39 protein-coding genes are annotated in these 40,873 nt (G+C 63.9%); 24 read left to right on the top strand and 15 right to left on the bottom strand.

Features of this window, described 5'->3' with window-relative positions:
* The 5 genes from V7N12_RS04545 to V7N12_RS04525 form a co-directional block, all read right to left on the bottom strand.
* On the bottom strand, nt 1–1,201 hold a 1,201-nt coding region (locus tag V7N12_RS04545; protein WP_333712987.1), incomplete at its 3' end, for a phytoene desaturase family protein.
* Nucleotides 1,198–2,688, bottom strand: coding sequence for an aldehyde dehydrogenase (locus V7N12_RS04540; protein WP_333712985.1), 1,491 nt, complete (start codon nt 2,686–2,688; stop codon nt 1,198–1,200). The genes V7N12_RS04545 and V7N12_RS04540, both read right to left, overlap by 4 nt.
* Before the next feature lie 20 nt (nt 2,689–2,708).
* Nucleotides 2,709–4,001 (bottom strand): NAD(P)/FAD-dependent oxidoreductase, encoded by a 1,293-nt coding sequence (locus V7N12_RS04535; RefSeq protein WP_333712984.1) that lies wholly within the window; start codon nt 3,999–4,001, stop codon nt 2,709–2,711.
* A gap of 13 nt (nt 4,002–4,014) precedes the next feature.
* On the bottom strand, nt 4,015–5,283 hold the full coding sequence (locus V7N12_RS04530; RefSeq protein ID WP_333712983.1) for a flavin monoamine oxidase family protein: 1,269 nt from the start codon (nt 5,281–5,283) through the stop codon (nt 4,015–4,017).
* A gap of 53 nt (nt 5,284–5,336) precedes the next feature.
* Complete coding sequence (locus V7N12_RS04525; RefSeq protein ID WP_333712982.1) at nt 5,337–6,119, bottom strand: cupin domain-containing protein; 783 nt, start codon at nt 6,117–6,119, stop codon at nt 5,337–5,339.
* A gap of 275 nt (nt 6,120–6,394) precedes the next feature.
* Between V7N12_RS04525 and V7N12_RS04520 the strand changes: the two genes are divergently transcribed.
* From V7N12_RS04520 to V7N12_RS04485, 8 genes are all read left to right on the top strand, one after another.
* Nucleotides 6,395–7,516 (top strand): ABC transporter substrate-binding protein, encoded by a 1,122-nt coding sequence (locus V7N12_RS04520; protein WP_333712981.1) that lies wholly within the window; start codon nt 6,395–6,397, stop codon nt 7,514–7,516.
* A 63-nt stretch (nt 7,517–7,579) separates the two neighbouring features.
* On the top strand, nt 7,580–8,518 hold the full coding sequence (locus V7N12_RS04515) for an ABC transporter permease (RefSeq protein ID WP_333712980.1): 939 nt from the start codon (nt 7,580–7,582) through the stop codon (nt 8,516–8,518).
* The gene (locus tag V7N12_RS04510) at nt 8,515–9,345 is read left to right on the top strand and encodes an ABC transporter permease (RefSeq protein ID WP_333712979.1); all 831 of its coding nucleotides are present in this window, start codon (nt 8,515–8,517) and stop codon (nt 9,343–9,345) included. The genes V7N12_RS04515 and V7N12_RS04510 overlap by 4 nt, the downstream gene beginning before the upstream one ends.
* Nucleotides 9,346–9,348: 3 nt before the next feature.
* On the top strand, nt 9,349–10,449 hold the full coding sequence (locus V7N12_RS04505) for an ABC transporter ATP-binding protein (RefSeq protein ID WP_333712978.1): 1,101 nt from the start codon (nt 9,349–9,351) through the stop codon (nt 10,447–10,449).
* A 51-nt stretch (nt 10,450–10,500) separates the two neighbouring features.
* Nucleotides 10,501–11,163: a TetR/AcrR family transcriptional regulator gene (locus tag V7N12_RS04500; protein WP_333712976.1), complete on the top strand. Its 663-nt coding sequence runs from the start codon at nt 10,501–10,503 to the stop codon at nt 11,161–11,163.
* Nucleotides 11,164–11,184: 21 nt separating this feature from the next.
* Nucleotides 11,185–13,284: an oxidoreductase gene (locus tag V7N12_RS04495; protein ID WP_333712974.1), complete on the top strand. Its 2,100-nt coding sequence runs from the start codon at nt 11,185–11,187 to the stop codon at nt 13,282–13,284.
* Nucleotides 13,281–13,766, top strand: coding sequence for a hypothetical protein (locus tag V7N12_RS04490; RefSeq protein WP_333712973.1), 486 nt, complete (start codon nt 13,281–13,283; stop codon nt 13,764–13,766). Before V7N12_RS04495 ends, V7N12_RS04490 begins: the two co-directional genes overlap by 4 nt.
* Nucleotides 13,767–13,770: 4 nt before the next feature.
* Nucleotides 13,771–13,983 (top strand): hypothetical protein, encoded by a 213-nt coding sequence (locus tag V7N12_RS04485; RefSeq protein ID WP_333712971.1) that lies wholly within the window; start codon nt 13,771–13,773, stop codon nt 13,981–13,983.
* Between the two features lie 10 nt (nt 13,984–13,993).
* Here the strand turns inward: V7N12_RS04485 and V7N12_RS04480 are convergent, their stop codons facing one another.
* From V7N12_RS04480 to V7N12_RS04455, 6 genes are all read right to left on the bottom strand, one after another.
* The gene (locus V7N12_RS04480) at nt 13,994–15,316 is read right to left on the bottom strand and encodes a lipopolysaccharide biosynthesis protein (RefSeq protein WP_333712969.1); all 1,323 of its coding nucleotides are present in this window, start codon (nt 15,314–15,316) and stop codon (nt 13,994–13,996) included.
* A 72-nt stretch (nt 15,317–15,388) separates the two neighbouring features.
* Nucleotides 15,389–16,195: a hypothetical protein gene (locus V7N12_RS04475; protein ID WP_333712968.1), complete on the bottom strand. Its 807-nt coding sequence runs from the start codon at nt 16,193–16,195 to the stop codon at nt 15,389–15,391.
* 20 nt (nt 16,196–16,215) lie between these two features.
* The gene (locus V7N12_RS04470; RefSeq protein ID WP_333712966.1) at nt 16,216–16,944 is read right to left on the bottom strand and encodes a glycosyltransferase; all 729 of its coding nucleotides are present in this window, start codon (nt 16,942–16,944) and stop codon (nt 16,216–16,218) included.
* Between the two features lie 111 nt (nt 16,945–17,055).
* Nucleotides 17,056–17,754 carry an anti-sigma factor gene (locus V7N12_RS04465; protein ID WP_333712965.1) on the bottom strand — a complete coding sequence of 233 codons (699 nt, stop codon included), beginning with the start codon at nt 17,752–17,754 and terminating at the stop codon, nt 17,056–17,058.
* Nucleotides 17,751–18,299, bottom strand: a complete 549-nt coding sequence (locus tag V7N12_RS04460; RefSeq protein WP_333712963.1) for a sigma-70 family RNA polymerase sigma factor — start codon at nt 18,297–18,299, stop codon at nt 17,751–17,753. The genes V7N12_RS04465 and V7N12_RS04460 overlap by 4 nt, the downstream gene beginning before the upstream one ends.
* Nucleotides 18,300–18,495: 196 nt before the next feature.
* Entirely contained in the window at nt 18,496–19,491 is a 996-nt protein-coding gene (locus V7N12_RS04455) for an ester cyclase (protein ID WP_333712961.1), read from the bottom strand.
* Nucleotides 19,492–19,617: 126 nt separating this feature from the next.
* Between V7N12_RS04455 and V7N12_RS04450 the strand changes: the two genes are divergently transcribed.
* From V7N12_RS04450 to V7N12_RS04385, 14 genes are all read left to right on the top strand, one after another.
* On the top strand, nt 19,618–20,670 hold the full coding sequence (locus tag V7N12_RS04450; RefSeq protein ID WP_333712959.1) for an ABC transporter ATP-binding protein: 1,053 nt from the start codon (nt 19,618–19,620) through the stop codon (nt 20,668–20,670).
* Between the two features lie 92 nt (nt 20,671–20,762).
* Nucleotides 20,763–21,992 carry an extracellular solute-binding protein gene (locus V7N12_RS04445; protein ID WP_333712958.1) on the top strand — a complete coding sequence of 410 codons (1,230 nt, stop codon included), beginning with the start codon at nt 20,763–20,765 and terminating at the stop codon, nt 21,990–21,992.
* A gap of 66 nt (nt 21,993–22,058) precedes the next feature.
* Nucleotides 22,059–23,084 carry a carbohydrate ABC transporter permease gene (locus tag V7N12_RS04440; RefSeq protein ID WP_333712957.1) on the top strand — a complete coding sequence of 342 codons (1,026 nt, stop codon included), beginning with the start codon at nt 22,059–22,061 and terminating at the stop codon, nt 23,082–23,084.
* Nucleotides 23,084–23,965, top strand: coding sequence for a carbohydrate ABC transporter permease (locus V7N12_RS04435; RefSeq protein ID WP_333712956.1), 882 nt, complete (start codon nt 23,084–23,086; stop codon nt 23,963–23,965). The genes V7N12_RS04440 and V7N12_RS04435 overlap by 1 nt, the downstream gene beginning before the upstream one ends.
* 55 nt (nt 23,966–24,020) lie before the next feature.
* Nucleotides 24,021–25,352 carry a histidinol dehydrogenase gene (hisD, locus tag V7N12_RS04430; protein WP_333712955.1) on the top strand — a complete coding sequence of 444 codons (1,332 nt, stop codon included), beginning with the start codon at nt 24,021–24,023 and terminating at the stop codon, nt 25,350–25,352.
* Nucleotides 25,349–26,380, top strand: coding sequence for an ester cyclase (locus V7N12_RS04425; protein ID WP_333712954.1), 1,032 nt, complete (start codon nt 25,349–25,351; stop codon nt 26,378–26,380). Before hisD ends, V7N12_RS04425 begins: the two co-directional genes overlap by 4 nt.
* A complete protein-coding gene (locus tag V7N12_RS04420; protein WP_333712953.1) occupies nt 26,377–27,141 on the top strand; it encodes an SDR family NAD(P)-dependent oxidoreductase in 765 nt (254 codons plus the stop codon). The genes V7N12_RS04425 and V7N12_RS04420 overlap by 4 nt, the downstream gene beginning before the upstream one ends.
* Entirely contained in the window at nt 27,141–28,160 is a 1,020-nt protein-coding gene (locus V7N12_RS04415) for a LacI family DNA-binding transcriptional regulator (RefSeq protein WP_333712952.1), read from the top strand. The genes V7N12_RS04420 and V7N12_RS04415 overlap by 1 nt, the downstream gene beginning before the upstream one ends.
* Nucleotides 28,157–29,146: a nuclear transport factor 2 family protein gene (locus V7N12_RS04410; RefSeq protein WP_333712951.1), complete on the top strand. Its 990-nt coding sequence runs from the start codon at nt 28,157–28,159 to the stop codon at nt 29,144–29,146. The genes V7N12_RS04415 and V7N12_RS04410 overlap by 4 nt, the downstream gene beginning before the upstream one ends.
* 132 nt (nt 29,147–29,278) lie before the next feature.
* A complete protein-coding gene (locus tag V7N12_RS04405) occupies nt 29,279–30,262 on the top strand; it encodes a cupin domain-containing protein (protein WP_333712950.1) in 984 nt (327 codons plus the stop codon).
* A gap of 101 nt (nt 30,263–30,363) precedes the next feature.
* Nucleotides 30,364–31,488, top strand: a complete 1,125-nt coding sequence (locus V7N12_RS04400; protein ID WP_333712949.1) for a cobalamin-independent methionine synthase II family protein — start codon at nt 30,364–30,366, stop codon at nt 31,486–31,488.
* A 29-nt stretch (nt 31,489–31,517) separates the two neighbouring features.
* Nucleotides 31,518–32,171, top strand: coding sequence for an alpha/beta fold hydrolase (locus V7N12_RS04395; protein ID WP_333712989.1), 654 nt, complete (start codon nt 31,518–31,520; stop codon nt 32,169–32,171).
* A 3-nt stretch (nt 32,172–32,174) separates the two neighbouring features.
* A complete protein-coding gene (locus V7N12_RS04390) occupies nt 32,175–32,870 on the top strand; it encodes an RraA family protein (protein WP_333712948.1) in 696 nt (231 codons plus the stop codon).
* Between the two features lie 126 nt (nt 32,871–32,996).
* Nucleotides 32,997–34,673: an alpha/beta hydrolase gene (locus V7N12_RS04385; RefSeq protein ID WP_333712947.1), complete on the top strand. Its 1,677-nt coding sequence runs from the start codon at nt 32,997–32,999 to the stop codon at nt 34,671–34,673.
* A gap of 33 nt (nt 34,674–34,706) precedes the next feature.
* Here the strand turns inward: V7N12_RS04385 and V7N12_RS04380 are convergent, their stop codons facing one another.
* The 4 genes from V7N12_RS04380 to V7N12_RS04365 all read right to left on the bottom strand — a co-directional run bounded on the left by V7N12_RS04380 (nt 34,707) and on the right by V7N12_RS04365 (nt 39,127).
* Entirely contained in the window at nt 34,707–35,720 is a 1,014-nt protein-coding gene (locus V7N12_RS04380; RefSeq protein WP_333712945.1) for an META domain-containing protein, read from the bottom strand.
* A 71-nt stretch (nt 35,721–35,791) separates the two neighbouring features.
* A complete protein-coding gene (locus V7N12_RS04375) occupies nt 35,792–36,853 on the bottom strand; it encodes a linear amide C-N hydrolase (protein WP_333712943.1) in 1,062 nt (353 codons plus the stop codon).
* Nucleotides 36,854–36,917: 64 nt separating this feature from the next.
* Nucleotides 36,918–37,670 carry a hypothetical protein gene (locus V7N12_RS04370; RefSeq protein WP_333712941.1) on the bottom strand — a complete coding sequence of 251 codons (753 nt, stop codon included), beginning with the start codon at nt 37,668–37,670 and terminating at the stop codon, nt 36,918–36,920.
* Complete coding sequence (locus tag V7N12_RS04365) at nt 37,667–39,127, bottom strand: metal-dependent hydrolase family protein (protein WP_333712940.1); 1,461 nt, start codon at nt 39,125–39,127, stop codon at nt 37,667–37,669. The genes V7N12_RS04370 and V7N12_RS04365 overlap by 4 nt, the downstream gene beginning before the upstream one ends.
* Before the next feature lie 245 nt (nt 39,128–39,372).
* Here V7N12_RS04365 and V7N12_RS04360 point away from each other — a divergent pair, with 245 nt between their 5' ends.
* Entirely contained in the window at nt 39,373–40,059 is a 687-nt protein-coding gene (locus V7N12_RS04360) for a hypothetical protein (RefSeq protein WP_333712939.1), read from the top strand.
* 198 nt (nt 40,060–40,257) lie between these two features.
* On the top strand, nt 40,258–40,833 hold the full coding sequence (locus V7N12_RS04355) for a hypothetical protein (protein WP_333712938.1): 576 nt from the start codon (nt 40,258–40,260) through the stop codon (nt 40,831–40,833).
* Nucleotides 40,834–40,873 lie beyond the last annotated feature (40 nt).

Raw genomic sequence — 40,873 nt, 5'->3', positions numbered from 1 at the left:
CGGGCGGGGCCATCGTCGGGTCGATCTGCGAGGGGATCAGCATGTCGACATAAGGGGCGGCGGACCAGCGCCCCTCTTTCCAGTCGTCATAGGCGCGTTCCAGCGCAAAGAGGCTTTCTGAACAATGCATGTCGCCGCGCAGGAAACTGGCGTGTGGCGGGGCGGCGGGGAAATCCGGCATCGCATCCAGCGCGATGTTCAGCTTGGCCGAAGAGCCGCGGATCTTGAAACGCTCCACATCCGCGACGAATTCGGATGGCAGGGCGGCGCGGTCCACGTGGCGCAGGAAGGTGCGTTTGACGTCCATGTTCGAGGCGACGATGGGCGCGCGGAATTCCTTGCCGTCCGTCAGCGCTACGCCCGTGACCTTGCCGTTGCTGATCAGGAAGCTGTCGACACCCGCGCCGGTCTGGATCGTGCCGCCATGGGCGGTGAAGTCCGCCGCAATGGCGTTCGATATCGCCCCCATCCCGCCGCGCGCGAACCCCCAAGCGCCGATGCCGCCGTCGATATCGCCCATGTAGTGATGCAGCAGGACATAGGCCGTGCCGGGCGAATAGACGCCCAGTCCGGTGCCGATGATGCCGGACCCTGCCAGATGCGCCTTGATCAGATCGTTCTCGAAATAGCTGTCGAGAAAATCCCCGATGGACATGGTCCAGAACCGCAAGGTCTCGTTCAATTCGCGCTGGCCGAGGCCATGGGCCTTTTTCACCAGATAGGCGAGTTCGCCGATATCGCGCGGACGCAGGCGGGCGGGGTCGGGGGCGTCGCGCAGCAGGAAGGGCCGGATAAAGCGGCACTGGCGCATCACCGCCTGCGCATAGCGGGCATACATATCCGCATCGCGCGGGCTGTGGCGGGCCATTTCGCGGCGCAGGGCGGAATGGTCGGAATAATAGGCGAAGTAGTCCCCTTCGCGGGTGAAGCTTGCCCCGCCTTCGTAGGGAATGACCTGCAACCCGTATTTGGGCAGTTCGAGGTCGCGGGCGATCTCGCGCCTCAGCAGCGAGCAGACATAGGAACAGTTCGAATAGGTCCAGCCGTCATGCAGCGACCGGCTGACCGCGGCCCCGCCGATCCAGTCGTTCTTTTCCACGACCAGCACCTTCAGACCGGCGCGCGCCAGATAGGCCGCTGTGGTCAGACCGTTGTGACCCGCGCCCGCGATGATCGCGTCATATGATGACCTGAGGCTCAAATCTCGAGGTTGATCCAGATGGTTTTCAATTCGGTATATTGCTCGTGGGCGTGGATGCCGTTGTCGCGCCCGCCAAAGCCCGAGGCCTTGAAGCCGCCGAAGGGGGTGGAAATCTCGCCCTCGGAATAGGCGTTCACGCCGACCGTCCCCGCCTTCAGCTTGCGCGCATAGCGGTGCGCCTTGGCAAGGTCGGCGGTGTAAAGCGTCGCGGCCAGCCCGTAGGCTGTGGCATTGGCCAGCGCGATGGCCTCGTCGTCGGATGCGACCTTGGTGATGCCGACCACGGGGCCGAAGATTTCCTGCTGGAAGATATCCATGTCTTTGGTGATCTCGGCAAAGACCGTGGGCTGGAACATCAGCCCGCCGGCACCGCTGCCGCCGCAGACGACCCGCCCGCCCTGGGCCTTGCCGGTTTCGACAAGACCCGAGACCTTGGCATAATGTTCCTCGCTGACCAGCGGCCCGTTCTGGGTGGCGGGGTCCATCTGGTCGCCGACCTGCCATGCGGCGGCCTGTGCGGCCATGGCGGCGACAAGCGCGTCATAGTGCTTTTCGTGGCAGATGATCCGGCTGTTGGCCGTGCAGTTCTCGCCCATGTTCCAGAAAATCGCATTCGCCTGAATCTCGGCGATCTTGTCGATGTCCTTGGCGTCTTCCAGCACCACAGCGGCGGATTTGCCGCCCATCTCAAGGCAGACCTCTTTGAGGTTCGATTGCGCGGCGTATTCAAGAAACTTGCGCCCCACCTCGGTCGAGCCGGTGAAGGTGATCGCGTCCACATCCATGTGCCGCCCCAAGGGTTCGCCGCAGTCCGGCCCCATGCCGGTGATCACGTTCAGCACGCCCGGCGGCACACCGGCCTCCAGCGCCAGTTCGGCCAGCCGCAGCGCGGTCAGCGAGGTTTGCTCGGCCGGTTTGACGATGACCGAACAGCCGACGGCCAGCGCGGGGCCGATCTTCCATGCCATCATCATCAGCGGGAAGTTCCACGGCAGCACGGCACCCACGACGCCGATGGGTTCGCGCACGATCAGCCCCAGACCCGTGGGGGCCGAAGGAGCGATCTGGTCGTAAAGCTTGTCCTGCGCCTCGGCGTGCCAGCGGATGCAGTTGGCGGTCTCGGGCACGTCGATGCCCAGACAGTCCGAGATCGGCTTGCCCGCGTCGATCGCCTCCATCACCGCCAGTTCGACAAGGTTTTCCGCGATCAGGTCGGCGAGTTTGCACAAGATCGCCTTGCGGGCGGAGGGGTGGACTTCGGACCAGACCCCGCTTTCAAAGGCCGCGCGGGCCGACGCGACGGCGGCATCCACATCCTCGGCTTGGCAGGCGGGCAGGGTGGCCAGAACGGTTCCGTCGGCGGGATTGCACGTCTCGAAAGTCGCGCCGCTTTTTGCGGCGACCCATGCGCCATTGATCAGCGCCTTGGAAGGATAGGTCAGGTCGCGTGCAATTGCCGCATAATCGGTCTTGGTCAACATCAGCATCTCCTTTCAATATGCGGGCCTCACAGCCCAAGTCTGTCAAGCAGCCGAGCGCGAAGGATTTCCGCCTCGACAAGGGGTTGGCGGGCGAAGGCGAAGGGCAGGGGGGTCACTTCGGTGACCGGCAGCACCAGATCAGAGGCCGGTGCACCTGTCGCCCATGCCGCGATCTCGCGTCCCATGGCCGTTGCCATCGCCACACCGCGTCCGTTGTAGCCGAGTGCTGCCATCATCCCCGGTTTGATTTCGTGAAGATGCGGGTAGCGGTCCGCCGTGATCGCCACCGATCCGCCCCATGCGTGGTCCCACCCCACCCCTTCAAGCTGCGGGAAGAGATTGACGCTCAGCTTGCGCAGCCATGCGATCTGCCGCGCGGTGGATGTGTCGCGGTAGGTTCCGCGCCCGCCCATGATAAAGCGGCCATCGGGGGAGCGGCGGAAATAAAGCACAAGGCGGCGCGTGTCCGACAGCGCCTGCCCGCCCGGCAGGATCGAGTTCAGGACATTCGACGACAGCGGCTTGGTCGCCACCTGCACCGAACGGACCGGCAGGACCGATTTCGCAAGGCGCGGGTTGAAACCGTCGGTATAGGCATTGGTGCAGATCAGGACACGGTCGGCGGTGACGGTCCCGCCGTGTGTGACGACTTGGTGCTTGGCGCCATTTTGGCGAATGGCCGTGACAGGGGACAGGCCGAACATGCGCGCGCCATGGCGGTCTGCGGCCTCGGCCAGTCCCAGCGCGAAGTTCAGCGGATGCAGCGATCCACCGCGCGGATCGACAACGCCGCCACGGTAGCTGTCGGTGCCCGAAAGCTGGGCGATGGCGTCACGATCCAGCACCGCGAAGGGGACACCGCGGTCCTGCCAGTCTTGCGCCAGTGCATGCAAATCGCGCAGACCTTTCTCGCTATGGGCCGCGCGGATCCAGCCCGGGCGGACCGCGTCGCAGGCGATGCCGTGCCGCGCGCAAAGGTCGAACACCAGATCGGCGGCACCGCCTGCAAAGGCGATCATCCGCGCGCCCCGCGCGGCACCGTATGTCTTCAGGATGCCCGTGGGCCCGTCCTTGAAGCCCGGATTGATCTGCCCGCCGTTGCGCCCCGAAGCCCCCCAGCCGGGTTGTTGCGCGTCCAGAACCACGACATCGACGCCCTGTTCCGCAAGATGCAGGGCCGCCGACAACCCCGTGAAGCCCGCGCCGATCACCGCGACATCCGCTGTCAGATCGCCTTGCACCGCGGGGTAATCGGGGACGCGACAGGCCGTCGCGCTCCACAGGCTGTTGGCGATCACCGGGCGTTCATTGGGGATCATGGGGTGCGCATTCTTAAGGTAGAACCTTGTTGATAGCCTTGGCGGTCTTCTTGCCGCTTTGGTAGGCCCCGTTCACCAGCGCCGAGACCGACCCGCCCATCGCCTCGCCCGCGAAGAACACGCGGTCGCCCAGCGGTGCGGCCAGCACATCACGCGCGCCGATCCGCCCCGGACGCGGCGCACCATAAGCCCCGCGCGTCAGCGGATTTTCGGCCCAGTCGGTGCGCAGCCCCTTGATGAAATGCCGCCGCGCATCGCTGCCGACAAGGCGGACCAGCTCGCCCATGGCATAGTCCACCACGGCGGCGTCACCTTCTGCCGACAGCTCCCAGCCGAACCGGCCACCGATATTGCCGAAGAGATAGTCATGCCCCGTGGGCCAGGCGACGAAAAAGCAGGCCTCGCCCGCCTTGTCCTCGGGGACGCGGTAGGTGATCCAGTTGTTCTCGCCCAAGCCCAGACGCGCCCCGTCGAACAGCAGCGGGACCTTCATCAAAAGGCCCATCGGGATGTCATCGATCGCCTCTTGCTTGGCGACGGGCAGGGGGGGCGTAAAGCGGATCGTGCCCGCCGCCAGCACGCCCACGGAAACGGTGACAAGACAGGCCTTGGCGCGGATCGTGCCTTGCGCGGTCTCGACGGCGACCCCTTCACCGGACCAGTCGATCGCGGTGACCGGAGTGTTGAGGACGATGGGCTGGCCTTCGGCAAGCGTCGCGACCACGGCGCCCAATCCTTCGTGCACGAAGAAACTGGGCTGGTCTTCGGCGGAATCCCAGTAGTCGGCGGTGGACACATCCTCGAAATCGACACCATAGTCCATCGCGCCCATCCAGGATTGAACCGTGGCGGAATAGGGCATCTCTGGTATCACCGAAGCCGCCGAGACGTCCCTGCCGGCTGCCCCCGCGCGGTCGAGCGCGCGGCCGATCGCCCCCCACGCCCTGCCATAGGCGGCCCATTCCTCGTCGCTGGCGGGCTGGCCGTCGAGGTCCCATAGCTGCGAATCCGCGTTCGTGTGATCGACAAGCGTGAAACCGCCCGCCCTGCTGATCTGCGTAAAGGGATTGTGGATCGCGCCCGAGATCCATGAACAGCCGTGATCGACCGGCGCGCCGAAGCTGTCGCTTTCGGTATGGGCGCGGCCGCCGACGCGCGCGGCAGCCTCGACGATGACATAGGAAATCCCCTGCTTGGCCAGTTGCTTGCCTGCGGACAGCCCGGCAGCACCAGCGCCGATGATGACCACATCGAGGTTGGTCGGAATCGATTGCGCGAACACGGGGGCGGCTCCTATCGCTGTGAGACCTGCAAGGACGGTGCGGCGATTGACGCTCATGATGCGGCCCCCGGGCGGATATCCGGGTTCAATGCGGCATAGAATTTGCGCAGGTAGCGGGGGACAGTCCACTTGCAAACCTTCCCCGCGGGGATGAAAAAGCAATCCCCCGCGACAAAGCGGTGATCGGTCCCGCTGGCGTCGGTGATGATGCATTCGCCCTCGAGGACCTGTCCGAACTCATGCCATGGAAACGGGCTGAGTGCTTCGTCCGCAAAACCTTGGGTGTCCCAGAGGCCGACTTCGAAATTGCCGTGATCGTTTTCGAAGAACACCCGCTCGCGCTGCGGCACGGTGGTGCCGTCCAGCAGATCGTCGTCGGTCAGCGTCAGGGTCGGGTCAAGCGCCTGTATGCCGCCCGCAGCCGTCAGGCCCGTGGGCATTTCGGCGCGCGGATCGCTGTAGGTCATGTAGAACTTGCGCAGCGTGTCGTGCTGTTTCCAGCTGACCGGCACGCCGTTGCGGAAGATCACCGACTGCCCGGCCTTGCAGGCGACGCCGCTGGACAAATCCGTCCCGTCGTTGTCGAGCATCGTGAAATTGCCCTTCAGGACATAGATGAATTCGTCCCCGGGGTAGGGGCCGAAGGGTTCGCGCATCGGGGTGGTTTCCCAGACGCCAACCGCCAGCCCAAGGGCTTCGTCCTCGAAATAGACGTGCAGCAACTGCTGGTCGGGACGCTCGGCAAAGTCGTAAGGCGTCAGGTCCATGGGCTTCAGCCCGTCCGGTCCGTCAGCCTCGAATCGGATGATTCCGTCTTGGGCATTGCTGTCCTTCATGTCCTGTCCTCCGGTTGGTCCCGTCCGCGGGTCATGGTGTCTATTGCTTACATTTTGCGCGTTCAGGCCTTTTTTCGGCTGGGTCCTTTCAAAGTTCTTGACTCAGCGCCGATCGACGCAAAATGATTGAACGATCATTCAATGGTGAGGATGCCCAGCCGAACGGGAAAGTCAATCACCAAGATGGGCCGCGGACGTTTCGCGCCGCGGCAATGATCAAAACTCAGGCAGACGCCGTGATGGCAAGCCTGCCGCAACAGGGGAGATTACGCACCATGGACATTCTCGACCAGATAGGCGCCGTGCGCGAAGGCAAGCTCAGTCGCCGGCGGTTCACCAAGGGACTTCTCGCGGCGGGTGTCGCGATGACGACGGTGCCGATGGCCTCGCGGCGGGCCATGGCGCAAAGCGGGCAGGCGACTTTCTTCACATGGGGCGGATATGACATCCCCGAACTCTTCGGCCCCTACGAGGCCCAGAACGGCGCCTTGCCCGATTTCGCGGTCTTCGGCGGCACCGAGGAGGCGCTGACCAAGATGCGCGGGGGCTTCGTCGTCGATGTCGCGCATCCCTGTAATTCCGGCATGCCGCGCTGGGTGCAGACCGGACTGTTCCAGCCGATCGACGGATCGCGTCTGGCCAATTATCCCGACCTGATCCCCGACCTGATCGACCTGCCGGGCAATCAGGCCGAAGGCGGTCAGATCTGGATGGCGCCCTTCGACTGGGGACAGACCTCGATCACCTACCGCACCGACCTTTACGAGCTTGAAGGCGAGGAAAGCTGGGACATGCTCTGGGACAGCCGCTATGGCGGGCGTCTGGGCTCGCTGGCCTCGGGTGGTGATGCCTGGTGGTGTGGTGCCATCAAGGCCGGTGTCGCGATGGAGGATATCGCAACCGAAGCGGCCTTCGAAACGATCTCGGCTGTCATGCGCGAACAGCGTCCGCTGATCCGCGTCTATACCGACGACACGACAACGCTGGAACAGGCCCTGTCCTCGGGCGAGATGGCGGCCGCGATGACCTGGAATTCCTCTGCGGTCCTGCTGCAATCGGAAGGCATCCCCGTCAAGTTCGCCCGTCCGAAAGAAGGCGCGCTGACATGGGTCTGCGGTGTGATGATCCATAGGGACGCACCGAACCTCGACCGCGCCTATGATGTGATCGACAGCCTGCTCAGCGTGGAAACGGGCGAGTTCATGATCAACGACTATGGCTACGGCCACTCGAACGCCAGATCCTTCGATGCCTTCGACGACGAGACGCTGGTTGGACTTGGCCTGAGCAAGAACCCTGTGGACATCCTGCAGGCGGGCCACTTCCAGATCCCGCAAAGTCAGGACTGGGAAACCCGGATGAACGAAACCTTCGAGCTGATCAAAGCCGGTTTCTGATCGCCCATGCCCGCCGCCGGCCCGCGGCGGGCTTTTCTGTCTCCCTTGCCCTGAAGGAACAAGATGGCTGACACATCCCTTTCCACGACAGCACGCACCGCCAGCACCGGCCGTGCCCGACGAGGGTCCGGCATCAAGGCCTACCTCAACCGGAGCGAGGCCGCGCGCGGCTATCTTCTGATGTCGCCCACGCTGCTGATCCTGACGATCGGCATCATCATCCCCAGCATGATCCTCTTCGTGATGAGCCTCTGGCAGCGCGACGGCTTCGGGTTCGACATGACGCCGACGTTGACGAATTATTTCCGTGTGTGGAACGAACCGGTTTTCGGCACGCTGCTGCAAAGGTCGTTCTGGATTTCCGGCGTGGCGACGGTCGTCACGGTTCTGCTGTGCTATCCGATGGCCTACTACGTCGCGTTTCACGTCCATCGCAACAAGATGATGTGGATCATCCTGATGACGCTGCCGTTCTGGACCAGCTATCTGCTGCGGGTCTTCGCGTGGAAGGTCATTCTGGGCTACGAGGGCGTGATCAACTCGGGCCTGATGAGCGTGGGACTGATCGAGGCGCCGCTGGAATTCCTGCTTTATTCGCAGACGGCCGTGGTGATCACCCTGGCCCATGCCTGGGCCGCCTTCGCGATCCTGCCGCTTTATGTGAGCCTTGAAAAGATCGACAAGTCGCTGTTGGAGGCGGCCACCGATCTGGGGGACGGGCCGGTCGCGCGGTTCTTCCGGATCACCCTGCCGCTGTCTATGCCCGGTGTCATTGCGGCGACTTTCCTGATCTTCATCCCCACCACAGGCGACTACATCACGCCGGCACTTCTGGGCGGGCCGGATGGTGCGATGATCGGCAACTTTGTCCAGCTTCAGTTCGGCGCGGTCAACAACTGGCCGATGGGGGCGACGCTGGCCATCGTGCTGATGTTCTGGATCGCGCTGATCGCGCTGGTTTTCCTCTTCGTGATCCGTCAGGCCGAAAAGAGGATCGCATGAGCACTGCCACCAAGGATACCGGAACCTACATCAAGCGTCCCAACCGCGCGCTGCAATTCTATGCCTGCGTCTTTCTTGTCGTGCTCTATGTGCCGATCCTCTTTCTGCCGCTCTTCAGCTTCAACGACTCGATCTATGTCCGCTTTCCGCTACAGGGGTTCACATTCAACTGGTATGCCGAGCTGTGGAACCGCGGACCGGTCTGGGCGGCGATGTGGAATTCCATCAAGGTTGGGGCCGTCGTCTCGGTCATCTGCACGATCCTTGGGGTGGTGGCGGCCCGCGCCATCACCCGCTACCGGATCCCCGGCAAAAGCGCGCTGCTGACCTTCATCATGATGCCGCTGGTCATTCCGGGCATCATCTTCGGGGTTGCCCTGCTGGTCCTGATGAGCCGGATGGGCGTGCCGCTGTCGCTTTATACCGTCGGGCTGGGGCATCTGATCGTCTGCCTGCCCTTCGCGGTCGCAGCGCTCTTGCCGCGGTTCGAGGGCTTCGATCCCGCGATGGAAGAGGCAAGCGCCGATCTGGGCGAAAACGGCTGGTGGACCTTCTGGCGCGTGACCTTTCCGATGGTCTTTCCCGGTATCGTCGCAAGCCTTCTTCTGACCTTCACCATCAGCTTCGACGAATTCATCATGGCGTTCTTCCTGTCAGGCACGGACCCGACCCTGCCGATGTATATCTGGGGTCAGTTGCGGTTTCCCCAGAACTTTCCTTCGGTGCTGGCCATGTCGTCACTGATCCTTTTCATCTCGTTCATCCTTGTCTTCGTCGCCCAGCGGATCGGTCGCATCGGGCTGGACGATCCCATTTCAAAGGACTGATCCATGACAGCGCAAAGCGGTTTCATCTCGATCCAGAACGTCGTCAAGTTTTTCGGGCGGTTTCAGGCGATCACCGATGTCTCGATGGAGATCGGCAAGGGCGAGTTCTTCTCGCTTCTGGGCGCCTCGGGCTGTGGCAAGACCACGCTTCTGCGGATGCTGGCGGGCTTCGAGGGCACCACGACCGGCGAGATCTACATCGACGGCCAGCCGATGAGTGCGGTGCCCCCGCATGAACGCCCCGTCAACATGGTGTTCCAAAGCTACGCCATCTTTCCGCATCTCAATGTGCGCGACAATATCGGCTACGGGCTGCGCAAGCTGAAGCTGCCCAAGGACCAGCGGCAGGCGATGATCGAGGAAATGCTCGCGCTGATCAAACTGCCCGGCTACGGCGACCGCAAGGCCAACGAGCTTTCCGGCGGGCAGCGTCAGCGGATCGCGCTTGCGCGGGCGCTGATCCTCAAGCCCAAGGTGCTGTTGCTGGATGAACCGCTGGGCGCGCTGGACAAGCAGTTGCGCGAACAGATGCAACTGGAACTGCGCGCGCTGCAACGCAAGATCGGGATCACCTTCGTTTTCGTCACCCACGATCAGGAAGAGGCGCTGACGCTTTCCGACCGGATCGCGGTGATGTCGGCGGGCAAGGTGCTGCAGGTGGATACTCCGGCAGGCTTGTACGAAAGGCCCAAGTCCCGCGAGGTCGCAAGCTTTATCGGCAACATGAACTTCTTCAACGGCACCGTCCGGCGCAATGGTGCCGCGACGGGTGCGATCGAGACCGAAGGTCTGGGAACCATACCGGTGCCCGTGGACATGCTGACCAAGCCTGACGGGGCCGCCGTGCAGGTCGCCCTCAGACCCGAGAAATTCGTCATGTCCGACAACCAGCCGACGCAAGGACAGCTTGCCATTCCCGGGACGCTGAACACCTCGGCCTATCTGGGCGAGCGCAGCCACCACTACATCAAGATCGCCGGCAAGGATGACCCTGTCGCCGTCTCGACCCCGAATGCGGCCAGCAGCATCGGCCGACAGGCGGGCAACGGGCAAATCTGGCTGTCGTTCAACCCTGCGTCGATCGTCATACTTGACCCTGACTGAACAATCATTCAAGACCCTGCGTTCAGCAAACTTTTCGAGATCCGACACACCATGAACAAGACCATCAGAGATCAGGCGGCCCCCAGAAAAAAGGCCGCGCGGCGCACCGAACCGCCCGAGGTGCGGCGCTCGCAGCTGATCGACGCCACGATTGAAAGCATCGCCGCCTATGGTATCGGCGGCACCACGATGTCGACGGTGACCGAGATCGCGGGCCTGTCGGTCGGGCTGGTGAACTTTCACTTCGAGAACAAGCAGAACCTGCTGGAAGAAACGCTGGTCTTTCTTGCGCGCGAACATCACGAGCATTGGAAACAGGCCTATATGGACGCGGGCCTGTCCGCCCAGGAAAAGCTGCTGGCGATCGTCGATGCGCATTTCCATCCGCGCATCTGCACCCGCAAGAAACTGGCCGTCTGGTATGCCTTCTTCGGCGAGGCGGGCCGCCGCAAGGTCTATCGCAAGCTGATCGACGGGATCGACGACGAACGGTTCGATCTGTCCATCGGCCTGTGCGAAGAGATCATCCGCGACGGCGGCTATGATGTCCCGCCAGCCTCTGTCATCGCGCGGATGCTCGAAGGGCTCTATGACGGGCTGCAACTGAACATCCTGATGTATCCCGGGCATATCACCCGCAAGCAGGCCAACAACCAGATCCGCGCCTATCTGGCCTCTGTCTTTCCGCAACACATCGCAGCGCCAGCCTTCTAGCCACACATCCAGGAGCCCCGCATGAGCAGAGACCCCCGCTATGACGTCCTATTCGAGCCGGTGAAGATCGGCCCTGTCACGGCGCCCAACCGGTTCTATCAGGTGCCGCATTGCACGGGGATGGGGTATCTGCGACCGCGCACGCTGGCCGCCATGCGCGGGGTCAAGGCGCAGGGCGGCTGGGGTGTGGTCTGCACGGAATACAATTCGATCCACCCCACATCCGATGACCTGCCGCATCCTTCGGCCTCGCTCTGGGATGACAGCGACGTGCGCGCCCACAGTCTGATGACCGATGCGGTGCACGAACACGGCGCCCTTGCCGGGGCCGAGCTGTGGTATGGCGGGGCGCGCACCTCGAACCTGATGACGCGGCTGCCGTCGATGGATGTCAAATCCATGCCGAACCTTGCAGGGCACCCCTACCAGACCCGCGCGATGGACAAGACCGACATCAAGACCTTCCGCCACTGGCACAAGCGCGCCGCCCTGCGCGCCCGCGATGCCGGTTTCGATGTGGTCTATGTCTATGCCACCCATGGCTATCTGATCTCGAACTTCCTCAACCCGCGCATCAATGACCGGTCCGATGAATACGGCGGCAGTCTGGAAAACCGGGTGCGGCTGGTCCGGGAACTGATCGCCGACACCAAGGATGCGGTGGGCGACCGCTGCGGCGTCGCGATCCGCTTTTCCGCAGACGAGGAAATCGGCGAGGACGGGCAGCCGATCTACGGCGAACGCCGCGAGATGCTGGAAATGCTCGCCGATCTGCCGGATCTGTGGGACATCAACATCGCCGATTACTCGCTGGAAATGGGCGTGTCGCGTTTCGTCAAGGAAGGCGCGTTGGAACCCTATATGCAATGGGTCAAATCGGTGACCGACAAGCCGGTCGTCACCGTGGGCCGGTTCACCTCGCCCGATACGATGGTCAGTCAGGTCAAGCGCGGCATCACGGATTTCATCGGGGCGGCGCGGCCTTCGATTGCCGATCCGTTCCTGCCCAACAAGATCCGCGAGGGACGCCTTTCCGCGATCCGCGAATGTATCGGCTGCAACATCTGCTACTCGGGCGACAGCCTCGGCGTGCCGATCCGCTGCACCCAGAACCCCACGATGGGCGAAGAATGGCGGCGCGGCTGGCATCCCGAGATCATCACCGAAAAGGCCTCGTCCGGCAAAGTCCTGATCGTCGGGGCAGGGCCGACAGGGCTGGAGGCCGCCCGCGCGCTGGGCAATCGCGGCTACGAGGTGATGCTGGCCGAAGCCACCCGCGAGATCGGCGGACGCGTGGCGCGCGAGGCCGCCCTGCCGGGGATGAGCGAATACATCCGTGTGCGGGACTACCGCCAGCAGCAGTTGATCGAGATGACCAACGTCGAGATTTTCCGCGAAAGCCTGCTGTCGGCTGATGACGTCTTCGCGGTCGAGGCCGATCACGTCGCCATAGCCACAGGCGCGAAATGGCGGCCCGAGCGGTTCAATGAGGAAACCTATCTGCCCGTCTGGACGCCCGAGGCGCGCCCTCGCGTCTTCACGCCCGACGATATCATGGACGGCAGGCTGCCCGATGGCCCGACAGTCGTCTTCGATGGCGAGGGCTATTACATGGCGGGGGTTCTGGCCGAACGGATCCGGCAGGAAGGCCATGCCGTCACCTATGTCACTTCCGACGATTCCGTCTCGCGCTGGGCGGGCAATACCTCGGAACGCTGGCGGGTGCGGACGCATCTTCTGGCGCTTGGCGTGACAATCGAAACCGCGCAGACTTTGACGGGCTTTGACGGCAGCGAAGTGATCCTCGAATGTGCCTATTCCGGCGCGGAAAAGACCCTTGCGGCGACCAACATCGTGATGGTCACCGCGCGCACACCGAACGACGCACTCTATCACGCGCTGCTGGATGCGGGCGGCGGCGGCGCGCTGCCCTTCAGCCTGACCCGCATCGGCGATTGCGAGGCGCCGGGGATCATTGCCGCCGCGGTCTATGCAGGCCACCGCTATGCGCAGGAACTCGAAGCGGGTGTCGATATCGACCTGCCCCTGCGGCACGACCGCGTCGATGTGGGGCTTGATGCGCGCGCATCGGGCCCCGCGCAAAAGGTGGCTGCCGAATGACCGCCTATCTGGAAAAGCTGCAACTCTATTACGAGGAAGAGATCGAGGGCGAGGCCTATTTCGCAAGGCTCGCCGCGCGCTTTGCCGACCCTGACTGCCGCAGGAAACTGCACCTTCTGGCAGAGGTCGAACGCCACGCGGCGGCGGGCGTGGCCCCCCTGATCGCCCGCCACGGGCTTTCGCCGCGCGCCCGCGCCGCGCTGACCGCCAGCGGCCATGCCGAGGCCGATGCCACCGCGCTGGACTGGTCCGCCCTGATGGCAGGGATGCGGCAAAGCTATCCGGGATATCTGGCGGCCTTTGCCGCCTTGGAAGCGCTTGGTCCGCCCGAGGACCGCGACCTTCTGTCCTTTCTGACCGAACATGAGGTCGCCGCGATCCGCTTTCTTGAACAAGAGGCCTTGGACCCCACCCGCAGCACCGCACCGCTTGAAACCTACCTTGCCACAGCGCCCGAAACATGGCGCGCGGCGGCGGCATAACGCGATGCGGCCCGCCCCTCTTGCAGTGCTTCTCGCAGCCCTTCTCGGCGGCGGCATCTGGTTCCTTCTGCCCGCGACACCCGATGCCCCGGTGGGGGCCGAGGCCGAGGCGGCGGCAAGCTGCACCACCTGCGATGCCCGCAAGGCCGGCCTGCAACGCCTGAGCGACGCGCGCGCGGCGACGGCGGAAGATGCAGGGGAAGCGGCTGATCAATAGGTGTCAGCGGCTAGCCACGCGCCAACAGGGGCCGCAATCTGGCAAGATAGGGCAGCAGCAGCGCCAGCGTGTAACCTGTCACGGTGCCCCAGATTGCCCCCGCAGGCCCGATCTGCGGCAACAAAAGCAGCGTCAGGGGCAGGTTGATCGCCGCCATCAGAACCATCGAGCGCAGCAGGAATGCGGTCTCGTTGCGCGCACGCAAGACGCTGTCGCAGGTATTGACCAGCGTGGCCACAAGCACCCAGGCCACCATGCCATAAAGGATCGCGGCATCGGTCGGCACTTCGCGCCCGAGCCACAGGTCAATCAGGAATTCATAGGCCAGCGCGAGACTGACGGCCATGCCAAAAGCGAGCGATGAGCCTGCAAGCAGTGTCCAGCGGAATACCTTCCCGACGCTCTGGCGGTCTCCGGCCGCATCCGCCTTCGCGAGTGCCGGCCATTGCGCGTAATTGATCGTCTCGCCAAAGATGACCGGCAGCGAGAAGATCCGTCTGGCCAGACCATAGGCCGCACTGGCGGGTGTGCCCAAAATCATCCCGATCAGAAACAGGTCCGAGTGGGCAGAGACCGCATAGGCGCTTTGATATCCCGCCATCCTCAGGCTGTCGCGCCAAAGCTGCCGCAAAACGTCCGGTTTGAGATTGCACAGGGCGAAAAGCGTGATCCGAGCGCGGCGGAGGTAGATCATCCCCCCAAGCAGGACCAGCAGGAACGACGGGCCAGTAAAGGCGACGCCCATAACCCAGAGCGGCGCCGAGGCGGAAACCCCCGCCACCAGCCCGATGGCACCTAGCAAGGCCCCGACAAAATCAAGCAGATGCACGAGGTATCCATGCAGGCGCCCGACCATGATCTGGCGCGGGACGACCGCGATCAGTCCGAAGGCCAACAAGACCGCCAGTGCGACCATCAAGGCGCCTGCGGCCTCGGCCTGCGCGGGGTCAGTCAATCCCAGCAGCCAGCCCCAATCTGTCAGCCACGCAAGCGGCAACACCGTCACCAGCACGACTGCACACCAGAAAAACGCGATGACAATCGCGGCTGACGCCACCTCTGCGATGCTGGGCCCTCCGTGATCTTCGCCCGCGCGTCCGACCGCCGTGATGACACTCGCCGACAGGCCTATGCCCATGACGTTTACCGAACTCATCAGAGACAGAGCGATCATCCAGATGCCCAAGCCGTCCAGCCCCTGACTGGCCAGCAGGATCGGCAAGGTCACAAGCGAGATCACCGGCCGCCCGACCTGCACAAGGATCCCGCTCGCGGCCGTCAAGACAACACGATCGCCCGAGAGAAGCTTGCGCAGGTTGATCACGGAATTCACGCGCCCTCACGGATAGGAATAGTTGCCAGATTCAGCGACACTACTCCGATGGTCGGCATGTTCTCCAGCACGTCAACCGGACCTTCGCCAAAACCTGCGCCACGCAAAGGGAAAGAAGGCGTACAGGATCGCCAAACCCAGTTTGAGCCTTTGCACCGTAGACCGGCCACGGAATACGAACATAAAGTCCTCGGACGTCAACCCGTTTCGGGATTTATCCGCCAGTCCTTGCCAATAGCCAATACACCGCCCCTGCAACAAATGCCGCCCGACGCGGGTCGAGACAGGCTTTGCATCGTGGTGCACGATGCCGACATCCGCCATGTACCGATGCAGGGCCTTGGGATGAGCCTGTCCGATATTGCGCAAAAGCCACTGTTCTTCAAGGTCATCAACAACGCTGATGCAATCGGCCACATCGAACCCGCGCACAGCGAACCCGCCATAGAGGTTGAGGAACCTGTCCTCTCTGAGGATGGGCCTGACGATGCTTTCGTGACTGCTCTGCGGGTTGCGGTCGATCCGGTCACACAGCGCCACCTCTGGCCCGCCCGTCGGCAAACCGTGCAGAAAATCGGCGAAGGCGGGCAGCACTTCCATGTCCGAATCAAGAAAGATCGACCAGTCGTGCCGTCCCCGGGTGACGGCCTTCGCGCCGGCAAGCCTGTTTGCGGCCGCCGAGCGCTGGTCGCCTGGCCCGTTGAGGCGCATCACGGGGGCGGGGAAATCGGTAAGCGGTGACCACGGCATATCGCCGTTCTGGACCAGAATGACACGGACCTCACCAAAGACCTTGGCCAGCACGGCCCGGTTCTGGCGCGCCATTGTGAATTCGGCCTCGGTGAACCTGCGACTGATCTCGATCAGCGTAACCGCCATGCAAATGTCCCTCTCTCGCGCTAGCTTGACAGTCGGTCGATGGACCGGGATTTCACCACGCGCAGACAGAGCACGGCAATGGTAAAGGCCGTTGCTGCAAGCCTGTTCTTGCGATGCTTAATGGCCATCTTGCGCGCTTCCCAGATCTGTTTGTGCGTGGTGCTGACACCCCCGGGCGCACAGGTCGCGGCGGGCATATCGATGTAGGCGTTCCGCAGTCCGAGCTTCAACAGCCGGTTGAGGTAGTCGAGATCCCCCCCGATCGCGCGTGCGGTCTCATAGCCCCCCAGCTTGCGCGCATGGACTTGGGTGCGAATGATCAGGCTGACATGCGGAAATGGCATGGTCTGCCAGACCTCATGCCGCTGCCTCAGCAAGCGGGGGCGGACCAAAGTCGCGCCGTATAGGATATTGCCGAAGACAAAGTCGATCTCTGGCGCTTGCGCGAGGACCCTGACCGCTTCGGCCGCATAGGCGGGTGATGCAAGATCATCGGAATTCATGAACCACAAAAGGGGTCCCTTGGCCTTGGCAATCGCCTTGTTCGCCGCATCGTAGATTCCGCTGTCACGTCGCGACACGATGGTGACGCGCGGATCATCCAGCGCTTCGATCGCCGCGACCGTGCCATCCGTCGACCCGCCGTCCGCGACAAGCACCTCGCAGACCTCGGGACAGTCCAGCAACTGGCCGATGCAGGCTGTGATCGATCCGATCCGGTTGAAGACTGGCAGGACGACGGAAATCATGCGGGTGTTGTTCCATGGCCGCCTTCAAGGCGCGACGGGTTGTCTTGCGGTTGTCCCCGACCTTGGACTGCCGGGCGTCACGCTGCAAGCATCGTCTTTGCCGCGCCGCGATCAGAGCGCCGGCCGGACGTCGGCAATCTCGACAAGGCCAAAGATCCGACCAGTGGGGGCGCCGGTCGGTGACCCGCCGGGCGGTTCCTCGCTGACACCCAAGGTCAGCGCGCCTTCGACGGCGGCGATGGTCGGGGGCAGGGCCAGACGCACGGTTTCCCCCTCGGGCCAGAGACCGACGGACATGACCGGTTCCCCCGGGCCCGACGCCCAGACCTGCAGGATGCGGCCTTCGGGCGCGGCACCGGCGGTGCGGGTCAAAACCACCTCGTTCGTGGTCTTGTCGACGACCGCCAGAACCCTGAAGTCGCCCTCGGCCGAGACGAGTTCCGCCGTGTAAAGCGGCCCCTGCTGCGGCGGCACGACAGGATCGCGCAGCATGACGACCGCCAGAAGGACCAGCGCCGCGACCGTCGCCGCCTGCCAGAGCCATAGCCGCTGCCAGAGGCCGGTTTTCTGCGCGGGCGGGAAGAGACGCGCCATCAGCGCGGCCTTGACAGCGGGGCGCGGGGCGACGGGCGCAAGCGCGTCGGTCATGCCTGCAAACTGCGCGTCCCAACGGGCGACGGCAGCGGCGAAATCCGGATCGGTCGCAGATCGGCGCTGCGCATCCCGCAAGGCGTCGCCGGTCAACAGGCCGAGTGCGAATTCACCGGCAAGCAGATCTTCTTCGGGCAGGTCGTCTTCGGGCTGGGTCATCGGGTCATACACTCCCGCAGGGCGGCCAGACTGCGCCGCAGCCATGTCCGCATCGTATTGAGCGGCACCGCGAACTGATCGGCGAGTTCCTGATAGCTCTTGCCATCCAGATAGGCCCCCGCGACCGCCGCGCGGCGGTCCGCCTCAAGCTGGTCCAGACAGGCCACGATGCGACGGCTTTCCGAGGCCACGATCGCCGATTGCTCGGGCGAGGCGCCGGGCGCGGCGATGCGGTCCGCGTAATCGGCGATATCGCTTTCATTGCGCTGCTTGCGGCGCCGGTCGATCGCGGTATTGCGGGCGATGGTGATCAGCCATGTCATCGGGGAATGACCTGTCACCTGATACCTGCTGGCGGAATTCCAGACTTTGACGAAAGCTTCCTGCATCGTGTCCTCGGCGGCCGAGCGCTCTTGCAAGACACGCAGACAGACCGCGAAGAGTTTCCCGCTGGTCAGATCATAAAGCCGGGAAAAGGCGGCTTGATCGCCCATGCCGACCCGCAGGATCAGCCCCTCGACCTCTGTTTGACCTTCTGACGACATATTTCTCAGGCGAACCCTTGCAACCACGGCCCCCCTGACCGGGGTTTGCCGCATTACCCCATGATGTGGGCCAGCGGCACCCGACGACAAGGTTTTTCTTGGGCTGACACCCAAGTCTGTCCGGTTTTGCGGCATGGTTGCGGCGCGCGGGCCGAGATCGTTTGCACGCCCCTGAAAGCCGAAGATGCCCGACCGGTCAGAGCCTGCCCGCCCGGTCCAGTATATCGACGCCTTGCGACTTCCAGAAATGCAACAGGTCGATGAAGACCCAGTTTTCGGCCAGCTTGTCGCCCTTGCGCCGGTAGATGTCGATGATGCGGAATTCGCCGGCCGGACCGCTGGCAGGCATCCCCATGAAGCCGCCGATATGCCGCGCGGTGAAGTTGGGCCAGCCGAAGAACCCGCCATAATGCCCCTCGGCAAGGCGGCAAATGTGCCGCGTCTGCGACCGCTCGGCAAAGGCGGCGCGGAAGGGGCCCGCGTGCTGCTTGGCATAGCGCGCGATCGTATAGGTCGCGCCGATCCCGTGCGGCCCCCACCAAATCATGTCGTCAGCCCATGTCCGCGCCAGTTCATCCTCGAGCGTCAAGCCCGATTTCCACTGCCCGAGATCGGTGATCATCGCGTTGATCACGGCCAGCGTCCTGCGTCCCGTCTCGGGGTCCTGCGGATCATGAAGCAGCGCATCATGCGGACGGGGGCCGGGCTGGACCAGAAAAGCCCCGGTCTGTAGCGGGAAGGGGTCCTGACCCGCCTGCGCCATCAGATGGGGGATGTCGAAATACATCGCGGTTTCCGCGATCTTGCCGCCCGCGATCCGGTGGAATTCGCAATAGCGCAGCATCGCCAGCTTGCCGGTTGGCCGGATGCCCAGCCATGGCGCATCGAAAAGCCCCAGCAAATGCCCCATCGAGACCACCCAGACCGAGGCATGGCCATCCATTTCATTGCTGCCTGCAAAGAAGATATCCTCGCGCCGTTGCAGGTGGCGCAGCGCGTCCTTCAGGGGCTGCCAAAAGGTCCGGGCCACGGCGTCCGCGCCCGCTAGTTCGCCGAACGGATGGTAGCCGCGCCAGCGGTAATCGCCCGTGGTATGTGCCGCCAGAACCGCGCCCAGCGATTCGCCGGTCGCCGCTTCCAGCGCCGCCTGACAGGCGCGGACCGCCGCTTTTTCGGTCTGGAAATCTGCCATCTCACCCTGCCTCGACGTGTTTTTGCATACGTCTGCAAAAAGTCCTTGAAGAAAGTCACCATCAGAGTCTACGCTATTTGCAAACGTATGCAACGCAGATTGCATGTTCAAACCGGGGGGTGCGGGATGGCCGAAATCCAGTTGCGCGGCGTGACCAAACGCTGGGGATCGTTTGTCGGCGTCGACAACTTCGACCTGACCATTGCTGATCGCGAATTTCTGGTGCTGCTGGGGCCCTCGGGCTGCGGCAAGACGACCACGATGCGGATGATCGCGGGGCTGGAGGATCCGACCTCGGGCGAAATCACCATCGACGGCAAGGTGGTCAACAATCTCGAGCCCAAGGACCGCGATGTGGCCATGGTGTTCCAAAGCTACGCGCTTTATCCCAACATGAACGTCTATGAAAACATCCGCTTCCCGCTGCGGGTGCGCGACGGCGGCAAGAAGGCCGACCACAACGAAAAGGTCATGCGGGCCAGCGCCATGGTCGAGCTTGACGACTTCCTGCACCGCAAGCCTGCGGAACTCTCGGGCGGCCAGCGCCAGCGTGTGGCCCTTGCCCGTGCCATCGTGCGCGAACCCAACGCCTTCCTGATGGATGAACCGCTGTCGAACCTCGACGCCAAGCTGCGCGTTTCGACACGCGCGCAGATCAAGAACCTCAGCCATGAATTGTCAGTCACGACGATCTACGTGACCCACGACCAGATCGAGGCGATGACGCTCGCCGACCGTGTCGTCGTGATGGAAAAAGGGATCGTCCAGCAGGTCGGCAGCCCGACCGAGATCTACGACAAGCCCGCCAACCGCTTTGTGGCCAGTTTCATCGGATCGCCCGCGATGAACCTGATCGACGGCGAGATCAGGGACGGCGCCTTCATCGCGGCAGGCACCCGCATCGGCGGGCTTGCCGCGCCGGACGGGCCTGTCACGCTTGGCTTTCGGGCCGAGGATGCCGTGGTGCCCGCGCCCGAAGGGCAGATCACGGCGCCGATCTACACGATGGAGCTGTTGGGCGATGCCACCATGGTCAGTGTCCGCATCGGCGGCGCATTGGTCAGCGCCAAGGCCGACAAGACGTTCCGCGCCGAAATCGGCGAACGGATCACGATTCAGGTTCCGGCAGAGCACTGCCACCTTTTTGATGCCAAATCAGGTGAACGTATCGGGGACTGATCCCCGCCTGACCCCGGACACAGACACGCCGGGACAACAAGGGGTGCACGATTGCAAGGTGCATCCAGACATAAGGAAACAGGGAGAGAACAATGTTTCTAAGATCAATCACGGCAGCCGGCACGCTGGCACTTTTGTCGACGACATCCGCTTTCGCCTGCGAAATCAACGCAAGGGTCAGCATCGTGGGCAACGAATTTCCCGCAATCCAGACCCTCGGGGCCGAGGCGCGGGCCTGCACCGGTGCGCCGGTCAGCACAAACCTGACCGCTGACCACCAGCAGATCAATCTGGCGGGCATGTCGGGCAATCCGGCCGAATACACATCCGCCGTCATCGCGAACTCTTCGATCGTGGCACTGATGAACGAAGACGTGATCCGCCCGCTTGATGATCTTGTCGCAAAATACGGGCAGGGGCTTCAGCCGACGCAGTTGATCACGATCAACGGCCAGACGATGGCCGTGGCCTTCATGGCGAATGCGCAGCACCTCGTCTACCGCGCCGACGTGCTCGAACAGATCGGCGTCGAACCGCCCCAGACCTACGAAGAGATGCTGGAAGCCGCCCGGATGATCCGCGAGCAGGGCATCATGCAGAACCCCGTCGGTGGTGCCTATGCCGCTGGCTGGAACCTCGCGCAGGAATTCGTCAACATGCATCTGGGCTACGGCGGCACCTTCTTTGCGCCGGGGTCGGCAGAACCGACCGTGAACTCCGAAGCCGGTGTCAATGCGCTGAACATGATGAAGGCGCTGTCGGAATACATGAACCCCGATTTTCTGACCCACGATTCGAACGCCACCAACGCCGAATACCGCGCGGGCAACGTGGCGCTGATGAACATGTGGGGCAGCCGTGCCGCGACCATGACCGAGGCCGAGGGCGTGCCGCAAGAGGTGATCGACGGCTTTGCGATTGCCGGTCCGATGACCGTCGGCGGCGGCGACATTCCGGCCTCGACCCTGTGGTGGGACGGCTGGACCGTGGCCAAGAACATCAGCGACGCCGAAGCCGAGGCGACATTCATCGCCATGATGAACGGCATCCGCCCCGAACTGATGAGCAACGAAGAGGTCGCCGTGCAGGCCGTCTGGCTGATCGACGGGTATGAACCCACATCCGCCGCCGTGGGTGTCTTCGAAGCCGCAGGTGCGGGGACGATCCCCTATCCGATGCTGCCCTACATGGGCCTGATGCACACAGCACTGGGCACCGAGCTTTCGGACTTCATGCAGGGCAACGAAAGCGCCGAGCAGGCGCTGGCCGATGTCGAAGCCGCCTACCGCGCGGCGGCACGCGAAGCGGGCTTCCTCAACTAAGCCCAAGTCTCGGGAAGGGCGGCTGCGTCCTTCCCGTCCTGCGCAATCCAAGCGAAGGGGCGGCCGATGAAACATCGCACGTTCTTCTGGTTTTTTCTGCCGACCGGTCTGGCAATGCTCTTGTTCATTGCGCTGCCGATCGTCTCGATCGTGACGCAATCGGTCTTTGCCCCGCACGAGGCGGTGCTGATCACGACCGAGAACTGTGGTCCTTTCGGATGCCAGACGGAAACCGCCATCGACCAGCAAGCCACCGCCGCCATCCGCGAGGCGCAGCCGCTGGGCCGGTTCGTGGGCTTGGACATCTACAAGGACCGCGGCCATCTGGCCTTTGCCGAGGTGGCCGAGGCCTGGCGCACATCCGACACCTATGGGCAGTTCTTTTCGCGGCTGAACAACCTGCCGTTCTACCGCGCGATGGGGTTCACGCTGACCTATACTTTCGTCGTGACGCCCTTCGTGATCCTGCTGGGGCTGATCATCGCGCTGGCCGTCAACACGCTGACACAGCGCCTGAAGGGGCTGGTGATCTTCTTCTCGCTGCTGCCCTTCACGGTGACGCCGCTGATCGGCTCGCTGGTGCTTTTCTGGATGATCGACGCGCGCGGGATACTGGGAACCTTCATCGCCTGGCTGGCGCAGGACCCTGACCTGTCGATCAAGGCCTCGACCCCGATGATGTGGATCGCGATCATCGTCTGGGGCATCTGGCATTCGGCGCCCTTCGCCTTCGTCGTCTTCTATGCGGGGCTGCAAACCCTGCCCAAGGACCAGCTTGAGGCGTCGCAGATCGACGGGGCCTCGCGGATGCAGCAACTGCGCTTCGTGATCGTGCCGCATCTGATGCCGCTGGTGACCTTCGTGGCGCTGATCCAGTTGATGGACAACTTCCGCGTCTTCGAACCGATCGTCGGCTTCAACGCCGCCGCCCATGCCACCACACTCAGCTGGATCATCTTCAACGACCTCGGCGGCGAGACGCGCCAGTTGTCGGCGGCCTCGGCCACCTCGGTGTTGACGATCATCGGCGTGGCGATCCTGCTGTCGCCGGTGCTGGTGCGCACCTGGCGCGACTTCAAGGGAAAGACGTAATGGCCAGCAAAGCACAACGCATGCCAAGGGGCCTGAAGGTCGCGACCAATGCCTTCCTGATCATCTGGCTGATGGCCGCCGCCTTCCCGTTCCTGTGGACCGCCTGGGGCAGCTTCAAGGTCGAGCTGGATTTCTTCTCGATCAACAACTGGACCGACGCGCTGACCGGGCCAAGGACGCAGGCCAACTACGGCTCGCCCTTCACTCTGGCGGGCTACGAGGGCGCATGGATCCAGCAGGAATTCTGGCGCGCGGTGATCAATACCTTCATCGTGTGTTTCTTCGTGGTCTGCACCTCGCTGACCATCGGCACGCTGGGCGGCTATGCGCTGTCGCGGTCGGGCTACCGCTATACCTTCTGGCTTTTGATCATCGCGCTGATCTTCCGCGCGCTGCCGCAGGTGACGCTGGTGGCGGGCTATCTGCTGCCCGCCTTCGAATACAACGTCTGGGGCATCCTGCCGACCGCCATCATCGCGCTGGTGGCGATGAACCAGCCCTTCACGCTGTGGATGCTGCACTCGTTCTTCCAGAACATCCCCAAGGAACTGGACGAGAGCGCCAAGGTCGACGGGTGCACCCAGTTTCAGGCCTTCCGGCATGTGATCGTGCCGGTCATGTGGCCGGGCGTGATCACCACGGGGCTGTTCAGCTTCCTTTTGGCCTATAACGACTTCGTCGTCACCGCGATGCTCTTGTCGGAAAGCAACCGCACGATGGTGCCCGCCATCGCGGCCTTCCTGGGGTCCACCTATACCGAAGGGCAGGTGATGTTCGCGGTCGCCGCCGTGGTCTCGGCCACCGTTCCGCTTTTCATTCTGGTGATGATTTTCCAGCGGCAGATCGTCAGCGGCCTGACGGCGGGCGCGGTGAAAGGATAAGGCAGCGGTCGGCGCGCCCGTCGCGCCGGTCCGTGCAAAGCAAGGACAGACAGACATGGCAATCACATACCTCAAGACAAGCAAACCCGAGGCGGAAAAGGCCGCAGATGATGCCAAGGTGCGCGCGGTGGTGGAAACCACGCTGCGCGATATCGAGGCCCGCGGCGATGCCGCCGTGCGCGAGTTGTCGGTGAAGTTCGACGGCTATGACCGCCCCAGCTACCGGCTGAGCGCGGACGAGGTTCAGGCGCTGATCGCCAAGGTCTCGGACCGCGACATGCAAGACATCAAGTTCGCGCAAGCCCAGGTCCGCAACTTCGCGCAGGCCCAGCGCGACAGCATGCGCGACATCGAGCTGGAGACCATGCCGGGCGTGATCCTCGGGCACAAGAATATCCCCGTGCAATCGGTGGGCTGCTATGTGCCCGGCGGCAAGTTCCCGATGGTCGCCTCGGCGCATATGTCGGTCGCCACGGCTTCGGTCGCAGGGGTGCCGCGCATCATCGCCTGCACCCCGCCCTTCAAGGGCGAGCCGAACCCTGCCGTGATCGCCGCCATGCACCTTGGCGGCGCGCATGAGATCTATGTGATGGGCGGTATTCAGGCCGTGGGCGCCATGGCCATCGGCACACAGACGATCGCGCCGGTCCATATGCTTGTCGGCCCCGGTAACGCCTTTGTGGCCGAGGCCAAACGCCAGCTTTTCGGCCGCGTCGGGATCGACCTCTTTGCGGGCCCCACCGAAACCATGGTCATTGCCGATGAAACCGCCGCCGACGGCGAACTTTGCGCGACCGACCTTCTGGGGCAGGCCGAACACGGCTATAATTCGCCCGCCGTGCTGCTGACCAATTCCCGCAAGCTGGCGTCAGAGACGATGGCCGAGATCGACCGCCTACTGAAGATTATCCCGACCGCCGACACGGCCGGCAAAAGCTGGGAAGACTACGGCGAGGTGATCCTCTGCGATACCTATGATGAAATGTTGCAGGTGGCCGACGATATCGCCTCGGAACATGTGCAGGTGATGACCGACCGCGACGACTGGTTTCTGGAAAAGATGACCTGTTACGGCGCGCTCTTTCTTGGGCCGCGCACCAATGTGGCCAATGGCGACAAGGTCATCGGCACCAATCACACGCTGCCGACCAAGAAGGCGGGCCGCTATACCGGCGGGCTGTGGGTGGGCAAGTTCCTCAAGACCCATTCCTACCAGAAGATCGTCACGGACGAGGCCGCAGCCCTTGTCGGCGCCTACGGCAGCCGCCTTTGCATGCTGGAAGGCTTTGTCGGCCATGCCGAACAATGCAACATCCGCGTGCGCCGCTATGGTGGCCGCAATGTTCCTTACGGCGAAAGCGCGACCTCACTGGAGACCGTCGCGTGACCGCAACCGCCAAATCGATCCTTGCGCCCTTTCAAAGGGCGCTCGCTGCGGCATCCGGCGATGCGCGGGCGGTGTTTGAAGACACGTTTTCGCCCGACGCGACCATCCATATGTGCGCGCCTGTCGGCACGGTGACCGGCGCCGCCTTCTGGGATGCTTCCTTTGCCCCCCTGCTGGACGCCATGCCCGACCTTGAACGCCGCGACATGATCGTCCTCTCAGGCACCACGCCCGAAGGGCAGGACTGGATCGGCTGCATGGGCAACTACATGGGCACGATGCTGCGCCCTTGGCTCGATATTCCGCCGACCGGCCATCTGACCCATATGCGCTATCACGAGTTCTACCGCGTCGCGGACGGCAAGGTGACCGAGGCCCAGATCATCTGGGATATCCCCGAAGTGATGATGCAGGCGGACGCCTGGCCGATGGCCCCGCAGCTTGGCAAGTTCATCGCGACACCGGCCCCGATGACACAGGACGGGCTGACCGCGCAGGGCGACGGACAGGCGGTGATGGACCATGTCATCGCGATGCTGACGGAGCTCTGCAAACACCCCGCCGATCCCGACCCTGCGGTGATGCAGCTTGAAAAATACTGGCACCCGCGCCTGAACTGGTATGGTCCCGCGGGGATCGGCACCGGACGCGGGATCGCGGGCTTCCGCAACTGGCACCAGATCCCGTTTCTCAAGGCCATGCCGGACCGCAAACTCGACGCCATGGGGGACCTCGCCTCGCATTGGTTCGCGCAGGGCAATTATGTCTGCGAAACCGGCTGGCCGAACATGCGCCTGACGGTCAGCCACGGCGACTGGATGGGCATCGCCCCCTCGGGGCGCGAGATCCTGATGCGCTCGCTCGATTTCTGGCGGATGGAGGACGGGCTGATCCGCGAGAACTGGGTCCTGATTGACCTTCTCGACATCTACCGCCAGCTTGGGGTCGATGTGCTGGGCCGGATGCGCAGCTTCAACAAGGCCCGCAACCTCGGCCCGATCACCCTGCCGGAAGGCCAGTTTGCATGACCCTGCCGCAAACACCCTCGTTCCGGCTTGATGGTCGCCGCGCGCTCGTCGCGGGCGGATCGTCCGGCATCGGGCTCGCCTGCGCCGTGGCACTCGCCGATGCGGGGGCCGAAGTAACGCTGGCGGCGCGCAGCGGCGACAAGCTTGCCGCCATCGTGTCGGACATGACCGCAGCGGGCCTCAAGGCCAAGGCCCTCGCGCTTGACGTGACGGATGTGGCGGGGACCGAGGCCGCAATCGCCGCCAACGGCCCCTATGATGTGCTGGTTAATTCGGCAGGGCTGGCCATTCACACCGCAGCACTTGACACGACCGAGGCCGACTTCGACGCGGTCAGCACCCTCAACCTCAAAGGCGCCTACTTCCTGACCCGCGCTGTCGCCAAGGGCCTGATCGCCGCAGGCAAACCCGGCAGCCTGATCAACATCACCAGCCAGATGGCGCTGGTCGGCGGCATCGACCGCGCGGTCTATTGCGCGACAAAACATGGCGTCGAGGGCTTTACCAAAGCCATGGCCATCGAATGGGGCCAGCACGGCATCCGCGTGAACACCATCGGGCCGACCTTCATCCGCACGCCGCTGACCGAACCGACCTTCGCCAACCCCGACCGCGTCGCCTGGATCATGGGGAAGATCAAACTGGGCCGTCTGGGCGAGGTGACCGATATCATGGGCCCCGTGGTCTATCTGGCCTCGGATGCCTCTGGCCTTATGACCGGCGCGCATCTGTCGCTGGACGGAGGCTGGACGGCAGACTGATGGAACGCGCCAAGGTCACATCGGCAGAGGTCGCAGCGCTGGCAGGTGTCAGCCAGTCGGCGGTCAGCCGCGTTTTCACGCCCGGGGCCTCGGCCTCGGCGCGGACGGTGGAAAAGGTGCGCAAGGCGGCGGACAAACTGGGCTACCGGCCCAATGTGCTGGCCCGCGCGATGGTCTCGGGGCGCAGCCGGATCATCGGGCTGGTGGTCGCCTATCTCGACAACCAGTTCTATCCCGTGGCGCTGGAACGGCTGTCCAACGCGCTGCAGGCCGAGGGCTACCATATCCTGATCTTCACGGCGCCCAACTCGACCGATGGGGTGGGAAAGGTGATGCAGGACCTGATGGCCTATCAGGTGGACGGGATCATCCTTGCCTCGGTCTCGATCAGTTCCGACCTGACGGCGCGCGCCAAGGCCGCAGGCATCCCCGTGGTCCTGTTCAACCGCGGGCAGGACGACAGGCGGCTCAGCGCGGTGACCTCGGCCAACCGGCAGGGCGGGCGGCTTGCGGCCGAGTTTCTCTTGGCGGGCGGTCACGAACGGATCGCGCATATCGCGGGCTGGCAAGGCGCATCGACCGGCCGCGACCGCCAGTCGGGCTTTCTCGAAGGTCTGGCCGCCGCCGGTCGGGCACCGATGGCGGTCATCGACGGGATGTATAACCGCGACATCGCCTCGGCCTGCACGCAAAAGCTGCTGGCGGGCGGGCAACCCCCCGACGCGATCTTCGTCGGCAACGACCACATGGCCTTTGCCGTGCTCGACAGGCTGCGGGCAGAGGGGCTGATCCCCGGACAAGATGTGTCGGTCGTGGGCTATGACGACGTGCCGCTGGCCGCCTGGGGGGCCTATGACCTGACCACGATCCGCCAGCCGGTCAACCGGATGGTGGACACCGCCGTCAGCACCATGCTGGCCCAGATCGAAGCGCCCGAGACCCCGCCCCGCCAGATCGAGATCGCAGGACAACTGATCGTGCGCAATTCCGCACGTATCCCCCAAGGATGGACCCCATGAAGGGCTTTGACCCCAAATTCACCGATTTCCCCGACTATATCATCGGCATCACGAAGGAGATCTGGGAAGACCGCGGCATCGCCACGCTGCACAAATACTATGCGCCGGACATCATCGTGCGCTCGCCCGCTTCGGTCGTGACCGGCAATCAGGGGGTGATCGCCGCGACCATGGCGACGCTGGCCGAATTCCCCGACCGGCAGCTTCTGGGCGAGGACGTGATCTGGTCCGGCACGCCCGAAGACGGGATGCTGTCGTCGCACCGGATCATCTCGACCGCGACCCATGCCCGCGACGGGGTCTATGGCGCGGCATCGGGCAAGAAACTGCGCTATCGCATCCTTGCCGACTGCCACGCCAAGGACAACGCCATCGACGACGAATGGCTGATCCGCGACCAGACCGCCATCGTGCGCCAGATCGGCTGGGACCCGCAGGACTATGCCCGCGACCTGATCGCCCGCGAGGGTGGGGCGGCGCATTGCGTAAAACCGCTGACCCCCGCCACCGACAAACCCGGCCCCTACAAAGGCCATGGCAACGACAACCCATGGGGGGCACGCCACGCCGACCTGCTGCACCGTCTGATGAACGCCGACATGGCCGCAATCGAGACCGACTACGACCGCGCGGCGCAACTCGAATACCCCGGCGGTCAGACCGGCCACGGCTGGGCAGCGGCGGACGGGTTCTGGATGGGTCTGCGCGCGGCCTTCCCCGATGCCACCTTCACGGTTCACCACCAGATCGGCCGCGACGACCCCAACATGCCACCCCGGTCCGCGCTGCGCTGGTCGCTGCATGGCAAACACGCGGGCTGGGGTGCCTTCGGCAGGCCCACCGGCGCCGAGGTCTACCTGCTTGGCATCAGCCACGCCGAATGGGGCGCGCTGATCGGCGGCCAGATCAAACTGCGCCGCGAATGGACGCTCTTTGATGAAACCGCCGTCTGGAAACAGATCCTGCTGCAGACCGGTGATCTCTGATGGGCCAGAGCGAGGCCACCAAGCGGCACCACGCAAGGCTTCAGGCCTGCCGCGCCAAACGGCTGAACCCGCATCCGCCGGGCCGGTTCTTCTGATCACCCCAATCAGAAGACAACCCAAGGACCAAGACAGATGACACATCACGACATGGAAACCCGCATCGTCCGCTACGGCGACCTGCAACCCTGCAAGACCGCCTTCATCGACGCGCATACGCCGGGATCGGACCAGAAGGAAAACTTCACCATCATCGGCGGCGGCGTGTCCGAAAGCCCCGACCAGCACGTCCACATCGCCATCCCGCATGGCTTCAACATCGGCGCGGCAGGCCAGCCGCCGAAATGCCGCAACAGCTTGCACGACCACCACACCGCCGAGGCGTTCTTTGTCCTCAAGGGCCGCTGGCGGTTCTTCTGGGGGCGCTGGGGCACGGCGGGCGAGGTGGTGCTGGAAGAGGGCGATATCTTCAACATCCCCACCGGCATCTTTCGCGGGTTCGAGAACATCGGCACCGATTACGGAATGATCATGGCGATCCTTGGCGGCGACGACGCAGGCGGCGGTGTCATGTGGGCGCCGCAGGTGATCGAGGATGCCGCCGGACACGGGTTGATCCTTGGCGAGAACGGCAAGCTTTACGACAGCAAGAAAGGCCAGAGCTTGCCCGAAGGCGTGAAACCCATGCCGCTGATGACGGACGAAGAACTCGCCAAACGGCCCGAGCCTTCGACCCGCGATGTGCTGCCCAACCATGTGGCCCGCTATTGGGATATGATGGCCATGGCCGACAAGGCGCCTGTGCAGGTGATCGGCGAAAACGGCTTGCTGAAAGACAAGCCGGGTTTCGAGGTGGGCTTCATGACGCGCGGCTCTGCCAGCCCCGAGATGCACATGCATCCTTATCCGTCGGTCCTGATGCCGATGCGCGGCCACTGGCGGGTGACATGGGAAGCAGGCAACGGCTACGCGGCGGGCAGCGCGACGCTTGCCCCCGGCGATACGATGTCCGTGCCCGAGGATTTGCCGCACAACGCCCTGCCGTCGATGACGGGCGAGGCGAGCCTCTATCACGTCGTGGCGACGGGCGATCCCGCCGGTCCGACGTGGAAAGGTTAACGCGCACAAGGGATGACAGGTGTATGCACGGGCTGTGTACACCCTGTGCACAGGCGGTGACCGCGATGTGTACGCAAAACTCAGACCCAAGGGAGGGGTAAATGACGAAAATCCTAACAACCCATGTGGGGTCCTTGCCGCGCACACAAGAGGTCGTTGATTTCATCTTCGCCCGCGAAAGGGGCGAGGCTTACGACCCCACAGCCTTTGACGCGGCGATGACCGCTGCGGTGTCGGAAACCGTGCAAAAACAGGTAGATGCGGGGATCGACATCGTCAGCGACGGCGAGACGTCCAAGATTTCCTATGCCACCTACGTCAAGGACCGCTACACCGGCTTCGACGGCGACAGCCCCCGCAACGCGCCGGCCGACCTGAAACTTTTTCCCAGCTTTCTCAAGCGGTTGGCCGATGATGGCGGCACCCCCAAATACGCCCGCCCGATGTGCGTCGGCGCGGTGAAATCGAAAGGGCAGGGCGAGCTTGAGAAGGACATCGCCAACCTCAAGGCCGCGATGGCCGAACACGGGGCAGAGCGCGGCTTCATGAACGCCGCCTCGCCGGGGGTTATCTCGTTGTTTTTGCAGAACGATTTCTACAAGACCCGCGACGCCTACCTCGCAGCGCTGGCCGACGCGATGAAGGCGGAATACGAAACCATCGTCGCCTCGGGCCTTGATCTGCAACTCGACTGCCCCGACCTCGCGCTGTCAAGGCATATGCTTTTCAATGACTTAAGCGACGAGGACTTCCTCAAGATCGCGGCATCCCATGTCGAGGCGCTCAACCACGCGCTGTCGGACGTGCCCGCCGAGAAGGTCCGCGTGCACATCTGCTGGGGCAACTACGAAGGCCCCCACGTCTGCGACATCCCCATGTCCAAGATGTTCGACACCCTGATGTCCACCAAATCGCGCTACGTCCTCTTCGAAACCTCGAACCCCCGCCATGGCCACGAATGGTCTGTCTTCCGCGACCGCAAGGCCGACATCCCCGACGACAAGCTGCTGGTGCCCGGGGTCGTGGACACGACGACGAACTTTGTCGAGCATCCCGATCTTGTCGCGCAACGTATTGAAAAGTTTACCGATATCGTCGGGGCTGATCGCGTGATCGCAGGCTCGGACTGCGGTTTCGGAACCTTCGCGGGCTTCGGCGCGGTCGATCCCGACATTGCCTATGCCAAGCTCAGGACCCTCGCCGAAGGGGCAGGGCGCGTCGCGTGACACTGCCGCTGATCCTGCTGCCCGGGATGATGTGCGATGATCGGCTCTTCGCGCCGCAAACGGCCGCGCTGGGTGCGACCGTCCTGTCGGTGACTAAAGCAGACACCATGGAAGCCCTCGCCGCCGCCGTCCTGCGCGATGCACCTGACCGCTTCGCCCTCGGCGGTCTTTCCATGGGCGGGATCGTCGCGATGGAGGTCGCGCGCCAAGCCCCCGACCGCGTCGCGGGCCTTGCCCTGATGGACACCAACCCCTTGGCCGAAAGCCCACACATGCAGGCCCGCCGCACCCCGCAGATGGACAAGGCCGCGGCGGGCGGGCTGGCCAGCGTCATGCGCGACGAGATGAAGCCCAATTACCTCTCCGACGGACCGGACCGCGCGGCGATCCTCGATCTCTGCATGGAGATGGCGCTGGGCCTCGGGCCGGATGTCTTCATCCGCCAGTCGCTTGCCCTGCGCGACAGGCCGGACCAAACCGAAACACTGCGCCATTATCAGGGGCCGTCCCTGGTGCTTTGCGGGCGCGACGACCGGCTGTGTCCGGTGGCGCGTCACGAACTGATGCACGACCTGCTGCCCGATGCGACGCTGCGGATCATCGCGGGCGCGGGCCACCTTCCAACACTGGAACGTCCCGATCAGACAACGGACGCCCTGCGTAACTGGCTTGAGGAGATTTGAGCAATGGACGACACCCTTCTGGCCCTTCTGCGGCGGGTCGACACGCCGACTGTCTGCAACGCCATCGAGATGGTCGAGGGCAAGCGCGGCTTCGATCGTTTCACCCGCGGGACCATGCTGTGCAGCGATCCTGCGGGTGGTGCGCTGGTCGGCTATGCGCGCACGGCGAAAATCGCGGCGGTTGCGCCCCCGACAGAGCCGCCCGCGGTGATCAAGCAAAGGCGCATGGCCTATTACCGCCACATGGCGTCAGGGCCACGCCCCGCGATTGCTGTGATCGAGGATCTGGACGGTGAAAATGCCGTCGGCGCTTTCTGGGGCGAGATCAACACCACGGTCCACAAGGGGCTGGGTCTGTCCGGCGCGCTGACGAATGGCGTGATGCGCGACCTTGGTGATCTGCCCGACGGCTTTCCCGTCGTCGCGGGCTCTGTCGGTCCCAGCCATGCCTTTGTCCATGTCCGCGAGATCGGCACGCAGGTCGCGGTCCATGGGCTTGCCCTCGCGGATGGGGAACTGGTGCATGCCGACCGGCACGGCGCGCTGGTGATACCCTCTGCCTGCATTCCCGAACTGGGCGCTGCCATCGCGAAACTGCTGGAGGTCGAAGGTCTGATCCTTGGCCCCGCGCGCGAAGTGGGCTTCGATATCGACAAGCTCGAGACCGCATGGGCCGCTTTCGAACAAGCCCGGACCTGAGGCGCGGGCGGCACGGCTGACGAACGGTCGCGGCGGCAGTTTTTTTGCAAACCGCAGCGAACTGGTTATGAGACGTCAGGACAAGGCCGCCCACCATCTGACTGACGCAAATGATCGGAAACCTGCATGACGTTTAAGCCTGTCTTCCGACTGATCGGACATTTCTCTGTCCCCTCCTTTCTGTTGGGATTGCTCTTCTTCGCGGCTTCGTTGACCCCGTCGCTGATCCCGCGCGGCCCCGAGGTTCAGGGCGTTCTTGGCGGGCTGGTGACGGCGCTGGGATACCTTGCCGGGCAGATCATCGCCCTGATCTGGCGGGCGGCGGATATGCCCAGACTGTCCGGCAGGCCGGCTGTGGCGGTAACATGGGTCATCACGGTCGTTGTTCTGGCAATTTTCGCCGTGATCCTCGGGTCGAGCCTGACGTGGCAGAACGAATTGCGGGCCAAGATGGGCATCCCGCCCGAAGATGCCCTGCAATTCACCACGATCCTGCTGATCGCCATCGTGACCTTTGCCCTTGCCTTTGGACTTGGCCGGATTGTCGCCTGGCTCTTTCGCGTGGTCAGGGCGCGTTTCTATCGCATCATGCCGCCGCGACGGGCGAATGTGCTTGGTCTGGTCACCGTTGCGCTGATCCTGCTGGTCCTGACCCGCGACGGTCTTCTGGACCGCGTCGTCATCGTGCTGGACGAAAGCTATGAGGCAGCGCAGGCCCTGTTCGATCTGGCCCCACCCGCGCCGTCCGATCCGATGAAGGTCGGCAGTGCGGCCTCGGCCATCGCATGGTCAGCCATCGGCACGCCCGGGCGCGACTTCATCACCTCTGGCCCGGACGCCGCGGCCATTGCCGCCTTTACCGGGCGCCCGGCGCTGGATCCGATCCGCGTCTATGTCGGGCGCGCCAATGCCGAGACACCCCGCGAACGCGCGGAGCTTGCCCTTGCCGAATTGCTGCGCTTGGGGGCCTTCGAACGAGAGGTCATGATCATCGCAAGCCCGACGGGCACGGGGTGGATGGATCCCGGTTCACATGACCCGGTCGAATACATGCACAATGGTGACATCGCGACGGTCGCGGCCCAGTATTCCTACCTGCAATCGCCGCTGGCGCTAATTCTTGAGACCAATACCGGCCTTGAACAGGCGGTCGCGCTGCAGGACGTGGTGCATGGCTACTGGAAGACCCTGCCGCCTGAGGATCGGCCGCGGCTCTATGTGCATGGCCTCAGCCTTGGGGCCTGGTCCTCGATGTATGCCACCAATCTGTTCCGCCTGATCGATGAGCCCATCGACGGCGCCTTCTGGGTCGGGCCGCCCTTTCCGTCGGCGCTTTGGAACTATGTGCAGAACCAACGCAATCCAGGCAGCCCTTGGGTCCTGCCGCAAATCGGCGACGGATCGCTTGTGCGCTATGCATCACATACGCAGGACGCGTCCCAAGCGGCGGCTGACTGGGGGCGGATGCGGATCGTGTTTTTGCAGTATTCCAGCGATCCCATCGTCTTTTATGATCCCTATTCGCTCTGGCGTGCCCCGCCGTGGATGCGCGACCCCGCCGCCGAGGATATGTCGGATCATTTTTTCTTCATGCCGATCGTGACGCAATTCCAGCTGGCGCTGGATATGGCGCTGTCGTTCGGTGCGCCGCCGGGACATGGCCATGCCTATTTCGCGCAGGATTATATCGGGCCATGGGTGCAGGTGACCGATCCCGCCGGTTGGACCCTGGCCGATACCGCGCGGTTGCAGGCGCATTGCGACAACGGCTTTCAGGGCGGATGCAGCAACACCCGGCCATGACCACGCTTACGTGAAGACTGCAGGGCAGGGGCGTCAGGGCAGATAGACCGCCTCGAGCGTGGCAAGCACGCTTCCGTTTTCGCCGACAAGGTGAAGCGTCCGCCCGCCGATCAGGTGACCAGAGGTGGCCTCCAGCGCCGCGATCAGCCGCGCCTCGCTTGCGGCCAGATCATCGGGGCAGGCCATCATCGTGCTTGCAGGCTGCCCGAATGAGACCGTGCCTTCCCCAGCCGTGTAGCTGCCCAGAATGGTGTTGCAGCCGACCGAGGCGTTGAAGCGGGCCTCTTCTGCGTCGAGCACTACATAGGGTTCCCGCGCGGGCGGTGTCCATGCCAGCGGGTCCGATCCCAGCGAGCGGATCTGCCAGACGGTGCCCGCCAAGGTCGGCGCGGCGGCGGCGCGGGCGCAATCCTCGCCGGCCCAGGTGGCGGTGAAGGCGTCGACGATCACGGTCGGCCTGTCGGGCCCTTCCATCTGGGGCCGGACAGCGATGGTCGCATCAAGCGTCACGAAAAGCGGCTCGGCCGGTCCGGTCTGATCGGCAAGATAGGCCCTTTCGGTTGCAAGGTAATCGGCCTCTTGCGCGACCGGATACATGCGTCCGGTGGCGCAATGCACAAAGATGGCGGCGTCCGCAAAATAGGTGAACATGCCCGACACCGGCAGCGAAAGCTCGGCCGGATCGAGACCGTCTTGCCCGACAAGGTCCGCGCTGGCATCATCCGGTGCCCCATCAGGGCGCAAGCGGCCCGCATTGCGCACCTGCAGTGTCACCACATCGTCACCCGTCTGCAGATGGATGTTGCGCCCGTCGGCGTGCCAACGGCCTGCTGACACCACGGGCTGGCCGCCACCGACAGGTGTTCTGACGAGGTGAAAGGCTTGGTCCGGCCAAAGGTCCAGATGCCATGACTGGTCATCGACCGCGCCCAGATATGTGTCCGGCGTCGATGCGCCATGCGCGCCGACATAGGCGTCATCCTGTTGGGCAAAGATCGCCGTCGCACCGAAAACCGTGGCTGCGATCGTGGACATGAAACGTTTCATGGAAAACTCCTTTGGAATGGCTTGCGCTTGACCTGACGCGCAAGGCCCAAGGCCCTGCCCCGCTTGCCCGCTTAGTCGGAGGGCTGGAAGGCAAAGGGCGTGGCAGGGACGAAATCGCCCGAGGTTTCCCCGGCAAGAACGCGCTCGATATCGACCCCGAGATCGAGCTTCATTACCTGCGCCCCTTCCGACAGGTCAAGACTGTCGAGATCCACCCAAAAGATGCTGGGCGAGATAATGGATTCCACATAATAGCGGCGATCCTGCTGGTCCGCGACAATGCGCCAGCGGGTGGTCGAGAGGTTGGGCTGGTCGGCGATGCTGATCCCCCATGGCACCGAGGCCTGCCTGATTACGCTGAACACCGCAGCCGCGGCACGGCGCGCATCGGCGGTCTGCTCGACCGCGTTGATGTAGAAGCTGGCGCGCACGAAGCGGTCGGTCGCCTTGACGGTTCCCGGCATGAACTCGCGCGGGTTCACCCCCTCCCAGTACTCCAGAATAGCCAACTGACGATCGAAGGGGGGTTCGTTCGTCATGATCTGATAGCTGCGGTCATGCCAGACGACCATTTCGCCATCGACGAACTCGATGATCGCACTGTCGCCCGTGGCGTCCGACATCGACACATGCACGGTCGCCGCACGTCCCGGAGGCCCGATCGGCACTTCGCCGCCCTGCACCAGCACAGGGTTGTCACGCAGGTCGGCGACGGCTTCGGCGACAGTCGCGTAACGATCAAGCAGGTATTGCGGGAAGACCGAAAGCGAGATCTTCGGCGTCACCCCGTCATCCTCGGGGTAGGCGGCCTCGACCTCCCACAGCAGGTTCACGTTCAGGCCAGCCTCATTCATGCCATCCGCCGTGGCAATGTCGTAGCCCGTCAGTGCGAGACTGCCATAGCGCGAGGTCCATGTGACGGACCGTTCACCGGCCGCGCCGTCCCGCGCCATGCCGCGCGGGAAAGCCCAGAGGTTGCTTGTCATGGGCAATTTCCAGTCCATGCTGCGACCGGTCAGGACACGGTCCTCGGGCCCCAGATAGACCGCGCGGGTGCAGGCCTCGGCGACCGGGGCCGCGACCAGAACGAAACTTGCCAACACAGCTGTGAAAAGGCGATCAAATCTGAACATTTCCAACTCCCTATTGTGATACGTCATCCAAAAGATAGGTTGTCTTGGGGTGCGCGGGCCTAAGTCAGAACCGCAAGGTGGCGCCGATCACCGGCCCTGTCATGGCCCCTTCGAATGCCGTGCCGCCCTCTGCATAATCAACATAGAGATGGCGCCATCCGGCAGAAATATAGACGCTGTCCGTGGCCTGATAATTCGCGGTCACGGTGCCCAGCCATGTGAACTCTGACCCGACACCGAACCCGCCGACATCCAGATAGGCCAAGACGGACACCCGATCCGAGACAGGTGTAAGACTGCGCAGCGCGACAATCGGATCGACGAAGCTTTGCTCTGGGGCCAGATTGGCGACCGGCGATGTGACGGACCCCTCAAGGCCCCAGGCGCGCAAGCCCGCCAGCACATCCAGCGTGCCGCCGCCGCCCACATCGATGCGCCGCCCACCCGCAAGGGTCAGCGACTGGATCGTCAGCTCGCCAGCGGCCGGAATTGCGCCCCCGACCACACCCGAGCGTGACGACGCCGAATAGGTGTAATCCCCAAAGAGCACCAGATCCCCACGCCGGGCCAGACCCGTGACGAAGAAGGCGCCGTCCAGATCTTCCAGCACCTCGGAAAGCGATTTGTCGAACGAGAGTGTCGGCGCGCCTGAGAACGGGGTAAAGTCGCCGGTGACACCCGCGCCCCAGCCGTAAAGCGTGACCTGACCGGACCAATCCTCGGCCATCGACGGGGTGGCCATGACTGCCGCAGACCCTGCCAAGACAGCGCCCATGGCAAGGCCACGCAGCTTCGTTCCGATCCTTGTCGCGATCATGCCAGTTGCTCCTTGAAGACGCGCCCGCCCTTCATCACGAGGCGGAGTGTGTTGGTCGGGTCATCGAGAAAGCCGAGATCCGTTTCCGGATCACCGTCCCAGACCAGAATATCGGCCAACGCCCCTTCGGCGATGACGCCAAGACGCCCGGGGTAGGGCGCGCGGGGGCCCGAGAGGGCAAGAAGGTCGCCCGCATTGCCGGTCGCCAGTTTCAGCACCTCGAGCGGGGACATGAAGCGGGTCAGCTTGGCCAACTGCCGCCCTTGGCTGCGCGAGCCGCCGGGGTTCATCAGGATATCGGTGCCGAAGGCCATGTTGACACCTTCGGCGCGGCCCTCTTCGAAGGCACGCACGGTGCCTTCGGCGACTTCCAACTGCTTGGCGCGCTGAATCGGGTCGGTGCGGGGGTTCGCGTCGTCGTCGGCGAGGAAAGGCTGGATCGACCACCAAGCGCCTTCTTCGCGCATCATGCGGATGGTCTCGGTATCGGCCAGTTGCCCGTGCTCGATCGATTTCACGCCAGCGCGCAGCGCCCGCTGGATGCCTTCGGATGTGTAGACATGCGCGCAGACATAGGTGCCCCAGTCAGCGGCGGCCTGCACCGCAGCCTCCATTTCCTCGAGGAAATATTGTGCGGTGTCCAGCGGGTCATAGAGCGAGGAAACACCGCCGCCCGCCATGATCTTGATCTGGCTTGCGCCCTTCATCAGCTGTTCGCGCGTGCGGCGGATCACCTCGTCACGACCGTCGGCAATGGCCGCAACGCCCGTGCGCTCGGTGTAATCGAGATCGCCATCGGTCCGCGGCAGCGCGCTCAGCAGCCGGAAATCGCCGTGGCCAGAGGTCTGCGACAGCATCGCGCCGGACGGATATATGCGCGGTCCGGTCACGACGCCGCGGTCGATCGCCATCTTCAGACCGAAGGCGGGTCCGCCGGTATCGCGCACCGTGGTGAAGCCGCGCATCAGGGTCGCCCCCGCCTCTTGTCCCGCGACAAGGTGGATGAAGGCGATATCCTGTGTCAGTGCCGCGATCTGGCTGACGCTGACCAGCGTTGCATGCCAATGGCAGTCGATCAGGCCCGGCGTGACTGCACGGCCACCGCAATCGATGACATCCGCGTCCTCAGGTCCCGTGCCTGCGGCGGGCAGGGCGACAATCTGCCCGTCCGCGACCAGAATATCGCGACCGGTCTGCATGGCGAGGGTGGTGCCGTCGAAAAACCGCAGGTTTGTCAGCAGCGTCGGACGTCCCGGCGTCTGCGCGCGCACCTCATGCGGGGCCAAACCGAAGCCTGCGAACATGCCGATGACAGCCGCTGATCCACCCAGAAACTGCCGCCGGGAAATATCAGCCTCGATCCGGGCCATCGCCATCTGCGTTTCAGGGGCACCACAAAGGCAGGGATTGATATGGGCCGCGCCACTCTCGATGGCCTCGCAGCAAGTGATCCACATTGCAGATTCCTTCCGCGTCAAAATACTCTGAATCTATGTTTATGGTGGACCCACACCCAAGGTAGAGCATAGGCCTGCGCGTCGAGGCAAACTCTCTTTCCGGTCGTTTGGCTGCCAAAGTGTCTCATCTATAAAGTGTGCAATCGCATACTGCCCCAGAGGGCACCGCTGCGATCATACGCCCTGCCAAATGGCGGACGTGACCCGCAAGGAAGCAGGCGCACCGTGGTGCTAAGGTCCAGTTCGTGGGCTTGTTAAGTGGTGCCCGGGGGCGGAATCGAACCACCGACACGAGGATTTTCAAGAACGGATTTACCGTAATCTATCGCATCGTTCTGGCCCGCGTGATGGCGCTGGAATCCTCGGCTGAACCCGAGGACGGGACGGGGGTCACAGTGGACCCCGTCCAGCCTGAACCCGGTACGGGGTCCACCGTGGACGGGGTACGGGGTCCACGGTGGACCCCAAACCACCCTAAAACCATCCATAAACCACCTACGCGCGAGCGCGCGAAGGCGGCGGAGGATGAAAGATTTGAAAGGATCTGGGCGACCTACCCGAAGGACCGGCAGCGCGGCAAAGCGGCGTGCCTCGCCCGGATCGCCGAGGCAGTGAAGGAGGGCGTTGACCCCGACGACCTGCTGCGCGCCGTGCAAGCCTATGCGACTGAAAGCTCGGGCTTCACCCGGTCCAAGGTCTGTTTCTCGGACAACTGGTTCGCAACCCGCCGCTGGCAGCGCTTCCTCGAAGCGATGGCCGAGGAACGGCAGGCGCAGAAGGCACTGGCCGCCGATAACCACGCCCGGCTGGCTGCTTGGGTGCGCGACCGCGGCCCGATGTGCAAACACATCACCGCCCCGCAGGTGACGGCGCTGGTGGCTGCGGGGCTGGTGACCGATGGCCAGCTTCGCGCGGCGGGTTTGGCGGGATGAGCGGCGCGTCCTCTGCAGAATGCGCCGCGTTTCACGCACCCTGCAGCGCGCATCGCGTTGCCCGCATCGCGTCCCCTGCGCCCCGTCCAACCAAGCAAACCCATAGGAACGGACTCCAAGCCCCTGACCCGCCTCCGCTGTCGCTGGGAGGCGGGGGGCTTGGAGGAAGTTGGCAAGAAATAGGAACGTAAACTTCACATGCGCCACCATCGCAAACTGACCGACGACGAACGTCGCCAGATCATCGAAGCCCGCGCCGGGGGCACCCATGCTTCCGTGCTGGCCCATCGCTTTGGCGTCTCGACCCGGACGATCTACAACACGCTGAGCCGCACCAAAGGCGAGCGGCCTGTTCTTACCAGAACAATCAGCACCCGCCTGAGCGCGCGCCAGCTGGCGGGGTTTCAGGCCGCGCTTATGCGTCGCGGCATCACCGACCAACCCGCCGCCCTGCGCCGTCTGATGGGGGCGGCCGACATCCTGCTGCGCCCGGTGGATCCGGTCGTGCTCGACCACCTGCAAGCCTGGGGCGCGCAGGTCGCCACCGAAGGCGCTGCCGTCAACCAGATCGCCCGCAAGCTGAACGAGGCCAAACTGCACGGCCGCCCGATCCCGATTACCGACGATGACATGACCACGATCCGCACCTTCGCCGGGGGCTTGGTCGAGTTCGCCGAGGCGTTTCGCAGTCTGTGGGAGGCACAGCTGGCCGCGAAGACGCGCGAGGTCGACAAGGTGTTGGAGGGGTTGGGGGCAAAGGCACCGGAGCCCTAAAGCAGGTCCCGCATCTGCGCCGCCCGCTGTGTCGCATCGC

Source organism: Yoonia sp., assembly GCF_036770585.1.
Taxonomy (GTDB): domain Bacteria; phylum Pseudomonadota; class Alphaproteobacteria; order Rhodobacterales; family Rhodobacteraceae; genus Yoonia.
Note: the sequence above shows the minus strand (reverse complement) of the source record. Positions and strands in the feature narration are given on the sequence as shown.

Bases quoted from the DNA above. Each gene is read 5' to 3' on its own strand.
- V7N12_RS04540 (WP_333712985.1), bottom strand. From the start codon at position 2,688: ATGCTGATGTTGACCAAGACCGATTATGCGGCAATTGCACGCGACCTG.
- V7N12_RS04535 (WP_333712984.1), bottom strand. From the start codon at position 4,001: ATGATCCCCAATGAACGCCCGGTGATCGCCAACAGCCTGTGGAGCGCG.
- V7N12_RS04525 (WP_333712982.1), bottom strand. From the start codon at position 6,119: ATGAAGGACAGCAATGCCCAAGACGGAATCATCCGATTCGAGGCTGAC.
- V7N12_RS04520 (WP_333712981.1), top strand. From the start codon at position 6,395: ATGGACATTCTCGACCAGATAGGCGCCGTGCGCGAAGGCAAGCTCAGT.
- V7N12_RS04515 (WP_333712980.1), top strand. From the start codon at position 7,580: ATGGCTGACACATCCCTTTCCACGACAGCACGCACCGCCAGCACCGGC.
- V7N12_RS04510 (WP_333712979.1), top strand. From the start codon at position 8,515: ATGAGCACTGCCACCAAGGATACCGGAACCTACATCAAGCGTCCCAAC.
- V7N12_RS04505 (WP_333712978.1), top strand. From the start codon at position 9,349: ATGACAGCGCAAAGCGGTTTCATCTCGATCCAGAACGTCGTCAAGTTT.
- V7N12_RS04500 (WP_333712976.1), top strand. From the start codon at position 10,501: ATGAACAAGACCATCAGAGATCAGGCGGCCCCCAGAAAAAAGGCCGCG.
- V7N12_RS04495 (WP_333712974.1), top strand. From the start codon at position 11,185: ATGAGCAGAGACCCCCGCTATGACGTCCTATTCGAGCCGGTGAAGATC.
- V7N12_RS04490 (WP_333712973.1), top strand. From the start codon at position 13,281: ATGACCGCCTATCTGGAAAAGCTGCAACTCTATTACGAGGAAGAGATC.
- V7N12_RS04485 (WP_333712971.1), top strand. From the start codon at position 13,771: ATGCGGCCCGCCCCTCTTGCAGTGCTTCTCGCAGCCCTTCTCGGCGGC.
- V7N12_RS04475 (WP_333712968.1), bottom strand. From the start codon at position 16,195: ATGGCGGTTACGCTGATCGAGATCAGTCGCAGGTTCACCGAGGCCGAA.
- V7N12_RS04470 (WP_333712966.1), bottom strand. From the start codon at position 16,944: ATGATTTCCGTCGTCCTGCCAGTCTTCAACCGGATCGGATCGATCACA.
- V7N12_RS04465 (WP_333712965.1), bottom strand. From the start codon at position 17,754: ATGACCCAGCCCGAAGACGACCTGCCCGAAGAAGATCTGCTTGCCGGT.
- V7N12_RS04460 (WP_333712963.1), bottom strand. From the start codon at position 18,299: ATGTCGTCAGAAGGTCAAACAGAGGTCGAGGGGCTGATCCTGCGGGTC.
- V7N12_RS04455 (WP_333712961.1), bottom strand. From the start codon at position 19,491: ATGGCAGATTTCCAGACCGAAAAAGCGGCGGTCCGCGCCTGTCAGGCG.
- V7N12_RS04450 (WP_333712959.1), top strand. From the start codon at position 19,618: ATGGCCGAAATCCAGTTGCGCGGCGTGACCAAACGCTGGGGATCGTTT.
- V7N12_RS04445 (WP_333712958.1), top strand. From the start codon at position 20,763: ATGTTTCTAAGATCAATCACGGCAGCCGGCACGCTGGCACTTTTGTCG.
- V7N12_RS04440 (WP_333712957.1), top strand. From the start codon at position 22,059: ATGAAACATCGCACGTTCTTCTGGTTTTTTCTGCCGACCGGTCTGGCA.
- V7N12_RS04435 (WP_333712956.1), top strand. From the start codon at position 23,084: ATGGCCAGCAAAGCACAACGCATGCCAAGGGGCCTGAAGGTCGCGACC.
- hisD (WP_333712955.1), top strand. From the start codon at position 24,021: ATGGCAATCACATACCTCAAGACAAGCAAACCCGAGGCGGAAAAGGCC.
- V7N12_RS04420 (WP_333712953.1), top strand. From the start codon at position 26,377: ATGACCCTGCCGCAAACACCCTCGTTCCGGCTTGATGGTCGCCGCGCG.
- V7N12_RS04415 (WP_333712952.1), top strand. From the start codon at position 27,141: ATGGAACGCGCCAAGGTCACATCGGCAGAGGTCGCAGCGCTGGCAGGT.
- V7N12_RS04410 (WP_333712951.1), top strand. From the start codon at position 28,157: ATGAAGGGCTTTGACCCCAAATTCACCGATTTCCCCGACTATATCATC.
- V7N12_RS04405 (WP_333712950.1), top strand. From the start codon at position 29,279: ATGACACATCACGACATGGAAACCCGCATCGTCCGCTACGGCGACCTG.
- V7N12_RS04400 (WP_333712949.1), top strand. From the start codon at position 30,364: ATGACGAAAATCCTAACAACCCATGTGGGGTCCTTGCCGCGCACACAA.
- V7N12_RS04395 (WP_333712989.1), top strand. From the start codon at position 31,518: ATGTGCGATGATCGGCTCTTCGCGCCGCAAACGGCCGCGCTGGGTGCG.
- V7N12_RS04390 (WP_333712948.1), top strand. From the start codon at position 32,175: ATGGACGACACCCTTCTGGCCCTTCTGCGGCGGGTCGACACGCCGACT.
- V7N12_RS04385 (WP_333712947.1), top strand. From the start codon at position 32,997: ATGACGTTTAAGCCTGTCTTCCGACTGATCGGACATTTCTCTGTCCCC.
- V7N12_RS04380 (WP_333712945.1), bottom strand. From the start codon at position 35,720: ATGAAACGTTTCATGTCCACGATCGCAGCCACGGTTTTCGGTGCGACG.
- V7N12_RS04375 (WP_333712943.1), bottom strand. From the start codon at position 36,853: ATGTTCAGATTTGATCGCCTTTTCACAGCTGTGTTGGCAAGTTTCGTT.
- V7N12_RS04370 (WP_333712941.1), bottom strand. From the start codon at position 37,670: ATGATCGCGACAAGGATCGGAACGAAGCTGCGTGGCCTTGCCATGGGC.
- V7N12_RS04365 (WP_333712940.1), bottom strand. From the start codon at position 39,127: ATGTGGATCACTTGCTGCGAGGCCATCGAGAGTGGCGCGGCCCATATC.
- V7N12_RS04355 (WP_333712938.1), top strand. From the start codon at position 40,258: ATGCGCCACCATCGCAAACTGACCGACGACGAACGTCGCCAGATCATC.